Origin of the sequence: Bowdeniella nasicola, from assembly GCF_900107735.1 — a bacterium.
Taxonomy (GTDB): domain Bacteria; phylum Actinomycetota; class Actinomycetes; order Actinomycetales; family Actinomycetaceae; genus Bowdeniella; species Bowdeniella massiliensis.
In genome coordinates this window covers 55873-112083 of record NZ_FNQV01000004.1, presented here as the reverse complement: position 1 = coordinate 112083, position 56211 = coordinate 55873, and the positions used below count along the sequence as shown (strand labels likewise).

The following is a 56211-nucleotide window of genomic DNA, read 5'->3' as shown; positions in this document are numbered from 1 at the left end:
GAAGATGGCGAGGCCGACGGCGGCCATGGTGCGCCGCCCGAACACATCGCCCGCGCGCCCCGCGGTGATGATGAGCGAGGCAAAGACGAGCGAGTAGATCGCGTTGACCCACTGCGCGTCCGAGCTGGTCAAGGCCAGGTCACGAATGACGACGGGCAGCGCGACGTTAGCGATGGTCGCGTCCATAATGACGAGCGCGACGCCCAGCGCAATCGCCGCGAGCGCCCACCAACGTTTGTCCATCGCCGTCTCCTTCTTATCGACATACTGACGATAACATTTTGACGCCCTGTCAGAAAAGATGCGCGCTGACGGCTTAGAATGCGATATACCCAACTCGAGGAGGCAACGTGCCGAAGATTGAGGCGTCGACGGTCGCCGAGCATCGTGCGATGCGCGAAGAGCAGGTCTTGCAAGCGGCCGCTGACCTCCTAATCGAGGGCGGCCCGCAGGCGCTGACCCCCGCCGCCGTCGCCAAGCGCGCCACCATCTCCCGCACGGCCGTCTACCACTACTACCCCTCCAGCGCCGATCTGCTCATCGGCGCCCTCGAGCACCTCATGGCGCAAACCGTGCACGACCTCGAGGCCGCCATCGCCGAGGCCGGCCCCGGCCCGATGGCGCAGATCGAAGCCTACGTGCGCACCTCGCTCGCCTCGGCCGCCACCGGCTATTGCGCGGGCCTCGTCGATTCCAGCGCCATCCCCGAATCCCATCGCGACGAGCTGCGCGAGTGGCACGAACGCCTCCTCGCGCCGCTGCGCGCCATCGCCCAGGATTGCAAGGCGCCCGATGCCACCCTCGCCGCCCAGCTCGTCCAGGGCATGATCGATGCCGCCGCCCGCGCCGTCGTCGACGGAGCGGACCTTGCCGAGGTGACGGAAACAACGCTCGTGCTGCTGCGCGCCGCGCTCGGGCGCCCCCACGCCATGGCCTAAGGCCCCAGGCTGCGGCCGCACCCGGCGGGCATAATGGACGCGATACCGCTACAAGGAGTCCACTCGTGCCGACGCTATCCGAGCTACTCGCGCCCTACCCCGCCGCCCCCGCCGTCACCGCCCGCGACGTTCAGCACGCGCGCACCGGCCGCACCCGCCAACTCGTCGTCCTCGATGATCACGCCTCCGGCACGCAATCCATCGCGAATCTCCCGGTGACAACCGCGTGGTCGGTGGAGGACCTGCGCTGGGCCCTTGCCACCGGCGCCCCCGGCATCCACGTCATGACCGGCACACGCGCAATGAGCGCCGCCGAGACGGAGGACCGCGATTTCGACGTCACCCGCGCCGCCCTCGCCGCCGCCGCCGAGCTCGGCGTCGACATCGACTTCGCGCTGCGCTCCGATTCGACGCTGCGCGGGCACTACCCGCTAGAGACCGACGTCGTCGCCTCCTGCCTTGCCGCCGACGCCGGCCACGAGATCGACGCCCTCATCATCTGCCCCGCATTTCCCGACGCGGGCCGCATCACCGTCGACTCCACTCACTACGTGCGCGGCGAGGGCGAGCTCTACCATCCCGTCGCCGCCACCGAGTTTGCCGACGATCCCGTCTTCGGCTTTGATACCTCCTCCATTCCGGAGTGGATCGAGCAGCGCACGGGCGGGCGCATCACCGAGGTCGTGCGCATCACGCTCGCCGAACTGCGCTCCGGCGCCGCGCCCGAGCTGCTGCTGCGGGCCTCCGGCGGCATCCCCGTTGTTGTCGACGCGGTATGCGAGGAGGATCTGCGCCAACTCGCGCTCGCGCTGTATGCGGCCGAGGAGCGCGGCCGGCGCTTCCTGTTCCGCGTCGCGCCGCAGTTCATCCGCGCCTATCTCGGCCAGGACACCCCGCCGCCGCTGCGCGCCTCCGACGTCGAGGCGCTGCGCGAGGGCGGCAAGGCCGAGGGCGCCAAGCACGGGCTCGTCATCGTCGGCAAGGCGAGCGGGCTGACCTACCGCCAGCTGCGGGCGCTGCGGCGCCGACGCGGGCTGCGCGAGGTCGAGATCAAGCTCCCGGCGCTCATCGATCAGCGGCGCGCCATGCATATCGACGAGGTCATCGCGCGCGCCGCCCAGGCCGATGAGCACGTCGTCTTGCGGTTCTCGCGCGAGGGCTCCTCGGGCGATGCCGACTACTCGCTCGATGAGCGCATTGCCTCGGGCCTGCTCGCGATCGTGCGCGGGATCGTGGCGGCCCGGCCGCTGCGCTTCGTGGTTTCGCGCGGCGGCGCCATTGCCACGACGGTCGCCCGCGCCCTCGGCGTGCGCCGCGCCTGGGTGCGCGGCCCGCTGCTGCCGGGCGCGGTCTCGCTGTGGCAGGCGGAATCCGGCCCAGCGGAAGGCGTCCCCTTCGCGGTGTACGCGGGTTCGATCGGCGACGACGAGTCCCTCGCCGACGTCGTCGACATCGCCGCGAACGTCCCCATCCCGCCCCGCCCGGCCCCGTTCGTCGCCCCGACGAGCACGCCGCTCGCCCCCGGCAGCGCATCGCCCGGCAGCGCCACATCGGACCAGATCGCCGCATCGCCGGATAAGCACCTTGCCGTCATTGGCCTCGGCGCCACCGGCCTGCCGATCGCCGCCTGCCTCGCGGAACGCTTTTCCGTCGTCGGCTATGACGTGGACCCGGCCCGCATCGAACTCGCGCGCCCCCACGGCGTGACAACGGCCCTATCCGGCAGCGAGGCCGTCGACGGCGCGAGCCTCGTCCTGCTCAACCTGCGAGACGCCGAGCAGGTGACCCGCGCGCTATTTGATGACGCCCTCGTCGAGCATTTGCCCGCGGGCGCCATCGTTGTGCTGTGCTCCACCATCGGCGTCGCCGAGGCCCGCGAGCTCGCCGAACGTCTCGCTGAGCGCCAAATCCACCTCCTGGATGCGCCCGTCTCGGGTGGGCCGGATCGCGCCCGTCGCGGCGAGCTGCTCATCGCGGTGGGCGCCGAGGCCGCCACCCTCGCCGCCGCGCACGAGGTGCTCGACGCCCTCGCCGCCCGGATCGTGCACGTCGGAACCGCGCCGGGCGATGGCCAGGCCATGAAGATCGTCAACCAGCTGCTGGCGGGCGTCCAGGTCCTCGCCACGGCGGAGTCTCTCTCGCTGGCAAGCGCCCTCGGGCTGGAGCGCGAGGCCGTCGTCGATTTCCTCGCCCTTGCCGATACGGCCTCGTTCGTGACGACGGAGCGCGCCGAGCGGATGGCGGGCGGTGCGCGCGTGCACAACCCGCTGGCCGTCATGACGAAGGACCTCGGGATCGTCGCGGCAACGGCCTACCATGCGGGCGTCGGGGCGCCGCTTGCGGGCCTCGCCGAGCAGATGTTCCTCCTTGCCAGCCGCGCCGGCCTCGGCGAGGCCGACGATTCCGCCATCATTAACCTCCTGGAGCCCGAGCTATGATGTGGCCTGCACACGAGATCGCGGCGGGGGACTACCGCGCCACGGTGAGCGGCGTAGGTGGATCGCTCGCCTCGCTGACCTACCGCGGCGAGGACCTCATCGTCCCGTTCACGAGCGAGCAAATCCGGCCCTACTATCGCGGCGCGCTGCTCGCGCCCTGGCCCAACCGCGTCATCGACGGCCGCTACCGCTTTGGCGGCGTCGAGCACCAGCTCGCGATCACCGAGCCGGAGCGCGGCCACGCGCTGCACGGCCTCGCGTGCTGGAGCCCGTTTACCGTCGTCGAGCATGAAGTGGACGCGCTGAGCCTCGTCGCGGAAATTCCCGCGCAGGACGGCTACCCGCACCAGGTGCTGCTCGAGGCGACGTACCGGTTGAGCGATGCCGGGCTGGACGTCGTGCTAACGGCGTATGCGATGGCGGGGCCGACGCCGATCGGCCTCGGCTTCCACCCGTATCTGACGGTGGGCGGCGCGCGCGTGGATGACCTCACGGCGCGCATTCCCTACGCAACGCTCTACCCGAGCGTGGGCGAACGCATGCTGCCGGGCGAGCTCACGCCGCTCGATGGTGGGCCGGCCGACCTGCGCGAGGCGCGCTCGCTCGCGGGCGTCAGCCTCGATACCGCCTACACGGACCCGCTCGATGGCGTCATCGAGCTGCGCGATGCGCGCGACGGGCACGGGGTGCGCCTTATCACCGAGGCGCCCTGGCTGCAGGTCTTTACCTCCGACCGGCCGGGGCCGGACAACCGCGACGGTGTGGCGATCGAGCCGATGACGTGCGCGCCCGGCGCCTTCAACGCCCTAGCATCGGGCGATCTGGCGCCGGACGTGTTGCAGGCGCGCGAGCACCTCAGCCTGGCCTGCTCGATTTCGGCGATCTAGCCGAGGCGCGCGCTCGGCGCGGCGGCGAACATCGCCTCGATATCGTCCGCATAGCTCCCGTCGACGCGCTCCTCCCCGGAGGCCGCCACGTAGGCGCGCAAGAACCGCTCAAGCGCGGGCCCGATCGCCCGCTCATCGCGCGGCTGCAGCGCCCGCCCGCCGAGGGCGAGCAGCAGCATGTGATCGACGCGTGGCTGATCGGGCGCGACCCGCGGCATGACGAACGGCAGCTCGATGCGCCGGGCGCCCAGCCGCTGATAGAACCGCAGTCGCGCCGCGGGGTCCCCCGTCGCCGCCGATCCCGCGTGATAGGCCGGATCCTCCACCTCGCCAAGAACGAGCAGCGGATCGAAGCGCTCCTGCCACTCGGCAAGCGCCGCGCGCACCAGCGCGCTTCCCACGCCCTGCCCGCGCCCCGCCGGCCCGACGGCGAGCCATGTCAGCAGCATGACGTCATCGCTCGGGCGCGTCCCGATCGCCACCCCGCGCCGCCGCTCATCAGCGACAACAGCAAGATCGCCCCGCGCAAAGGCCGCCACCAGCTCATCGGCCGGCAGCACCTCGCTCGCCGGGAACGCCGGCAGCACGATATCGTGCACGAGCGCCTCGAACTCGGAAATCCTCATAGGACGATCCTACGGCTACAGTGAAGGTACGCGATCACAAAGGAGTCGACATGGATCTCGGCATTAGTTCTCGCAGCGCGCTGGTTGCCGCCTCCACCTCGGGATTGGGGCGCGCCATCGCGACGGCGCTCGCCGATGAGGGCGTGCGCGTCGTCATTAATGGGCGGCACAACGTGGAGGAGGTCGTCGCAGAGATTCGCGAACGCGGCGGTGATGCCGTCGGAATTGCGGCTGATTTGACTGAGCCGGGGGCGATCGAGGAGCTCGTCAAACGCGCCCGCGCCGCCGTCGGCGATATCGATATTCTCGTCCTGAACGGTGGTGGGCCGCCGCCCGCGCCCGCCTATGCCGTCGACGACGATGGCGTGAGCGCCGCGATCGATTCGCTGCTGCGCCCGCACGTCGAGCTCATCCGCCGCCTGCTGCCGGGCATGCGGGAGCGACGCTGGGGCCGCATCCTTGCCGTGGGCTCGTCGGGCATTCAGGCGCCGCTGCCGGATCTGGCGCTGTCAAACCTCGGGCGCGGGGCGCTCGCGGGTTACCTCAAGACGCTCGCCGCCGAGGTCGCGCCCGACGGCGTGACCGTGAACCTCCTGCTGCCCGGGCGCATCGATACCGAGCGCGTGAAGTCCCTCGATGCCGCGAGCGCTGAGCGCCAGGGGCGCGACGCCGAGCAGGTGCGCGCCGATGTCATCTCGACGATCCCCGCGGGCCGCTATGGCGATCCGAGCGAGTTCGGCGCCGCGGGCGCCTTCCTGTGCTCGGGCCCGGCCGCCTACATCACGGGGACGGCGCTGCGCGTGGACGGCGGGGCGGTGCAGTCGCTATGAGTCTCGCGCAGCGGGAACGCCAAGCCCTCGTGGCGCTGCTCGCGCAGGTGGGCGCTGATGCGCCGACGCTGTGCGAGGGCTGGACGACGGGCGACCTGGCCGCGCACCTGTTCGTGCGGGAGAACCGGCCGCGCGCGCTGATCAGCGGCTTTGAGTCCGAGATGGCGCGCGTGCGAGCCGAGCTCAGCTACCCGGAGCTGCTTGCACGGATCGCTGCCGGGCCGCCGGCGCTGCTGCAGCGCGCCGATGCGGCGATGAATACGATCGAGTTCTTCGTCCACCACGAGGATGTGCGCCGCCCCCGCGGTGATGGGCCGCGCGCGCTCAGCCAGGCCGATCGCGATGAGCTCGCGCGGCGCCTCGGCCCGATGACGCTGGCCGCGGGCGCCGATCTGCCCACCTATGTCACCGCCACGGATACTGCCGTCACGTACCAGCTGCGCGGCGGCCGCGGCGAGATCGCCCGCCACGTGCGCGGGCCCATCAGCGAGATTGTGCTCTTTACCCTCGGCCGTAGTGCCGTCGTCGACGAGGAATTGCGTCCCCTGCCATGAACAAGAAAAAACTCATCACGTTAGCGGCGACGGCGGGCCCGGCCGTCGCGAAGGTCGTGCGCGACTATGGGCCGCAGCTGATGCGCTACCTGGAGTCGCACCCGGACATGCTCAATCAGGTCCAGCGTGCCGTGGGTCGCGTCGCGAGCACCAAGGGGTCCAGCGAGGAAACGTTGCATGCTCGCATCGCCGCGCTGCGCGAGCAGGTGCGCTACCTCATCGCCTCCAGCGATTCGCACGGCGAGGCCGCCACCGCGAAGGACTTCTCGCGGCGCCTGGACGGCATCGAAGCCTCGGTGCGGATGCTGCCCGTCATGACGCCCAAACAGCGCCGCAAGTCCCAGCGCCGCATCGCGGACGCGCTGGATCAGCAGGCCGCGCTCATCGTCGAGCGCTTCATCGATGAACGCATCGACGACGCCCGATGATGCATGCCCTCGTCCGCCGTCCGCGCTACGGACTCGAGCAGTGGGAGACCTACGTCGACGCGCTCAAGGAGTCCGGCTGGGAGACGATCGAGATCGGCCGGGGCAATCCGAGCGTGGAGCGCCACGCCGTAGCCTACGCCGAGACGCTGCTGATTGATCACGACTGCGAGTTCGTGGCGCCGCGCGCGATGCGGGTGGTGCGGCTGTCCGCGGGTGCGCGGCTGCACGGCGGGGACGTGCTGAAGTTCGGGGGCCGCGTCTGGGTGGGCCTGGGGGCGGATACGAATGCGGCGGGCGCTGCGGAGCTCGCGGGCCAGCTCGCGGGCTATGGCGTGCGGGTGACGACCGTGCCGGTTGCGAGCCATCTCAAGGAGGTCCTCACGGCGCTGCCCGACGGGACGCTCATCGGTCATGGGCTGGAGCTGGATGAGCCCTACCTGCAGGTGCCGGAGCCGAGCGGCGCGAGCGTCGTACTGCTGGGCGGCAATCGGGTGATGCTTGCCGCGTCGGCGCCCGCGACGGCCGAGCTGCTGCGCTCGCGCGGGTTTGACGTCCTGACGGTGGACCTCTCGGCGTTCGCGACGGGCCCGACGAGCCTATCGATCCGACTGCGCGGCGACTGCTAGCTCGGCCTCACCGAGGATCTCGCCGGGGCGGAAGCCACGCGGAATGGCGAAGACGGCCGAGCCGATCGGCGTCGTCCACTGATTGAGCAGATCCAGCTCGGCGAGCTGCGCCTGCAGCGGCAGGTACTGATGCTCCAGATCGGCCTGAAACGCGATGAAGACGAGGCCGACGTTGGAGATTTGGCCCGCGCGCGGCAGGTCGACGTAGTTATAGGGCCGACGCAGGATGCGCTGGGAGCCGTCATCGGTGCGGGCGCGGCGAATGTGGGCGGCGACATCAATCACGGGGAAGCCGATCGAGTTCTTCGCCGCCATATCCGGCTCGTCGAACTCCTTCTCGCCGGTGAGCGGCGCGCCCGTGGACTGGCGGCGCCCGAGGACGATATCGCGCGCGGGCAGATCGAGCTCGTCCCACGTATCGAGGTTCATGTGGATGCGGCGCACGACCATGGACGAGGTGCCGTCGTCGCGGAAGATGAGGTTGGGCTCCTCCGCGGGATCAGGGTTGCGCGTGCCGTCGAGCTGCCCGAAGTGATTGCGCATCGTTGCGGTCGTGACGCCGGGCGCGTTGCGCGAGCCGTATTGGCTCCAGCGCGGCGTGGCGTAGACGGTGGCTTCCTTTGCCATGACGCGTGCGGCGTGCGCCGTCGTGATCGGGTCGTTTGAGCAGACCTGCAGCGCGATATCGCCGCCGACGAAGGCCTCATCGAGCTGGTCGATCGGATAGGGCGGGAGCTGCTTGAGCCAGCTGGGGCGGCGCAGGCCGAGTTTGTCGTAAAAGCCGGGGCCAAAGCCCACGGTGATGGTGAGCGATGCGGGCAGCTGGGCGAGTTCGGGTTCCGTGTCGGTGATCGTTGGCTCGCCCGTTGTGAGGCGCTCGATGTCTTCCGTCCACAGGCGCAGCAGGCGGCGGGCGCCCTCAACGTCCGTGCCCTCGGTGAGGTCGAAGGCGGTGAGGGCGAGGAAGCCCTGCGGCGGGGTGGCGATGCCTGCTTGATGGGCGCCGTGGCAGCTGATCCGTGCCCGCCCGACGTCCTCCGGCGCGATGGCTTCGAGCGTGCCAAGGCCCCACATCGCGGCGGCGCCGAGTGCGGCGCCGCCTGCCCCAAGGAGTACTTCGCGACGACTAGTGGTCATCGTCTTCGCCGTGAACGCCGTATTCCTCCTGAGCGCCCGCGAACGTGCGCGCCGGCGCCGTGAAGGAGAATTCCTCGCCGCCCTCCGTCGTGATTCGCACCGTGACGTCCTGCCCGGGAGCGATCGGCTCCTTGAGCATCATGAGCATGAGGTGGTCGCCGCCAGGCTTGAGCTCCTTCTTGTCGCCCGCCTTGATGACGAAGCCGTCCTTCATCTCCTGCATCATCATTTTGCCGTCCTTATCGACGGTTTCATGCAGCTCGGACTTGTCGGCGACGTCGGAGGAGACGCCCGTGACGTGAATATCCTTATCCGTCGTGTTGTGCAGGAAGCCGAAGGCCGCCGTCATTTTCTCGTCGGTGGCCTTCACCCACATCTCCTCGAACGTGATCGCTGCCTGGGTGGCGGCCTGCGTGGTGGTCTCGGATGCAGGCGTCGTCGAATTGCATCCGGACAGCAGGAGGGCGAGGGCGGCGGCGGGGGCGAGAATCAGTCGAGCGCAGCGCATGTTATTTCCTCTTCAATTTGATGATGACGAGCACCATGCTAGCGATAATTCCGATAGCAAAAATAGGAAGTACCGCCCTGGGAAACCCGAAAGTATCGGGAAAATCGCTCTGCTCTTGGGTGGTTTCTTGCGGTGTTGGTTTCTCTCCATCAGTTGGCGTTGATTCCCCGACGGTGGGCGTTGATTCCCCAACAGCGAAGTCGAGGGCGCCCTGGATGCGGTGGCCGTCGGAGGAGACGACGGACCAGGCAGCTCGATAGCTGCCGGCGTCGAGCGCGGGCAGCTGAAAGCTTGCCTCGCGTCCGTCGAGGCTGAGCGGTCCGTTCGCGATCTCTGTGCCGTCGTCGTTGGTGAGGACGAGGGCGGCGGCGCCGGAGCCGAGGTCGAGGAGATCGTTGTTGAACTCCAGGGTGATGGCGGCCGGGGCGGCCTCGAGGTGGGCGCCGTCCTTCGGGTTGGAGTCGACGAGGACGTCGTGGGCATGGGCGATCGGCGCGGCAAGCGCGATGATCGCCAAGGCGATGAGGAGGCTGGATGCGCGGCGGAACATAGGACTCTTTCGTCGGGAATGAGTCCACTGTATCGCTAGGCGGCAGGCGGTGCGGGTCCCCGTATGGGGGAGCGGAAGCGATCGTGGACGCGCGGGCGTTGGCGCGGATCGACGTGGATCGGTGGGATGGCGACGGGGATGCCGCCCTCGATGCGGATCGTCCAGCCGGAGGTGGAGCCCGGCGGGTTTTCGAACTCCGGGTGGTGGCGGGTGCACAGCAGGCACATGTTCTCGAGCGTGGTGGGGCCGCCGTCGTGGAATGCGAGGATGTGGTGGCCGTCGGCGAATTCCGGCGGGGCGTCGCACCAGGGGACGACGCAGCCGCGGTCGCGCTCGATGAGCTTGGCGCGCAGCAGGGGGCCCGCGGTGCGGGCGCGCGGATCCTCGGTGCGCTCCTTGGTGGGCGATGCGGGGCGATCGGTGGGCGCTGGACGCTTGGGCGCTGCGAGGGCGACGAGGGCGTCGATGGCGCGGGTCGCCTCGCCGGGGACGCGCTGGCCGCGGGCGCGGCGGGCGCGCAGGATGCGGTTGGATTCGGCGTTGATGGCGCGGATGAGGATGCGGTGCTGGTCGCCGGTGATGTGGCCACGGATGTCGTAGCCGCGCACGCTATCGCCGTAGAAGGCGAGGAAACGCTTGGCTGCGGAGACTTCGCGGGCGAGTTTGTCCTGCTCGGCGCGGGTGCGGCCACCGCTCAGATCGATCTCGTCGAGGAAGGTGCGGCAGCGGCGCTTGAAGGGGCCGGGCATCGCGACTTCGGCGTCGGCGATGAGGGCGGATTCGGCGGCGTCGAACTGCTCGGGGGTGAGGAAGGGCCTCAGCTGGCCGACGACGCTGAACAGGTGCTGCGTGTTGGGGCGCGAGATGCGGCCCTCGGCGCGGGCGGTCAGGATCGCCGGGTAGGCGGCGTGGCGGCGGGCCGCGAGGACGACGGCGTCGGCGGCGGGGGTGGGCAGCTTGCGGACCTCGGAGACGATGGCGGAGGTGGTGCGGCCTTTCTGGCTGGCGCCGCGGGCTTCGTCGATGCGGGCAATGAGGCGGGTGCGGGCGACGTCGAGGTGGTTGGCCGCGGCCTCGAGTGTTTCCAGCAGCGAGATGCCGGCCTCGCGCGAGGGGGCGTCCAGGCCGTGGCGCGTGGCGCGGGCGGCCAGGGATGCGAGGAGGTCTGCGTCGGCCTGAGTGAGTGGCGCGTCGGCCTGAGTGAGCGGCGCATCGAGCTGTGTGAGCGACGTATGTGTCATGGGGACCTCCTTTCACGTCCTAGTGAACGTGAGGCCGCCACGGCGCGCTAGGGGCTGTGGATAAGTAGGCCGGCGGCGCAGGCGGTCAGGCACAGCGCGAGGGTGCCGAAGGTCAGGGCGGCGGCCGCGAGGTAGCGGCGATCGCGCAGCAGGGCGATGGCGTCCATCGTCGTCGTGGAAAAGGTCGTGAAGGCGCCGCAAAAGCCCACGCCGAGGACGAGGAAGACCTCGGGTGGGAAGGCGTACAGCAGGCCGAGGAGGAATGAGCCGGCGGCGTTGACGACCATGATGCCGTGCGGGATGCGGGCGTCGAGGGCGACGCGGCAGATCCCGCCCGCGGCGGCGGCCAACGCTAGGAGGATGGCCATAGCGCGTATCCAGCGGCCCCTGCGAGCGGGCCCGTTGTCAGGGTGATGGCGACGTAGCTGATGGCCGCGGCGGGACTCGCGGCGGTGAGGACTTCCAGCACGAACGTCGAATACGTCGTCAGGCCCCCGCACACTCCCGCGGCGAGGAAGGTTCGCAGCTTGCCGTCGCCGCATGCGGCGAGAACGAGGCCGAGGAGGAAACAGCCGACGATGTTCGCGGTGAGGGTCGAACCCATCGCGTAGCGGGCGAGGGCGCCAAGGGCCGCGCCGGCGCCCACGAGAGCGTAGTTAGTGCGCACGTTCGGCGACCTGGAAGCCGTTGTCGGACAGCACGACGCGATAGCTGCCGCCGTAGGTCTGCTCGGCCCAGGCGGCGACGTCGGCGATGGAGCGTGAAAACTCCGAGGAACGCTGATCGATGACGACGAAATTGGGCGAGATATCGCGTTCGGCCACCCAGTAGACGCGCGCGTGCGGCACGAGGCGCGCCATGAGGGTGAGGTCGGATACGACGTCGCCGGAGACGAGTTCCTCGATCTGCTGGGCGGTCGCCACGCGCGCGGGTTCGACCGTGCGGTTGGCGAAGATCGGCAACGTGGCGCCGACGATCACCGTCGAACTGATCGATAGGGCAATGCCGGCGGCGAGCAGCTGCGTCGTCACGGGAGCATTGGTGCGGACGTCGCGATAGCGCGGGCCGAGGCGGCGGGCGGCGTCGACGAGCGCGGCGAGCAGGATCGGCATGAGGATGACGTCGTAGTGCCAGCCGATCCACCAGTAAAACTCGACATTGCCCGCGAACCGCCAGGCGAGGGTTGGGAGGATGAGGAGTATCAGCGGTGAGGCGGCGCCGATGATGCCCGCGGTGAGGATGAGGAAGGCGAGCAGCAGCCATTTGGTGGCGGGCGCGAGGATGGAGCCGGTCTCGTCGAGGCGGCCGGTGTAGTCGTATTGGCCGTGGGGGTTGAGCGCCGGCAGGAGGACCGTGATGGCGAGCAGGAACCAGGCCGCGCCCCAGCCGATGAGGAAGATGCCCGCGCGACGCATCGCGCCCGCGCTGCGGAAGCTGCGCACCAGCATGATGACGCCGAGGGCCGCGACGGTCAGGCCGAGGTCCTCCTTGACGAACACGAGCGGGGCCATCCAGGCGGCCGCCGCGACAGGCCGGTCGGCGAGGTAAGCCGTCAGCGCGAAGGCGAGCAGCGGCACGGCGAACGCGATCTCGTGGAACTGGGCGGCGACGGCGGTTTGCGTCGCCCAGCCGAGGCCCAGGATCGCGCCGAGGCAGGTGGCGGCCCACAGCGGGATGAGGCGGGCCAGGCGCGTGGCGAAGGCCCCCGCGGCGAGGGCGAACAGCGCATTTTGGACGATGAGCAGCGTCAGGCCGGAGGGCGCGAGGCGGTAAAACGGCGCGAGTAGGACGAGGATCGGGTGGAAGTGATCGCCCAGCAGGTTATAGCCGTCGCCTTTGATCGGGACGATGGGCTCGCGCAGGTGGGCGTAGGCGTCGGCGAGCTGCGTGAAGATGCCGAGGTCCCAGCTCGGGGCCGCGAGCGTGCGCCACTGGCTGATGGAGATCGCGGTGGCCAGGGCGAAGGTCGCGAGGGCAACGGCAAGGCCCGACAGGTACCTAGATTGCATCGGTCTTTTCGAGGTAGCGCAGCGCCGCCCAGCCGAGCGGCACCCGGCCCCAGAACGTGAGGAGGCGGTAGATCACCGTCGTCGACAGGGCCGTCGCATACGGAATGCCCGCGAGCGCGAGGCCGGAGGTCAGGGCAACTTCGACGGGGCCGACTCCGCCGGGGGAGGGCACGACGGAGCCCGCGGAGTTGGATACGAGGAAGGTGATGGCAAGCGTGATGGGCGAGAGCGTGTACCCGAAGGCGAGGAGCGCGAATCCGAAGGCGGCGACGTAGCCGATCGTCATGATGACGTTGCCCGCGATCGCGATCGCCAGGCGCTGGGGGTTGCCGACGGCCCACAGTACGCGCGGCCAGATCTGCTTCATCGTCGGGCCGATCTTTGCCCAGACGAAGGTGCGCACCTGCGGGAAGGCGAACGCGGTGGCCGCGGCCGCGAGGATACCGAGGACCGTGAGGACGGTGGGCAGCTGGGGCAGCGAGATCGTGCCCGCGGAGCCCGAACCGAGCGCGACGATGACGAGCAGGGCGACGGTGATGACGAAGCGCGAGACCTGGGTGAGGGCGACGGTGGCGCCGGCGAGCGCGGCCGGGACGCGCGCCTTGGTCAAAAAGCGCATATCCATCGCGGCGGGCCCGATGCCGGCGGGGGCGACGAGGGAGACGATCGAGGCCGCGACCTGCACGAGGGTCGCGCGCCACAGCCCGATCTTTTCGGGCGTGAAGGCCACGAGTCCGATCGCCGAACCGAGGTAGGTGAGCAGGCCGCAGCTGAAGGAGGCGACCATCCACCACGGGTTCGCGCCCTGCACGGCGGCGATGACGTCGGAGATTTGCAGCGAGCCCATGACGACGATGACGGCGACGAGGCCGATGATGACCATCGCGAGGGTGCGAAAAGAGACGCGCTCGAGACGAATCGGGGCGACGTCCGCGGCGTCGCCGATGAGGGCATCGCGCAGTACGGCCAGCAGCTCGCGGTGGTGGCGCAGCTCGCTGCGCGTGGGCGCGGGCAGGGCGGCCTTTTGCAGCAGCGGCGTGATGCTCGCGACGGTGGCGTCGCCAAGGACGCCGCGCGCGATGGCCAGGGCGCGTTCGGGGCCGACGCGGAGCGCGGTGATCGTCAGCAGCTGGGCGAGGTCGATGCGGCGCACGAGCTCGGAGGCCGCGATCTCGCCGTCCTCCCAATTCAGCAGCCAGGCGCGGCCCTGCTCATCGACGAGCGTGGCGCGCTCGGTGATGTCGTGGTGGGCGAGGCCTGCGCGGTGGGCGGCGGCGAGTTGGCGCCACAGGTCCGTGAGTGTGTCGTCGCTAATCTCGGACATTTCGGCGAGCTCGCGCGCGGGCGGCAGCGGCTCGTAGGTGACGATGATGGAGGATTCGGCCTGGGAGACGGAGCGGGCGGCGACGGTGCGCACCCCGGCGGCGCGCGCCTCGTGGTTCATGAGCAGCGCACGTTCGGCGGTTTCCTTCACGCTCGGGGCCCAGCGGCGCTCCAGGCCGCGGTTGCGGATCGCGTCCCACATGTTCGATAGGACGCCGAGGACCTGCTGCTCGGCGTCGAGCACGACGGCATCGAAGCGGCCGTCATCGGTCCACACGGCGAAGATGCGGTGGGAGGTCGCCAGGTGCGTACCGCCCACGCGCTCGCGCAGGGCGTCGATATCGGCGAGCGGATCGGGTACGACCACCTCCTCGCTGGAGATCCCTTCGACGTGGCCGACGGGCGCCGTGGACGTCACGGTCCAGGCCGCGAGGTTATCGACGTCGTCGACGCGCACGACGAGGTGGGCGTCCAATCCGGCGCGGCGCAGCCCCGCGATGAGGCTCGCCCCCCAGGCGCGCCCGGAACGCACGCCCGCGAAGTAGCAGATCGCGAGCGCGACGGCGCGGCCCAGCAGCAGCGTGATGAGGACGCCCGGCAGCGTCTGATCGCCCTGGATGACGGCGAGGAAGAGCACGAGCGAGAGCGCGTACCAGGAAATGCGCACGGTACGCGAGGAGGTGCCGGCGCTCGCGGTTGTCAGCAGCGCCGCGAGCGTGGCGATGTAGGTGGACAGCACGATGCGCGAGCCCGGCAGCGATAGCGCCGTCGCGATCGCGTTGGGGGCGGTGGCCTGCAGCGTATAGACGGCGAGCTGGGTGAGGGCCGCGGCGCCGATCGCGGCGCCCGCCATCATTGCGGTGGCGCGCCACCGCCGCCGCGCAATCGTCGAGACCATGACGGCGATCGGCACGAGGGAGGCTACGAGGCCTTCGAGCACATTGACGGGCACGAGCAGCACCTGGCGCGCGGTTTTCGCGACGGCCGAGGCAACGTCTTCCGTCACGCCGGACGTCGTGCCGTGGGCGTAGATCGCGAGCAGCAGCACGAGCGCAATACCGAAGGCCGCGAGCAGCGCCCCCAGGCCATCTTGCGGGCGGCGCACGATGCGCTCGGGAGAATCGATGAGCGTGACGGGATGCCGGGGCGTTTCGGCGTTCATGCTCATGGAGTGAGTCTACGACGAGTGGGCGCGGCGCAGGCGCAGCGAGTTCAGCACGACCATGACCGAGGAGCACGCCATCGCGGCGCCCGCGATCATGGGGTTGAGCAGGCCCGCCATCGCCAGCGGGATCGCGGCGACGTTGTAGAAGAACGCCCAGAACAGGTTTTGCTTAATGATGCGCAGCGTGGCGCGGGCGATCCGGATGGCGAGCGGGGCGGCGAGCGGGTCGGAGCGCATGAGCGTGATGTCGGCGGCTTCGATCGCGACGTCGGTGCCGGAGCCCATCGCCATGCCGAGATCGGCCTGGGCGAGCGCGGCCGCGTCGTTTACGCCGTCGCCCACCATGGCCGTCACCTTGCCGCCGGATTGCAGGGCGGCGACGACGTCGCGCTTATCGGCGGGCAGCACGCCCGCGTGCACGGTCTCGATCCCGACCTGGCGCGCGACGGCGCCCGCGGGTTCGGCGGCATCGCCCGTCAGCAGGACCGAGGTGATGCCAAGCTCGCGCAGTTCGGCGACGGCGCGTGCGGCGCTGGGGCGCAGCGGTGCGGCCACGGCGATGGCGCCGATGACGCGATCGCCGGCGGCGACCCACACCGTCGTCGCGCCCGCGAGCTCGTCGGGCAACGTGAATTCGGGCAGCTCGAGCGCGAGGAAGTCGGCCTTGCCAACGCTGATGCGCTCGCCCTCGACGGTGGCGCGCACGCCGAGGCCCGCGGAGGTCTCGAAGTTCGTCGCAGCCGGCAGGGGGTGCGACGCGGCGGCGACGATCGCACGCGCGATCGGATGCTCGGAGGAGGCTTCCGCGGCCGCCGCGAGCTGGAGCACGCGATCCGAGCCTGCCACGTGCCGCACCTGCATGGTGTCCTCGGTGAGCGTGCCGGTTTTGTCCCACACGAGGGTGTCAACGACGCGCGTCGATTCGAGGATTTCCGGACCCTTGATGACGATGCCGAGGTGAGCCGCGCGGCCGGTGCCCACGAGCAGCGCCGTCGGGGTGGCAAGGCCCAGCGCGCACGGGCAGGCGATGACGAGGACGGCGACGGCGGCGGTGAAGGCGGGAGTGAGCTCGCCGCCGATGAACCACCAGCCGAGGAAGGTTGCGATGGCGAGCAGGATGACGATCGGCACGAAGACGGCGGAGATGCGATCGGCCAGGCGCTGGATGGGGGCCTTGCGCGCCTGGGCGTCGGCGACCATGGCACCGATGTGCGCGATGAGGGTGTCGGCGCCGACTTTCTCGGCGCGGATCGTGAGCGCTCCGGAGGTCGCGATCGTGCCCGCGGTGACGTGATCGCCCGGGCCGACGTCCACGGGTTCGCTCTCGCCCGTGACCATGGCCTCATCGACGGCGCACTGGCCCTCGAGCACGATGCCGTCGGCCGGAATCTTTTCGCCTGGGCGTACGAGCAGCGTGTCCCCGACGGCGAGTTGGTCCACGGGCACGCGCTCCTCGCGGCCGTCGATAAGCCGCGCAGCGTCCTTCGCGCCGAGGTTGAGCAGCTCGCGCAGCGCGGAGCCCGCCCGATAGCGCGAGCGCGATTCGGCCCAGCGTCCGGCCAGCAGGAACGTCGTGACCATGGCGGCGGATTCGAAGTAGAGCTCGGCCATCGTGGAGTGGCGCGGTAGGAGGCTCATGTGCATGCGCATGCCGAGGTGGCCGGCGCCGCCGAACAGCAGCGCCCACAGGGACCACAGGGTGGCCGCGCTGACGCCGAGGGAGACGAGCGTGTCCATCGTCGAGGTGAGGTGACGCGCGGCCCGCGCAGCCGCGGAGTGGAAGGGCCAGGCCGCCCAGGTCACGACGGGGAGCGTCAGGGCCGCGACGACCCACTGCCAGCCCGTGAACTGCCAGGCCGGCACCATCGACAGCGCCATCACGGGGATCGATAGCGCGAGGGCGACGAAGAAGCGTCGGCGCAGATCGGCGGCGCGCGCCTCGGACGGATCCGAGGTGTCGTAGTCGTCGGCGGACTTCACCGAGGCGCCGTAGCCTGCCGCCGCCACGCGCGCGATGAGGTCCGCGTCGCTGATATCGGAGGTGACCGCCACGTGCGCGGTTTCGGTGGCGAGGTTGACGCTCGCCGAGACGCCGTCGAGCTTGTTGAGCTTCTTTTCCACGCGCGCCACGCAGGACGCGCAGGTCATGCCAGTAACCGCGAGATCAACGTCTCTCGCGGTGGCGCTCCGGACGGGATCCCCCGCCGGCATTAGAAGTCCCGTTCGATAGCGAGCAAGGTGTAATCGCCGGCTTCCTCGATGGCCTCGCGCAGGGCGTCGTCCTCGACCGGAGCAGACACATAGGCCGTCACGGTGGAGGTGCCCTTGGCGTCCAGGGTGACGACGACGTTATCGACGTGCTCGAGCGCCTCCAGCTCATCGGTGACGTGCTGGGCGCAGTTCCCGCAGGTCATGCCATCGATTTTGAGGACGATGGTGCGATCAAACATGGCAGCTCCTTGCGACGGGAATGGTTAGCGACAGTATAGAAAATTGCCGGGGTGCTGGCGCGTTATTCTTCTTCGGGCGAATCGAGCTTGGCGCGCAGCCAGCTCGGCATGTTCTCCTCGCTGCGCGGGAAGCGCTCGAGTTCAGCGGCCCAGACCTCGGCCGGGAATTCGCGCGTGAGGCGGGGCTCGTTGTCGTAGTCGAGCGAGATTTGGAACTGGCCGTTCGGCGTGATCGATAAGAACGCGGAGAACCAGGCGCCACGATCGGGCTTGGCGGTGGCCATGCGCAGCTTGATGAGGTGCGGGGCGACGCCCTCGACGGGTTCGGGCAGCGGGCGCACGTCTTCGCCAAAGATCGCCTGGGAGGCGATCTGCAGGTTCGTATCGACGCACATGCCCATCATCTCGATGCGGTCGGCCTCCCGCGGCGCGGCCTTGGCGACCTCGGCGATGATGTCGCGGTAGATCTCCTGCAGGTCATCGGAGGCGAGCGGGTCGTTCGGATCGGAGGCCTTGATCGTCACCTGCGGCTCGCCCTCGCCCACCCACGCGCTGCGGGCCGCGCTGGCGCTCGATTCGGCCTCAGACTGGGCCTGGATCGGAGTCGTATCGGCAAGGTCCTCCTCGCGCGCCCAGGCCTTGGCGACGCGTTGCGTCGGTGTGATGTCGCTCAGTTCGGACCAGGGCAGCGTCGCCTCCCACACGCCCGCCTCGATGAAATCGAACTTCGCGTTCTGGTTCGCGCCGTGATCGAGCACGAGGGAGGAAATGCGGGCGAGGTCGCCGTCGTCGGAGGAAAAGCGTTCGATGACGCGCACGGGCAGGTCGCGGCAGGTGGCCTTGACGTGGGATTCGAACAGGAGGTCGACGTCGTCGAAGGCGACGACCTTGGCCCACATGCCGGCCTCGGTCTCGGCGAAATCTGGGTCCTCGGGCTGGTTCATCGTCGCGAGCGTGACGGAGACGACGTCGCCGGCCTCGTCATAATCGGGTTCGGCGGCATAGGCGGCACCGTCAAGGACACCGACGCGGCCCGCGATGATCGTGGGCGGAATGGCGTGGAACTCGCCGGCCTCGTCCTGCCAACCGAAGGCGGGGCCGTTGTAGGTGCCGGCGAGCGTCGGGCTCGATTCGCCGGGGGTAAAGCGCCACAGGCGCGCGCCCGCGGGCAGGCGGGTGTGCTCGAGCCACAGCAGGGGGGTGGCGACGTCGTCGACGCGGACGAGGCCATCGGCCGGAAGGGGGAAGAGCTCGCTCATCGCCTCCGGGTTGGCGCGCACGAGCGGGGTGGCCTGCGGCGAGGGGAAGTGCAAGATGTGGATGGCCTCGCCGGCCGCGAAGGGGCTGTTGGGGTAGTCCAGCTGGTGCAGCTGGCGCAGGTTCTCATCGCTGGTCAGGTCGGAGACGTCGGAGGCGCTCAGGACCCAGCCGGAGACGCGGTCGAATCCGTGGTCGAGGTAGGCCTGGGCCATACCGGGGGTGACGGCCTTTTGGAGCATCATGAGGAGTGGCTTTCGGTTGCGGAGCGGTTACGCAGCCGCATGACAACCCATGCGACCACGAGGATCAGGACGAGAGCGATGACGACGTAGGTGGCGACTCCGACGTAGTTTTCGACGAGGTGCCAGTTCTCGCCCAGGTAGTAACCGGCCAGGATGAGCGCGGTGTTCCAGATGAGCGAGCCGATCGTCGTCAGCAGGGTAAAGATCGCCAGCGGCATGCGTGTGATGCCCGCCGGGATCGAAATGAGCGAGCGGAAGATCGGGATCATGCGGCCAAAAAAGACGGTGTAGGTGCCGTGCTTATCGAAAAACGCCTCGGTCTTGTCGACGTCGGAGATCTTCACCAGGGGCAGGGCGCCCATGATCTTGCGGGTGCGTTCGCGGCCGAGGAGTGCGCCGACGCCGTACAGGGCGAGCGCGCCGACGACGGAGCCGACCGTCGCCCAGATGATCACGCCGAGCAGCGTGAGGCTGCCACGGGAGGCAGTAAAGCCCGCGAGCGGCAGGATGATCTCCGAGGGAATCGGCGGAAAGAGGTTTTCGGCGGCGACGAGGATGGCGGCGCCAAAAGCGCCGAGGGTCTCCATCACGGTGACTGCCCAGCCGGCGATTCCGGTCAGCGGTTGGTCAGCGGGTGCGGCGGCCAGCACGATCGATATCACGGGCCTTACCCTACCCCCGGGTGTCGGCGTCGAGCTCGTCGACGAGGCGAGAGGCGTATCCCGTGTAGGTTGCGGGGGTGAGCGCGGCAAGACGTGCCTCGACGTCCGCGGGCATGTTGAGCGAGGCGATGAATTCGCGCATCGCGCTGGCATCGACCTTGCGGCCGCGGGTGAGTTCCTTGAGACGCTCGTAGGGATCCTCCATGCCGGTGGCGCCCGCGATCGAGGCGGCGCGCATGGCCTGTTGGACGGCCTCGCCGAGCACTTCCCAGGCGCCGTCGAGGTCCGCCTCCATGGGGACGCGGTCGACGTCGAGGCCGGCAAGGCCGCGCGTCATGTTGTCGATCGCAAGCAGCGAGTGGCCGATCGCGGGGGCGACGTTGCGCTGCGTCGTGGAGTCGGTCAGGTCTCGCTGCAGGCGGGAGGTCACGAGGGTCGCGGCGAGAGTGTCGAGCAGCGCGCAGGAAATTTCGAGGTTCGCTTCGGCGTTTTCGAACCGGATGGGGTTGACCTTATGCGGCATCGTCGAGGATCCCGTCGAGCCCTGGGCCGCGAGGTTTTGGCGGAAGTAGCCGAGCGAAATGTAGGTCCACACGTCGGTGGCGAAGTTGTGGGCGATGCGGTTGAAGCGCGCGATGTCGGAGAACAGTTCGGCCTGCCAGTCGTGGGCCTCGATCTGGGTTGTCAGCGGCGTGAAGGTCAGGCCAAGGTGTTCGACGAAGGAGCGGGCAATGGCCGGCCAGTCGGCCTCCGGCACGGAGATCGCGTGCGCGCCGTAGGTACCGGTTGCGCCGTTGATCTTGCCGAGGTACTCCGCCGCCGCGATGCGTCGCAGCTGGCGCGTCAGCCGGTATGCGGTGACGGCGAGCTCCTTGCCGAGCGTCACCGGGGTGGCGGGCTGGCCGTGGGTGCGCGCGAGCATCGGGACGTCGCGGGTTGCGCGCGCGAGCTCGGCAATATCGTCGACGAGGCCCTGCGCCGCCGCCAGCCATGTGCGCTTAACGGCGTCCTTAATGATGAGGGCATAGGACAGGTTGTTGATGTCCTCGGAGGTGCAAAAGATGTGGACGATCTCGCCCACGCGCGGCAGCACGGAATCGCTCGGCGCGGCCGCCAGGCGTCGCTTGATGAAATACTCAACGGCCTTGACGTCGTGGCGGGTCTCGGCCTCGATCGCGGCGAGTTCGGCGATTTCCTCGGCGCCGAAGTCCGCAACGATCTGGCGCAGGTAGGCCTTGTCGTCGTCGGTGAAGGTCGGCGCGCCGGGCAGGACGTCATGGTCGGTCAGGTGAATGAGCCACTCAATCTCCACTGTGATTCGTGCCCTGTTCAGCGCCGCCTCTGAGAGCGAATCGACGAGCGGAGCAACGACGCTGCGGTAGCGCCCATCAAGCGGAGTGAGGGCAATGTGAGGGCGAAGCGAGGACAAATCTTGGGCCATGGCTCCTATTGTGCCGCCTCGGGTCAGCATGTGGACCGAGCGGGTCTCATGGTGGCGGGACTTGGACTTTTGTTACCAGACCGTTATCGTTATTCATGGCCCGAGAAGGGGCTTGTTTCCACCGGCAAAGGAGCCATAGTGACTACAAGCAATCCCGGAGATATGTCCGGCAGAGCGAGTGATCTCGCAGAACCAAGTGCAGATACGCACACCTCCAAAGGCACGTTGACATTCCTGCCGCTGCTCGCCCTCGTCGTGGGGTCGATGATCGGTGGCGGTATTTTCAACCTGTCCCGCGACGTCGCGGAAACGACGGCGCCCGGCCCGGCCATGATCGGTTGGGGCATCACAGCGGTCGGCATGTGCTGCTTGGCCCTGTGCTTCCAGAACCTCGCGAACCGACGACCGGACCTCGATGCCGGTGTCTACGCCTACGCTCGAGCCCTGTTTGGCCGACTCGTAGGCTTTCTTTCTGCCTGGGGTTACTGGTTCTCGGCATGGGTTGGCAACATCGCCTACTTCGTCCTCCTGTTCGGAACGCTGAGCCTGTGGTTTAAGGGCTTTGGTAGCGGCACGACGTGGCCCGCGATCATCGCGGCATCAGTCCTGTTGTGGGGGCTGCATACGCTCGTCATCAAGGGCGTGCGCCAAGCCGCAATCGTCAACACGATCTCGACGATCGCGAAGCTCATCCCGATCATCCTGTTCATCATCATCCTGATCTTCGCGTTCAACTTCGATATCTTCACGAGCGACTTCTGGGGTACCGAATCGGGCCTCGGGTCGGTCTTCGATCAGACCCGCGGCATGATGCTCGTGACCGTGTGGGTCTTCATCGGTATTGAAGGCGCCTCGATCTACTCCGCTCGCGCGAAGAACCGCCGCGACGTCGGTAAGGCCACCGTTGTGGGCTTCCTGCTCGTGCTCGTTCTGCTCATGATGGTCAACCTGCTCTCGCACGGCGTGCTGCGCCAGGCCGAGATCGCCGGTCAGGCCGAGCCCGCCATGGCTGGCATCCTCGAATCGGTGATCGGACATGCCGGTACCGTGATCGTCTCCGTCGGTTTGGTCATCTCGCTGTTCGGAGCGCTGCTGGCGTGGCTGCTTATTCCCGTCGAAATCATGCAGGTCGCCGGCGAAGACGGCACGATGCCGAAGATCTTTGGCCGCCTGAACAAGAACGGCTCGCCGTACGCGGCCCTGTGGCTGACGAATATCTGCATGCAGATCACCCTCATCCTCACCGGCTTCATGGGCGAGGGTGTCTACAATACGATGATCAGCTTGGCGTCCTCCCTGATCCTCGTGCCCTACCTGCTGTCGGCTCTGTATGCCGCCTACCTCGCGAGCACGGGTAAGACCTACGAGAAGAATTCCTCAGCTCGTGGTCGAGAACTCGCGCTCGGCGTCGTCGCATCGATCTACGGCGTCTGGTTGCTGTATGGAGCAGGACTCAACTATTTGCTTGTCGCAACCCTCCTGTACGCCCCCGGCTTGATCATTCACGCCTGGGCGCGCAAGGAACGCGGCGAGAAGGTCTTCCACGGTCCCGTGGAACTCGCGCTTGCGGCAGCGATGTGTGTCGGTGCCGTCTTAGCGTTGGTCCTTTGGTTAAACGGAACCATTGCGATCTAGCCATCCCCACTGAAAGGAATGATGTGACAATGACGTACCACGTCGATTCGGAGGTCGGAAAACTCGACCAGGTGATCCTTCACCGCCCCGGCCAGGAACTAGCAAGACTCACCCCGACCAACAAGGACAAGCTCCTTTTCGATGACATTGTGTGGCTGAAGGAAGCCCAAAGAGAACACGACGGCTTCGCTCAGTTGCTGCGTGATGAGGGTATTGAGGTCCTGTACTTCCAGGATCTGCTGCAGGAGGTCCTGGACATTCCTGAGGCCAGAGCCCACGTCCTGGACCACGTCATCGATGAGCGCCGCTACGGCCTGGCCGCAACGGACGCGCTGCGGAACTACGCGGATCGGCTCGAGTCCGACAAGCTCGCCACCATGATCGTCGGCGGCGTGACCAAGCAGGAAATCATCAAGGAGGTCGGCGATCCGAAGTCCGTCGTCTTCGACATGCTCGGTCCCGACGACTTCGCCCTGCCACCGCTGCCGAACCACCTGTTCACGCGCGACACCTCCTGCTGGGTCTATGACGGAGTGGCCATCAACTCGATGCGCATGGATGCTCGTCGCCCGGAGACCGTGAACTTCGAAGCCATCTACACCTGGCACCCGAAGTTCGCGAACGAGGACTTCAACCGTTGGAGCCTCGGCAACGACGAAGGCCCCGCCTCGATCGAGGGCGGCGACGTCCTCGTCATCGGTAAGGGCAAGGTCCTGATCGGTATGTCGGAGCGCACCACGCCGCAGGGTGTGGAGCGCCTGGCCCGCCAGCTCTTTGACGCCGGCCGCGCGGACGAGATCGTCGCGCTGCACATGCCGAACGAGCGCGCGCTCATGCACCTGGACACCGTCATGACGATGCTCGACGAAGAGTCGTTCACCGCCTACGGCAACCTTGGCATGCTCGCCTCCAACACGATCCGCCCGGGAGAGTCCTCCGGCAAGCTCGACGTCACCTACAACTCGCCGGACAAGATGTTCGACGTGATTGCTAGTGCCCTTGGCCTGCCTGAGGTCCGCGTGCTCACCACCCCGCAGGACTCCCTGCAGGCCGAGCGCGAACAGTGGGACGACGGCTGCAACTTCCTCACGATCCGCCCCGGCGTCGTCGTGGGTTACGAGCGCAACGTCGCCACCAACTCCTACCTGCGTAGCCAGGGCATTGAGGTCCTGGAGGTCGAAGGTAGCGAACTCGGCCGCGGCCGTGGTGGCCCGCGCTGCATGTCCTGCCCGACCATCAGAACCGGCATCTAGCGCCGACGCGTCCGGCGGCAGCCTAGCGGCTGTCGCCGGACGTTTTTATGCGTAGCTGGCGGCGACACTCACGGTTTGCGGGCCATAGGAGCCGCCAAACAGGACGGCGTGCACGAGTAGCATGTGCAGCTGGTGCAACCCGATGCGCTCGCGCCAACCAGCATCGAGCGGCGAGACGGACTGGTAGCCCGCGATCGTATCGTCCAGATGCCGCGAGCCGAACAGGTGCAACGCGCCGAGGTCCGTCTCCGCGTGCGCGCCATGCGCGACCGGGTCGATGAGGATCGCGTCCGGGCGCCACATGACGTTGCCGCCCCACAGATCGCCGTGGGTGCGGGCGGCCGGTTCGCGGCAGAGGCCGGGAAGCGCGGAATCATGCTCGCCGGCCGCGATGCGCACCATCGCAGCCTCAATTGTTCGCACCCCGGCAGGAGAGATCGCGCCGGAGTCGGCGGCGTCCTTAACGTAGGGGGCCATGCGGTATTCGGCGTAGAACTCACCCCAGCTGAGGCCCGGACCCGGCATCGCAATATCGACGTTCGCATAGCGCGCATGGTTGCCGATGCCGGGCGGGGGAGCGCCAAGGTGCGGCGCCCCCGCGGCGTGGGTGCGGGCAAGCGCCTCGCCGAAGGCATAGGCATCGGCCGGGCTCGGGGCAGCGGTCTCGATGTGTGCCGTCGTGAGATAGCCGGCCTCGGCGTTGACCTCGGTTAGTTCCGCGACGGCGGCCCCGTCGGCTTCAGCAAGCCACCGCAGCGAGGCGGCCTCCGTCGCAATCGAGAGCGCGTCGCCGGTTTTACGAAAGTCCGCCATGCCTCCAGTATGGACGTATGCGAATTGTCTGCGCCCCCGATAGTTTCAAGGAATCGCTGAGCGCGCGCGAGGCAGCCGACGCAATGGCGCGCGGCATCCGGCGGGTGATCGACGCCGATATCACGCTCGTGCCGATGGCCGACGGCGGCGAGGGCACTGCTCAATCGGTGTGCGATGCGCTCGGTGGACAGCTGCGCCGCGCGCGCGTGACGGGCCCACTCGGTGAGAGCGTCGAGGCCCACTATGCGCTCGCGGGCGATGTCGCCGTCGTCGAATGCGCCCAGGCCTGCGGGCTCGATCTCGTCCCCGAAGACCAGCGCAATCCGTTGCGTACGACGACGCGCGGCGTCGGCGAACTCATTGCGCACGCCATCGACGCCGGCGCGAGCACGGTCATCGTGGGGCTCGGTGGCTCCGCGACGAACGACGGCGGCGCGGGCCTCATCGCCGGGCTCGGTGGGCGCGTCCTTAACGCTGCGGGCGATCCGATCGACGACGGCGCCGCTGCACTGGCCGATGCCGCGAGCATCGAGCTCCCCGACCTTTCCGGCATCACGCTGCGCGTCGCCTGCGACGTCGATAACCCACTGCTCGGCGAGCGCGGCGCGAGCGCCGTCTTCGGCCCGCAAAAGGGCGCGAGCCCCGAGCAGGTAAGCGAGCTCGACGCGCTCCTGCGCGACTATTCGACGCTCTTCGACGCCGACCCCGAGACCCCGGGGGCGGGCGCGGCCGGCGGGCTGGGCTTCGCACTCCTCGCGCTCGGCGCCCAGCTGGAGCCCGGCGTGCGCATCGTCGCCGATACCGTCCGCCTCGCCGACAAGGTCGCCGGCGCCGATCTTGTCCTCGTCGGCGAAGGCTCGATCGATAGCCAGACGCTGTCCGGAAAAACCCCTGCGGGCGTCGCCGAGATTGCGCGCGCCGCCGGCGCCGCCGTCATCGCTTTTGCCGGCCGCGTCGCGGACGAAGAGGAGCTCGCTCATCTCTTCGACGCCGTCATTCCCATCGTGCCCGGTCCCTGCACCCTTGCCGAAGCCAAAGCCGCCGCCGCGGACAACCTCGAGGCTGCCGTCGCTCGAGTCATGCGCCTGCTCGCCGAGATTATGCACAGGCCAGAGCGGGTCGACACCGAGCGAGCCTAGGTCCACTGCGCGCCGCCACGGCGCCCGGGTGCCACATACCTTCCCTACTACCGGCCAGATCGGCCGGAACGAGTCGGAGGGAGTCACCCGATGTTCGACAATTTCTTCGTATCCACCCACCTGGATCGCGCCGAGGATAACCTCGCGGCAGTCGTCGCCCGGCTAGAGGCCGCCTACCCCCAGGATTGGACCGGCGGTGCTGCGCAGGCCTATCACCACGAGGTCACGGATGCGATCGCCGCCGCCAACGCCCTGCGCACGCGCATCGGCTACATCCGGGCAAAGGTGGCGTGATGGGGGAGATCGTTCACGTCGCCGCTGGCCAGCGTGTCGATACCGAGCACCTGGAAAAGCTCGCCGCCATCATCGCGCTCGCGGGCACCCACACGGCTGTTGCGACGGCCAACGTCACGCGCGCGATTGCCACGTCGCCAACGGAGATCCTTTCCGGCTTTGAGCACGCCTCGGACGTCGCCTCCGATCTGTTGCTCCTGCTCTATGGCACCCACTCCCTCGGCTCGCTGGCCGCGCGGCTCACCGACCTCGTCGCCGCGCTGACGCAAACCGCCGCCATCTACGTCGAGGCCGAGCAGACCGCCGAACGCCAGATCCAGCAGGCGACCCCCGGCCTGTTCAGTCGCCTCTTTTCGCTGAACATCCGCGGAGGGCAGGCCGTCGGCTTCGGTATCGCCGCCTACCTCGGCGGCTGGTCCGGCTTTGTCGGCAACGGAGCCGCCACCCAGTGGGGCGCGCGCAGCGCCGCCATCTCCCTCGATCTGAGCCCGCTGTCCGGCCTATACGTCCTGCCGGAAGGCTTCACCGACGATCACGACCTCACCCCCGTCCAGCGCACCGCCTACGTCCTCATGCGCCTCATCGGCAACGATCGCTTCGATGGCGACGTCACCCTCAGCGAACTCGAGTCGGACAGCTTCTACCTCGGCGGCCCCGACGGCCGCGCCATCCCGCCCGACTTCGACACCCTCATCATCGGTGGCCAGCTCCCTGCCGCCGCCATCGCGAGCGCCGGAGCGGCCCTCGGCTACTCGATGCTTACCGGCCCGACGGTCTACGAAGGCGGCCGCACCGGGCGATTCCCCAACTCGGCGGCCGCTCGAACCGACTACGCCATCGGCACACTCGGCCGCCTCAACCGCGAAAGCGGCCGCCGCCAGGAACAGGTCATCCAGATCGACACGATCACCAAGCCTGACGGCAGCATCCAACACGTCGTCTTCATCCCGGGTACCTCCGCAGGAAAAAGCCTGTGGGGCCGCAATCCGGCGAGCCACGACGCCAACGTCAACCTTGTCGCGGGCCTCGACGCCGACGCGCAGCGCTCGGTCCGCGCGGCCATGGAAGCCGCCGGCATCAAGGAGGGCGAGTCCGTCGCCTTCGTCGGGCACTCCCAGGGCGGTATCACCGCGATGAACCTCGCTGCCTCAGCGGCCATGAACGAGAAATACCACGTCAACTACGTCCTGACGGCAGCCTCCCCGGTCGGGAGCCAGCGGCTACCGGAGCACGTGACCTCGCTGCATCTGGAGGAAAAGAATGACCGCGTCCCCTCCCTCGATGGCGCCGGTAACCACTCCGCGCCGCACCAGGTGACCATGACGTTCACGGCCGATACCATGACGGCCCGGCTTGGCTCGACGCACGGCGCCGAGGTCTACGCCGAGGGGATGGAACTCGTCCAGAACTCGGCGGATCCGGATCTGGTGCGCGCCAAGCACGACATGTCCGAGGTCTTCGGCTTCGATACCGGAGCCGAGGTACGCTCGCGTTCCTTCGCCGCGGCGCGCACGATCTACGGCGCGGACGTCGCCCCGCAGCTAGTCCGCAACCGGGTCATCCACCCCGGAATCGACGTACTTCTGCAGCGCTAACGCGACTCGAAGCGCTCCGGCAGAATGATGTTCAGCACCCACATCGCGAGCGCAATGATGAGACCACCGAGGAAGGCGGCCCAAAAACCTTCCACGTTGAGGGCGAATTCCGTCTTCGACGAAATCCACCCCGTCAGCATGAGCATGAGTGCGTTGACGACGAGCGAGAAGAGCCCGAGCGTCAGGATGTAGAGCGGGAAGGACAGCACCTTCACGATCGGCCGGATGAACATATTGACGAGCGTGAATAAGAGCGCGACGACCGCAAGAATCAAAATCTTGTGCCCAATCGAATCGCTCGGAGCGAGCTCGATTCCCGGAACGATCACGGCAGCGAGCCAGATCGCGATGGCGGAGACGATCAGTCTGATGAGGAAGCCCATAGCGTCATCGTGTCATAGTTGGACCATGCCGAGCGAGAAAAAACTCGGGGCCTATATCCGCCCCGACATTGAATCCCTGCCCGCTTACGTCCCCGGCGCCCGCCCTCCGGCCGGCGTCACGATGACGAAGCTGTCATCGAATGAGAACCCCGCTGATCCCGCCCCCGCCGTCGTCGATGCCGTGCATCGGGCCGCCAGTCAGATCAACCGTTACCCCGATCTTTACGCCACCAACCTCACCGACGCGATCGCGGAACACTGGAAACTCACGCCCGAGAACGTGGCCGTCGGAAACGGCTCCGTGGCGCTCCTGTCGCACGCGCTGACCGCGCTTGCCGTCATGGGGGACGACGTCGTCTACCCCTGGCGGTCCTTCGAGGCCTACCCGATCATCGCGCAGGCCGCGGGCGCCACCTCGATTCAGGTCCCGCTGCGCGAGGACGCCAGCCACGATCTGGCCGCGATGGCTGCCGCCGTCACCGAGCGCACCCGCGCCGTCATCGTCTGCAACCCCAACAACCCGACCGGAAACCTCATTACCCGCGGCGAGCTCATGGACTTCATCGAGACGATTCCGCCCACCGTCGCGGTTTTCGTCGACGAGGCGTATCAGGAATACGTCGAAGACGCCGAGTGCTCCTTCGATCTGAGCGAGCTTGCCAACTACCCGAACGTCCTCGTCTTCCGGACGTTTTCCAAGGCCTATGGGCTCGCGGGGCTGCGGGTCGGATACTGTCTGGGCGATCCGCGGCTCATTGCGGCCGTGCGCTCGACGTCGACCCCGTTTGGTGTCAACGCGATCGCGCAGGCGGCCGCCCAGGTGGCGCTCGGCGAGCAGGAGGTCATGCGCCGCCAGGTCAAGGAGGCGATCGAGGAGCGCGAGCGCGTCGTAACTGAGCTGCGCGAGGCGGGCTGGAGAATCCCGCCCACGAGTGGAAACTTCTTTTACCTGCCGCTGCGCGAGCATGCCGCAAAGCTCGCGGCCGCCGGCCTCGACGAGGGCGTCCTCATCCGCGGATATGCGGGCGATGGCGTACGCGTGACGATCGGGACGGCGGCCGAAAACGACCGTCTCTTAGAGTTTTTGGCGGCGCGCGAGCCTAATTCGTCAGCACTGCGGCGGCCATAAGCGCGGACAGCCCAATTTCCACCAACCCGATGTGCATCGGGCGGATTGGGCTGCCGCGACGACGCTGAATAAGCGGCATGACGATCGCGCGGATGAGTGTGAGGGTCGCCGCGAGGATGAGCAGCACTGAGGCGAGCGGGCGCGGCCAGTGCCCGAGGGCCACGACGGCGATCGCGGCGATGAGCGCAAGGGCGTGGTAGCCGATCGAGCCCGCCCAGTAGCGTGGATTGCGGCGCTCGCGGATGAGCGACTTCACGTGCGGGATCGTGCCGATGAAGTAAACCGTGAGCGCCGCACACGCGCGCCACGCCCAGCTCGGATCAGCGCCGAGCGTGCCGGCCGGGTCGAAGGCGAGACCCGCGAGCAGGGTCGGCGGGCGCGTCGCGGCGTCGAAGGTCACCATCGTCATGAGGCAGGCGGCGGTGATCGTCGCGACGTCGTTGAGCAGTGAGCGGTCCTTGCGGCGGGCGATGCACCACGCGGAGATCGCGGCAAGCGGCATGAGGTAGAGCGCCCAGCCGATGAGCCACGGCGCGGTGATGAGGGTCGCAATCAGCAGGGGTGCGGTCGCGAGCGCGTAGGCGCGCACCGGCGGAAAGTAGCGGGCTTTGCGACGTGATTTCAACCAGAGCGAGGCGGCGTGAAACAGGAAATAGCCGACCCACCAGGCAGCGAGCAGCGGAATATGGCGCCAGCTGGGACCACCGATGACGACGCCGACGAGGGCGGGCACCGTGATCATCGCCCACGCGCCGTGTTGGTCGGGAATCCAGCCGGGGGAACGTCGCTTCATATCTCCATTGTAAACCGGAGAAAATCAGTTCGGGATTATCTGTAGGGTTGCCACAACTGGGTGGTGGACATCCGTAACTTACGATTGCGTAGGTTAGGAGGTTGTCATGACGTTGACACACCCACAGCAGGATTTCGCGGGCCTGAGCATGCTCGATCACCACGGCGAGTGGCACGAGGATGCGACGCTGGCCCGCTACGCCGATACCTCGCAGGATTTCCTGCGTACGGCCTACCGGCACATGGTGCGCACCCGTGCCTTTGACGATGAGGCGACGAGCCTGCAGCGGCAGGGCGAGCTCGCGCTCTGGCCGCCGTGCAAGGGGCAAGAAGGCATCCAGGTGGGATCGGCGCTCGCGACGCCGATGAGCGATCTTGTCGTTCCCTCCTATCGCGAGCACGGCGTCGCCGACGTCCGCGGGCTCGATCTGGCCAAGCTCATTGGCGTCTTTCGCGGCGTCGAGCACGGCGGCTGGGATTCGGCCGAGCGCAATTTTCACCTCTATACGTTCGTCATTGCGGCGCACCTGCCCCACGCGGTGGGGCGCGCGATGGCGCTGCAGCAGGATCACCGGCGCGGCCTCAATGCCGAGCAACGTGCCGTCGTGACCTACTTCGGAGACGGCGCGACCTCGCAGGGCGATGCCAACGAGGCGCTCGTTTTCGCCGCGAGCGCGAAAGCGCCCGTCGTCTTCATCTGCCAAAACAACGGCTGGGCGATCTCCGTTCCGACGAGCGTGCAGTCCGCCGTGCCGATCGTGCAGCGGCCCGCGGGCTTTGGGATCGAGGCGCTGCGTATCGACGGCAACGACCCCGTCGCGAGCTACGCGGCGACCAAACTCGCGCTCGAACACGTGCAGTCCGGTCGCGGCCCGTTCTTCATCGAGGCCGTCACCTACCGGATGGGCGCGCACACCACCAGCGATGACCCGACGCGCTACCGCACCGACGCCGAAGAGCAGTACTGGGCCGAACGCTGCCCGATTAAGCGCACCGCAGCTGCGCTACGCAACCAGGGCGTCGGCGAGGACTTCTTCGCCGACGTTGCCGCGGACGCCGAAGACCTGCGCTCGCGGATTAGGACCTACACGCGCGAGCTCAGCGCGGGCGACGTCCTGGACATGTTCGACCACGTCTACGCCAGCGAGCATCTGCAGGTGGCCGCCGACCGCGCGGCCTGGGAGGCGGGAACATGCTGACGCGCGAAGCGCTGCCCATGGCCAAGGCGATCACGGCCGCGATGCACGACGCCATGACCGAGGACGAGACGGTGATCGTCTCGGGCGAGGACGTCGGCCAGCTCGGCGGCGTTTTCCGCGTCACGGCGGGCCTGCTCGATAGCTTCGGGGCGGAGCGGGTGCGCGATACACCGCTCGCCGAATCCGGCATCGTGGGCACCGCGATCGGGATGGCGCTCGGGGGCTACCGCCCTGTCGTCGAGATCCAGTTCGACGGGTTCGTGTTTCCGGCGTTCAACCAGATCACGACGCAGCTGGCGAAACTGCGTTACCGCTCCGCGGGCCGGCTGAGCCTCCCGCTCGTCATCCGTATCCCGTTTGGGGGCGGTGTCGGCGCCGTCGAACATCACGGCGAGAGCCCGGAGACGTACTTCGCGCACACGCCGGGGCTGCGCGTCGTCGCGCCCGGGGATGCCGGCGATGCCTACACGATGCTGCGCGCGGCGATCGCGAGCGATGACCCGGTCATCTATCTCGAGCCGAAATCGCGCTATTGGGTCAAGGGCGATATTGAGCGCGGCGGCCACTTCACGCCCGAAAGCGCCAGCGAGGAACTCAGCAGCGCGCACATCGAGCGCGACGGCAGCGACATCACGCTCATCGGGTACGGGCCCGTCGTCGCGACGCTGCACGAGGTTGCGGACGCGCTCGCGGGCGATGGCGTGAGCGCCCAGGTCGTCAACCTGCGCTCGCTCAATCCGATCGACAAGGCGACGCTCGTGGCGGCCGTTAGCGGCACCGGGCGCGCTGTCATCGCGCACGAGGCGCCAACGGTACTTGGCCCCGGCGCCGAGGTTGCCTCGCACCTGGCCGCCGAGTGCTTCTACCAGCTGGAGGCGCCCGTCGCGCGCGTTGGAGGCGCCTTCACGCCCTACCCCGCGGCCGCCTTCGAACATGAATACCTGCCCAATGCCGAGCGCATTCACCGCGCGGTCCAGCGCACCCTGGAGTACTGATGAGACGCGAATTTCTGCTGCCCGATCCGGGTGAGGGCCTGACGGAGGCGACGATCGTGCGCTGGCTCGTGGCCGCGGGCGATGCCGTCGCGACGAACGATCCGATCGTCGAGATCGAGACCGCCAAGTCCGCCGTGGAGCTGCCCAGCCCCTTCGACGGCAGCGTCGCGGAACTGCTCGTCGAGGAGGGGGCGGAAGTTGCCGTTGGCACGCCGATCCTCGCCGTCGAAGTTGCGGGCGACGATGAGCCTGAAGCAGCACCCGAGGAAACAGCGCCCGAGGCAGCGGCGCCCGAAGCAGCAGGCGCGATGCTCGTCGGCTATGGCGCCAAGGGGGCGAGCCACCGAGCGACGCGCAAGCAGCGGGTGCTCGCCAAGCCCCCGGTGCGCAAGCTCGCGAAGGACCTCGGGGTGGACCTCACGACGGTGGAGGCGACCGGGCCCGGCGGCATCATCACGCGCGAGGACGTCAACCTCGCCGCGAGCGCGCAGGAAGCCGAAACCCTCGCAAGCTATCCGGGCGACGAGCCATGGCTCGCGGGCGGCCGCGTCGATCGCCAAGGCCGCGAAACCCGCGTGCCGGTGCGCTCGGTGCGCCGCCGCACCGCCGAAGCGATGGTCGCCTCCGCGTTCACGGCCCCGCACGTCACCGTCTTCCAGACCGTCGACGTCACCAAGACGATGGAGCTCGTCGCTGATCTGCGTGCCTCACGCGAATTCGCGCAGCTGCGCGTTACCCCGCTCGTCATGGTGATGAAAGCGCTCATCATGGCGGTGCGCGAACACCCGCAGATCAACGCCTCCTGGGACGAAGCCGCGCAGGAAATCGTCTACAAGCACTACGTCAACCTCGGGATCGCGGCCTCCACGCCGCGCGGCCTCGTCGTGCCCAATATCAAGGACGCGCACCGCATGACGCTGCCCGAACTCGCCGCGGGGCTGCGCGAACTGACCGAGCGCGCCCGCGCCGGCGAGACCAGCGTCGCGGAGATGAGCCAGGGCACGATCACCATCACGAACGTGGGCGTCTTCGGCATCGACACCGGCACGCCCATCCTGAACCCCGGCGAGGCAGCCATTCTCGCGTTCGGCGCCGTCAAGAAGCAGCCGTGGGTCCACGACGGTGAACTCGCGATCCGCGACGTCACGACGCTAGCGCTGAGCTTCGATCACCGGCTCGTCGACGGCGAGCTTGGCTCGCGCGTCCTTGCCGAGGTGGCGGCCCTGCTGCAAAACCCCGCCCGCGCGTTCATTCGCTAAGCGCCCGCAGTCGGTAGCGCGAGCCATCGCTCTCGCGTAGCAGGAAGCCAGAATCGACCGCGCTGCGCCGAATTCCGGCGACGTCGGCGACGATCTCCTCAGCCAGCGGGGCCGTGATATCGGTGACGACGGGCAGAAGGCGATCGGCCCGCGGAGTTCCTCGATCTCGCCAAGGCTCGCTGCCAATGCCGCCGTATCGATGCTGCCATCGGCGGCGACGAAACTGAGACGGTCGAGCGGCGGGGCCGGCGGCGATGGATTGGCCAGAATACGCGCGAGCTCCCCACGCAACTTCGGAGTGCGAAGAAGCCTGAGGAGCATGCGCGCATCAGCAAGAATCATGCGCCTAGTCTAGGCGCGCGACTCCCGCCGTGCGGCGAGCAGGCCAGCACCGGCGGCGAGGGCCGCGCCGGCAAGAGCCATGAGCCCGGCCGAGGCGCCCGTAACCGGGAGCCGCGGCTTGTCGACCGGCGGCTGCGCGGTGGGCTGCTCGGTCGGCTGCTCGGTCGGCTGCTCGGTCGGCCCCTCGGTCGGCTGCTCGGTCGGCCCCTCGGTTGGCTGCTGGGTGGGCTGCTCGGTTGGCTGCTCGGTCGGCGTCGGCGCGGCCGTGAGGTCCCGGGCCGCGAAGACCGTCGTCGTACCCGAAACCTCGTTACCCACGATGAGCCACGGCTCGCCGGTGGGGGAGTCCTCGGCGGCCACGAACGTCAGGCCCTCCGGACCGAGATCGCCAGCGGCCGCGGGATCGGCCGCAAAGTCGCAATTGTTGACGTAGGTGACGAAGGCGGGCTCGTGCACATTCGACACGTCGTAAACGGCGATGCCGCCGACGCGCTCGAATCCGATGAACGCATACGGCGTGCCGCCGACCTCACCGACGACGATGCCCTCGGGTTCGGGGCCCTTGTCATCGGAGCGCGAGTCGAACTCGGCTTCTTCGTGGTTGGAGTTGAAGAATTCCGGCGCGGCCGCGGCCGTGATGCGCTCGAAATCCGTGCCGGTATCCGCGACGAGGGTCCCGTCGGCGCCAAACACGCTCATCGAGCGAGCACCAAAGCCATAGAGCTCCTCGTAGCAGCTGCCATCGGCGGACAGGCCATCGGCGAGCGTGATCTTCAGCCGCCCGGCGACCGCGTCGTCGGCGTAATTCTCGATCGCCGTCAGCGGGTGCCCCTCGCACAGCGGCGGTACGTCCTTCTTGCCGAGGTTCTTCACGCGCGCCTCCTCGGAGTAGCCCTCCCAGTCGCGGGCATCGCCCTCGTTCGCGGTGAGGATGTACGTCGCGCCGCCCTGCGTCAGCGAGGCGATGGCATCGGGCTGCCGCCACGATTTGATCGGCACGTCGACGGGGTTGATCGCGCCATCCTTGTCCGAAATATCGAAGCCTTTGAGGTCGATCGCGCCGAGCGGGTGCAGCGCCGTCACCGTGGCGCTCGGCAGATCGACGACGGCGAGCGCGTTGGCTTCCTGCAGGCTGACGTAGGCCGTCGTGCCCTCAATGGTGACGTACTCGGGTTCGAGGTTTTCTGCGACGGGGAACTCGGGGGTGCCAGTGCCGGCATCCTCCCGACCGCCGAAGATGCGTACGCCTGCGGGGAGATTGTCGCCCTCAAAGGCGCGGAAATCGGCGGTCTTGACGACATCCTGGCCGGGAACCGTGAGCGACGTCGGCAGCGAGACGATCGAGACGGTGCCCTCCGGATCAACGGAGTAGTCCTCGGCGGGCTCGCCCTCATTCGCGACGACGGCATAGCTGCCGTCGGCAGAAATCGCGACCATATCCGGCAGCGCCCCCACCCGAACCGCGCCGAGCGCTTCGCCCGAACCGGCCGCGTCGAAGAACACGAGCCAGCCGTCTTCCGTTTTGGTGGAGTGCTCGACGGCGACGACGCCGAGCCCGTCGGCGCGCACCGCCACGGAGTTGGCGACGGCCCCCGCGGGAATGGTGGAGCCGTCAGCGGCGGCGATGCCAGTGGTCTGCAGGTCGAAGAGCTTGGTGAGGTTTTCCGGATCGGAGCCGTTCAGGACCTCGACACTCGCATCGGCGGCGTTGACCACGAGGATGCGGGCGGTGGCGGCATGGAAGGCCACGATCTCGGCGGCCGAGACTCCGAACTTGCCGGTCTCATAGGTGCCGAGCACCTGGAGTTCGAGCGCAGGGTTATCGGCCGAGTACTCGATCGTGGTGGCGGGGGCCAGGGGCGCGAGGCTGAGGCCGGTGATGGCAGCCGCGGACAGTGCGGCGGTCAGCAGGGGAGACATGGCGTCCTTTTCAGTTCTGTGAGGGTTTCGCGCCGATGCTAGGGCCCCGAGGTGACGGGCGGGTGAACGCCAGAGGACGGCAGGGTGAGGGTGGAGCCTTGGAAACGTTCGCGCAGCCAGCGATCGTGGGAGGCCGTGACGACGGCTCCGGGGTAGTCGGACAGCGCGGCCTCGAGTTCTTCGACGAGATCGAGGCTGAGGTGGTTCGTCGGTTCATCGAGCAGCAGGACGTCGGGCGGATCGGCCAGCAGCATCGCCAGCTGGACGCGGCGACGCACGCCCACGCTCAGGTCACCGAGCGGACGGTCCACGTCGCGCGGGTGGATCAGGCCGAGCGCCGTGATTGGCAGGATCTCGGCGGCTGCGGCGCCAAGGTATTCGGCGTAGGCGGCGCGTGGCGTGATTGCCGGATCGTAGTCGGGCCATTCCTGCGTCAGCAGGCCGACGCGCACCCGCGGGGCACGCATCACGCTGCCCGCTGCAGGGGGGAGGTGTCCGGCCAGGATGTGCAGCAGCGTCGACTTTCCGGAGCCATTGCCGCCGGTGACGAGCCAGCGATCGCCAGACCGAATGTCGATCGTGGTGGGGCACAGGCGTCCGGGAAGCGTGACCCGCGTGGCGGAGACCAGGGCGCCCGAAGCCTCGCCGAGTGCGGGCGAGAAGCCAATGAAACTCAGCAGCTGTGGAGGTTTTCGCACCTGACGTTCTTCGAGGTTTGCGAGCGCGCTGCGGGCGGCGGTCAGGCGACGGGAGACGACGGTCGCATTGCGATCGGCGTAGAACTTCTTCGCCATTCGCACCTCGGTCCGGGCGCGAGCCCCCGGGTGGCCGACGGTGCGTGAGGCTTCGACGCGCTCCCGCAGCCGGTTCAGCTCCGCCTGCTCGGCCGCGTACTGAGCTTCCCACCTCGCACGTGCGGCGGCCTTGGCGGCCCGCAGATCCGCGTAGCCGCCGGTATAGCGCGCCACGCCACTGTCAGAGAGATCCGCGATCGAGGTCGCTGCCACGTCGAGGAATGCGCGATCGTGGGAGGCAAACACCACGGGCCCGTGCCACCTCCGCACGAGCCGGGCGAGCAGATCCATGCCGGCGTCGTCGATGTGGTTGGTGGGCTCGTCCAAGAGCAGGACATCGGGACGGGAGAGCAGCGTGCAGATGAGCGCGAGGCGGGCGCGCTGACCGCCGGATAGCTGCGAAGTCGGGCGCTCGAGGGCCACATCTGCGAGGGCGAATCCGGCGCGCAGTTCCGCCACCTCGTGCTCAATCGTCCACACGCTCAGCTGCTCAGCCTGCGCGAGCGCGGCGGCATATCGCTCCTCTCCGCCCGGCCCGGCGACCGCCGCGGCGGCCTCTTCCAGCTCGGCTTCGGCCCGGCGTAATGGCGCGAGCGAGGCCTCAATTGCCGCGCCGACGCTGTCCTGAGCGCCGAACGGAACCTCCTGGGCGAGCAGTGCGATGCGCACCTCGCCGCCGCCCGGCCGCGTCGCGATGACCTGGCCGTGCGAAGGTGACAGCTGCCCCGCAGCCATGCGTAACAGGGTGGTTTTGCCGCTGCCATTTTCGCCGACGAGGCCGATTCGGTCGGTTGGACCCACGGCAAGCGTGACGTCGGTGAGGACGGGGCGGGTGGGGGAAGAAAATGAAAGTCCGTCAAGAAAAAGTTGAGCGGGCACGTGGCGTCCTTGAATGGGAAGGGCTCACGACGGGCGGCGCCGCGGTCGCGAGAGTTCAAGGAGCTAGTTCCACATGCCGCCAGGTTAGGCAGGCGCGCGGGAGTTGTCGAGGTTTTATTTCGCGGCCAGACGGCGGCGCAGAGACCGTAACAGGAAACCGACGACACCGGCCGTAATCGTGACGGCCGGTAGCAGCGAGCCAGACGCGGCGATAAGACCGCCCCCGACAAGGGCGATGAGGAGCGCGTCGGCCTGCCAGCCCATCACCATGATTCCCGACATGTCACCCATGGGCGTTGGCTGCGGGGTAAGCAGTTCGGGCGGCAGATCGCCCTTCGCGCTATCGAAAGCGCGCAGCACGACGGCAACGACCGCGCCCAGCAGCGCCAGGTAGGAAACGCTGCCGGGGATCACGAGGGCGGCCAGCAACGCGCCGACGACCGCGCTCAGTAAGGCAAAGAAAGCCGGGGCCACGCTATGCGCGAGGTAGAGCCGCAGGACGGAGTGGCCGTAGAGCGCCGGCATCGTCGCGCAGGCCGCGGCATGGCGATACCCATCGCTCAGCGTTCCCACCGCGAGATAACCCATGACGAGGCCCACCGCGCCAAATGCCCACGGCGCGATCGGCATCGCCGGCGAGGCTGCCAGCAGTGCCCATGCCAGGATCGCGAAGGCGGTTCCGATCGCAAACCGCAGCGGCGTACGGGCGGCGCCGACAAGATCCGAGCGAGCCGTCAGCAGCGCGTGCGGCCCAGCGATCGCCTGCCAGGTGCGACCGTGGCTCGGCAGCTGGCGAAACAGCCCGGCCGCGTGCTGAACATCGCCGACGATGCTGGCCGTCGCCGCGAGTTGCCAACGCGTAGCATCGGCGAGCAGCTGGACGCCATCGATCCGCGCGAGCAGGCGTGGCACGCACACGATGGCGATCACCGCCGCGATCCCGCCAACGGCCGCGACACCTGGCCATCCCAGCAGGGCGAAGCTCGCATAACCGGCGGCCGCCGCTGCTACGAGGGTGAGAGCCGTGGCGAGGCGCCCCGCCCATCCGAGGCTTTGACCCGCGAGCCAGCCCACGCTCGAACTCGCTCCGATACACACGGCCGAGACGAGCACCAGGGCGAACGTGCCGGCGCCCATCGCGCCGACGGACACGAGAACGCAGCCAAGGAGCGCCGCGATCCCGAGCGCGCCGGCGATGGGCCACAGCGCCGCAAGAGCAAAGGGACGCAGCAGTGAGCGCTCGCGCGGCAGGTCGGTGCCGGCAAGCAAGAGGACGCGAAACGGCTCGGGCACGACCGGGCCGCGCAGTCGCCCGGCCGCAAGAAGCGCGAGCGCTGCCACCGTCATCACCGCGACGACGATGAGTGGCGTCGCCGTGCTGGTCAGTCGCGCCACCGTGTCGGGGCTGGCAAGGCGTTGCGCGGCCGCGCGGATGAGCGGCGCCCCGACGATGCCGATCGTCAGCGCCGCGAGGTAGACGAAATAGGCAATGTCCCGGGCACCGGGTGCATCACTGCGATGCGCGTACAGGTAGCGAACCGAGCGCAGCCGGTTCACGCCACGTCCTCGGCCAGCGCCAACTCTCGATCGCAGACGCGCCCGACGAGCTCGGCAGAGTGCGAGGCCATGATGAGCGTCGTGCCGGACGCTACCCGCGCGGCGAGCACGTCAGCCAGCAGCTCGCGCCGCTCCGCATCGAGCCGCTGCTCCGGTTCGTCCAGCAGCAGGATCTCGCTCGGCCGAATGAGCGTGAGGGCGAGCGCGAACATCTGCGTTTGTCCCGAGGACAGCTCGTGCACGAAGCGCCGCTGCAGGCGCTGAATCCCGAACTGCCGGAGCGCATCGCTCGCGGCCTCGCGCGCGAGCTCCACGGAATCGCCCCACGATGCCGCGACGAGCGCCAGGTGCTCGTGCAACGTCAGGGAGCGCGACAGCGGCGGCAGCCCGAGCAGCGCCGCAAGCCGCGCGCGAAACTCCGCGTCCTTCTCATTGGGCGCCTCACCCGCGATCGTGACGGAACCGCCCGTCAGCTGCTGCTTGCCGGCAAGCACGCGCAGCAGGGTCGTCTTACCCGAGCCATTGGAGCCGGTGACCGCGAGGGCGTCGCCGGGCGCCACCGAAAAACTCGTCGGCGCAAGCAGCGAAACCTTATCGATCGCGACGTGGGCGTCGCGGGCTTCAACGATAGTCACGTTTCCCAGGGTAGCGCCGCTTACAGGCCGTATTGTTCGCGCGCAATATCGCCCAGCCCGACGGCATCGAGGCGCTCGAGCGGCGCCAGGAACGTCACATGGACGACGCCCGGGTCGCGCCCAATCTCCACCGCGCCGGTAATCGTCGCGCGGTTGCGCACCTCGGGCACGCTGACATCCAGTAGCGCCGCCGCCCGCTCCAACGCATTGGTAATCGCGTCATTCATATTGGGTGCCGTCCCAATCACCGAGATCGGTGCCGACTCCTCAATCGCGCCGACGCCCCACGTCTTCGCAAGCCGCTCGGCCTTCCCTCGCTCCACAGCGCTGAACGGCCGGGCGATTGGGGGTAGATCCGCCACTAGCGGGAACAGCACAGGCCCATCGATCGGGTAGTCCTTGACGACGTTGACCTGCAGCGTCACGCTGCCCGCGACGTCCATCGTGTGCGAGGCGATTTCGCCATCGCCCTGCGCCGCGTGCATATCGCCGAGGTATATTCCCGCGCCGTCAACCTTGACGGGCACGACGAGCACCGCTCCCTCGCGAACCGCATCGATATCCATATGGCCATCGGTCTTGTGCGTGGCGAGTTCATCGGCGGTCATGGCGTAGTCGTGTGGCGCATCAATAAGCGCCGCACCGAAGTCGCCCGCGTTGTGCGAATCCGGCATGACGCGGGACGGCGTGGAACCCAACTGTCCCAGGAACGGCCGCATCCGCACCATGACGGCCGGCAGGTCGGCCGGCGCGAGGGTGAGCACCGGATGCTGGACCGACGCATCGGGGAGCGCGGCGTAGTACTCGGCTTCGTGAGCGATCTTCTCGGCCGCTTGCTGACCGATCGTCAACCCAACCTCGCCGGTGTCATCAAAAACGACGGTGTAGCCGTGCACCATTTCGAACGGCGTGACCGGATTCTTGCAGGTATCGCACGTGATAGCGCCAGCTCCGATGCCGTCGACGTGGGTCTCGGGCCACACGACATCGCAGTGCGGACAGCGCGCCGCGACGTACGGATCGCCGAGCGAGTATTCCGCAGGGGAACGGTCAAAGCCCGAGGCGGTTGCAAGGGCCGTCACGGTGATGTCCTTGATCCGAATCGCCACGCCATCGCCGGGCTTGGCGCCTGCCACGGCGACCGGCTGAGTGACCTCGTGGCCGCCTCGCAGCCGCGGGGTGAGCATCGGACCCCAGCATCCCGGTGCGGTGTTGGCAATGATCGTTCCGCCATCGGCGACGGGCCCGAGCATGTCGGCATCGGGATCGAGTAGGGAGTTGGTGAACGAGTTGACGACGACGCTTCGTTGCGGGGTGGTAGTCATGAGTCTTTCCTTCCTTTCTTCCACCATAGAGTGGCGAGGAGGAATTGCTACCGACGCTGCGCGTCCTGCTCCGCGAGGCGCGCGAGCATCTCGTTATAGGCCTCGAGCTCGGCGTCCTCATCGCGGTCGGCGCGCCGGTCGCGACGCTGCGCTTCCTTGGTATCGGCGCGCGACCACAGGTAGACGAGGATGATCGCGAGCGCGAGCGTCGGCAACTCGCCGATGCCCCACGTGATTTCTCCGCCGATGCGCTGGTCCGTCATCGCATCGACCCACCAGCCGAGGCCCAGGCGCCCAAAGTGATCCGCGGCGATGAGCGAATTCATCTGGATGACGCTGATGCCAAAGAACGCGTGGAAGGCCATCGTCGCGAGCAGGAACACGAGTCGCAGCGGGTAGCCGGGGCGTTTCGTGCCCGGATCGATACCGATGATGACGTTGGCAAACAGGTAGCCCGCGATCGTGAAGTGCACGGTCATGAGGATGTGGCCGAGGTGCGTCGTCATCGCGAGCTGGAACAGCGGCGTGTAGTAGAAGATCCACATCGAGCCGACGAAGTTGATTGCGGCGACGAACGGGTTCGCCCACGCGCGCGCATAGCGGGAATGCACGAGCGCGAGGATCCACTCTCGCGGACCGCGCGTGCCGTCCTTGCGGGCGGGCAGGCCGCGCGTGGAAAGCGTGATGGGCGCCGCGAGCGCGAGCAGCACAGGCGTAATCATCACGAGGCTCATGTGCTGGATCATGTGCGCCGAGAACAGGATGCGGCCATAGACCGTCGGCCCGCCGTTGGTCAGCCACAGCAGCGAGACCCACGCGATCACCCAGCAGATTGTGCGGCCCAGCGGCCAGTGATCGCCGCGCTGGCGCAGCTTATAGACCCACCGCAGATAGACGACGATCGCCGCGATGCAGCCAAATATCAGGAGCGGATCGGGGTGCCACTGCGTGAACCACGTCGCGAACGTTGGCGGCGGCGGCTCCGCGTAGCCTGTCGCCTCCCACACGGGCGAGGGATCGGGCAGCGGCGATTGCGGCACCGGCGGCGCGGAGGATGACAGCGTGACCGCGAGCGCCGTCGTCGCCCCCATGATGAGGGCCTCGACGCCCACAAACCGCCAAAATGGCCGCGCCTCGCCACGACCGAGCAGCGGGATCGTGCGCTCCCGATGCCAGTAGCCCGCAAGCCCCAGGGCGACGAACGCCACGGTTTTTGCCGTGAGCAGCAAGCCCCACGGCGTCGTGACGAGCTCGCCGAGCCCATTCAGCCGGATCCAGGCCGCACACACTCCGGAGACGACGGTGATGATGAAACACCACAGTGCAACCGCCGAATAGCGCTGGGCGATCTTCGGCAGCTGGGTGCCGACGTCCTTCGCGACGGCGAGCAGGATGAGCAGCCCGCCCATCCACATCGTGACGGCGACGAGGTGCATGAGCATCGAGGAAACCGCGAGATCGTGCGAGGCCGCGCCCGCCGCGTGGCCAGTCAGCGCGAGCGGAACGAGCGAGACGAGGGCCATGACGCCCGCCCACGCCGCCGAGGTGTAATGACTCATAAGGACGACGAGGACGGCCGCGAACGCCGTGAGCAGCGTCGCCCACAGGTAGGCGATCCCGAGGTCGACCTGCGTGAGGAAGATCCACAGCTCGCTGCCGAACGTCGGCTCGGTCATCGGCCGCATCGCCGTCACGGAGTATTCGACGATGACGTTGCCGAGCTGGGCCAGGCTCCAGATGATCGCCGCGACGCGCGCAATCGCCGCGGACTTCAGCCACGCTGCCGGATTCGTCTTTTCCCACTGCCGGTGGTGCACGTGCCGATCGCGCGCGGGCGCCGGCAACACGAGCGCGCACATCATCGTCGAGCCAATCGTCACGATCGCGGCAAGGCGCGTCGCGATCGTCAGCAGCGGCAGCGACCAGCGCGCCAGCGGCCCCGGATCCAGCGGGGGAGTGGGGGCGACGGCGCCTGAGGCAAAGAGCGCAAGAACCGCCACAACAAGCGTGAGTGGAGCAACCGCGATGAGCACACGGGAGGGCGTCACGCGAAGGGAGGACATAGGACCAGGGTATCGCCCGTGGCTGGAGAGCGCGCTAGGCTTAGTCCGGTCATCCACGCCCTATTAAGGAGAGTCACTGTGGTCGCAACTGCGCACGTCATCGCCGGGTCGGAAGCCACCGGCGGCGCCGGCATCCAGGTTGATCTGAAAACCTTCCACCAGCTCGGCGTCTACGGCATGGGGACCCTGACGTGCATCGTCTCAATGGATCCGAACAACAACTGGAACCACCGCTTCGTGCCAGTGGACCCCCAGGTGATCGCCGATCAGATCGAGGCCGCGACCCACGCCTTCCCCCAGGTCACCACCCTGAAGATCGGCATGCTTGGCACGCCCGCGACGATCGACGTCGTCGAGCAGGCGCTCACCGAGCACCACTACGAGACGATCGTGCTCGATCCCGTCCTTATCTGTAAGACGCAGGAGCTCTCGCCCGCGCTCGAGGTCGATACCGCGCTGCGCGAAAAGATCCTGCCCAAGGCCACCGTCGTCACCCCAAACGTCTTCGAATCGCGCGTGCTCTCCGGCCGCGAGTCGATCGAAACCCTCGATGACCTCATCGACGCTGCCGTGAAGATCCACGAGCTCGGGCCGCGCTACGTCGTCGCCAAGGGCGGCGTGGAGCTGCCCGGCGAGGACGCCGTCGACGTCCTGTACGACGGCTCGGACGTCACCGTGCTCAAGGTCCCCAAGATCGGCGACGGCGCCCGCATCCACGGCGCCGGCTGCACCCTGGCCGCCGCGATCACCGCGGAGCTCGCCAAGGGCACCGGGATTCACGACGCCGTCCAGATCGCCAAGGACTTCGTCACCGCCGGCATCCGTGAGCGCCTTGCTACCGCGACCCCGTTCACGACGGTCTGGCAGGGTGCCTACCAGTCCTAGGAGGAACGATGGCCTATCAGCAACTGAGCGCCGACGAACTCGGCGACGCGCACCGCCTCATCGCCCGCGTCAACGCGATCTTCACCTCGAAGGTCATCGGGCAAGACGATTTGCGCCGCTCCCTGCTAGCCGCCCTGCTCGCCTCGGGCCATATCCTGCTCGAATCCGTGCCGGGCCTGGCCAAGACGACGGCCGCGCAAACCCTCGCCTCGGCGATCTCGGGCTCCTTCCACCGCATCCAGTGCACGCCCGACCTCATGCCCAACGACATCGTCGGCACCCAGATCTTTAACTACACGACGGGCGAACTCGCCACCCAGCTGGGGCCGGTGCATGCCAACCTCGTGCTGCTCGACGAGATCAACCGCTCCTCGGCCAAAACGCAGTCCGCGATGCTCGAAGCGATGCAGGAGCGCCAAACCTCCATCGGCGGCCAGGTCTACCCGGTCCCCGATCCGTTCATGGTCCTCGCCACGCAAAACCCGATCGAGGAAGAGGGCACCTACGTCCTACCCGAGGCGCAGATGGACCGCTTCCTCATCAAGGAGGTGCTGACCTACCCGAGCGCCGAGCAGGAGGTCAAGATCCTCGACGGGATCGCCGACGGCACCCTCGCCGCCTCCGGCGCCCAGCGCCGCACCTCCAGCGTCGAGCCCATTACCCTCGACGACGTGCGCACCCTGCAGGCCGCGACGAACCGCATCTTCGTGCACGATTCGCTCAAGCGCTACATCGTCGACGTCGTCGCCACCACCCGTGGCGACTCCAGCGACGTGCGCGTCGGGGCCTCCCCGCGTGGCGCGATCGCGCTCATGCGCGTCGCCCAGGCGCTCGCGCTCATGGCCGGCCGCGCCTACGTCGTGCCCGATGACATCGTCTCGATGCGCCACCCCGTGCTGCGGCACCGGATCGTGCGCTCCTATGACGCAATCGCCGGCGGTGTGACGAGCGAATCGCTCATCGACGCGGCCTTCGACGCGGTGCCCGTGCCCTAACATGGCGATCTCCTATGCCCGGCTCGCCGAGCTGCGCCACCGCATTTCCCTGCCGGTCCTGAAACGGGTCTCCGGCGGGATCGAGGGGCGCCATCGTTCGGTCTTTACCGGGCACGGGCAGGATTTCGAGGATATGGTCGCCTACCATCCGGGCGACGACGTCTCCGATATCGACTGGAAGGCCTCCGCGCGTGCGGGCGAACCGGTGATTCGGCGCTTCGTGAAGGAAACGAACCTGTCCGTCGTCCTCGCCGTGGATACCTCGCGCGCGATGCGGGCCGTCGCGCCCTCGGGGCAGCCGAAGTTCGAGGTCGCGATCGACCTAGTCGACATCATTGCCTACCTCGCGCGCATTCGCGGCGACCAGCTCGCCCTCGTCTATGCGGAGGGTTCGGGCCCGCGCCAGCTGCCGCCGCGCTCCGGCACCGAGCATCTGGAGGTCATCCGCCACCGGCTGCGCGGCGCCGAGCCCGCGCCCGATGACTCGATGGCGACGATCCTCACGCGCGCCGAATCCCTCATCAAACGCCGCTCGCTCGTCATCGTGATCGGCGATGACTACTCCCTCGATGAGGCGTGCGAGGCGAGCCTGAAGCGACTGCGCATCCGGCACGACGTCGTCTACTTCTCGATCCCCGACGTGGACCTCAACCAGCTCACGCGCAGCCAGCAGGCGATCGACGTCGCGGCGGGGCCGCTGCCCGCCTTCCTCGCCGGCGCGCTGGCAACCGAACCGCAACTCGCGGCCGACGTGGGGGCCGAGCGCGCCCGCGCCAAAGCCCAGCTCGCGGACATGATGCAGCGCTTGGCGATCCGCTACGCGCGCATCGGCGGCAGCGAGGATCTGGAGGGCGCCCTCACGGACCTGTTCGCGGATCGGGGGCGCGCATGAGCCCGGAGGACATCTCGCCGCTCATCGGCTATCCCGGCCCTTACTTCGCGGTCGCGCTCGTGCTGCTCATCGCCGCTATCGCGCTGATCCCGCGCCCGCGCCTGCGGCGCCGCCGCCGCAGCGACCCTGCCGCCCCTAGCGAACTGCGGTTCGCGCCGAGCTTTGACTCCGAGGTGGCGCACCTGCGCGAGCGCTACGCCGCCGGCGAGACCGACGTACGCGCCCTGCACCTCGCGGCCGCCGATATCGCCCGGCGCTACGGCTCGAACGTGAGCGGCGATAACCTGCGGGCGCTCACCCTTGCCCAATTGCACGCCCGCGCCGACGCCCACGAGCTCGCCCCCGTCATCGCCGTCGTGGAGATGAGTGAGCGGCCCTCCTTTGACGTCCACCCCGACGTCGCCGCCGAACGCACCCTGACCGCCCTGTCCGAGATGCTTGGCGGAGGTGGCCAATGATCTGGTGGCCGCTCGCGCTCGCCCTCGCCGCGATCGCGCTCCTCGCAATCATCGCGGGCCTGCTCGCCCGGCGCCGGCGCCGCCGCGCCCTCACACCCATCGACGTCGCCCACACCGGCTACCTGCGCGCGCTGCCGAGCTTCACCGCGCTGATCCGCGCCCGCAAACGGCGCCTGGCAGCCGCCCTCGCGCTGTTCTTCGTCGCCGCCCTCGGCGCCGCGGGCCTCGCCGGCCGCCCCGCCGATCGCCACGCCCAATCGGAGCAGCTCGCCACCCGCGATATCGTCCTATGCCTGGACGTCTCCGGCTCGATGATCTCCTACGACAGCGAAATCCTCGGAAAATTCTCCGAGCTCGTCGACTCCTTCGCGGGCGAACGCATCGCGCTCGTCATGTGGAACAACACCTCGCGCACCCTGTTCCCCCTCACCGACGATTACGCCATGGTGCGCGACGAACTTAAAAACTCCGCCAAGATCCTCGACGTCGACCTCGCGGCCCTGAGCTCCGGCTCGAGCCAAACCCAGCAGCTGCTCGATCTGCTCGCCGGCACCACCGCCCTGCCCGGCACTTCGGCCTCCCTCATCGGCGACGGCCTTGCCAACTGCGTCCTCGCCTTCGACCTCGCCGATCAGGAACGCTCCCGCTCCATCATCTTCGCCACCGACAACGACCTGCAGGGCGATCCCGTCTACACCCTCGACGAGGCGGCCGGCTTCGCCCAGGAACGCGATATCCGCGTCATCGGGCTGTTTTCCCCGACGGCCGAGGGCGGCTCTTACAAGCAGCGCACCGAGTTCACCGAGACGATCACCTCCCGCGGCGGACTCGTCTTTGACACCGCCTCGCCCGACGCCGTCGACTCGATCATCGATGACGTGACGAGCCAGCAGGCCGCCGAACTCGACGCCTCGCCCACCGTCGTCATCACCGACCACCCCGAGCGCCTCGCGCCGCTGCTCATCGGCGGCCTCGTCCTCGGCCTGCTCGCCGTCGGGTGGTGGCGCCTGTGAGCCTGACCTACTCCCCGCTCATCACCGCGCTGCTCGCCGCCCTGCTGCTGCTCGCCGCCGTCATCGCGGCCGTGCGCTCCCCGGACGTGTCGGCCCGCATCCGCCGCCCCCTGATGGCGCTCGCCGCGCTGCCGATCCTCATCTCCCCGACGATCGCCGTCGCCAAACAGGAGGTCACCTCCAACCTTGAGGTCTACCTCGCGGTGGACCTCACCGGCTCGATGGCGGCCGAGGACTACGACGGCTCGCAGCCGCGCCTTGCCGGCGTGCGCGCCGATATCGAGGAGCTCACGAGCAGGCTCGCCGGCTCGCGCTTCTCGGTGATTTCCTACACTTCCGTCACCGCGCGCCAACTCCCCCTGACGACGGACGCGCGCGCCGTGCGCAGCTGGGCGGAAACCGCCCGCCAGGAGATCACGAACTACTCCGCCGGCTCGGCCATTGATCGCCCCGTCGCGGCCTTGAAGCGCGCGCTTTCCGCCGCCAAGGAACGCAACCCCGCCAACGTCCGCGTCCTTTATGTCCTGACCGACGGCGAGTCCACGCGCGGGGAGGGCGTCCCCGGCGAGACCGGCAGCGCCGCCGCCTTCGCCGAGCTCGCACCCCTGATCGATGGCGGCGCGGTCCTCGGCTACGGCACCACGACCGGCGGCAAGATGCGCGAATACGACGGCACCAGCCGAACTGACGCACCCTATATCAAGGACCCGAACTCCGGCGGCGACGCGATCTCCCGGCTCGACGAGAAGGCCCTATCCGAGGCCGCGAACGCCCTCGGCGTGCCCTACGTCCACCGCCCGGGATCGCTCGCCGCCGCCACGACCATCGACGCGGCGACGATCGCCGAGGACGGCCGCAAGGACGTCGCGATCACCGAGCGCGTCTTCTGGCCGTTCATGATCGCGCTCGCGCTGCTGATCGCCTGGGAACTGTTCGCGCTCGCCCGGCACTATAAGGCGGTGCGTCTCGATGTCTAAACTCCGTATCCCCGCCATCGCGCTGCTCGCCCTCGTGGGCCTCGTCCTTGCCTGGCTTAGCGTGAGCGCCTGGCAGGGCCGCGGCACCGCCGGCAAGACCTGGGACAGCATCTACCGCGGCCACGGCCTCATCGTGCCCGCCGGGCCGCACAGCTGGATCGCGCCCTATAACGAGGGCACCTCGCTCCTCATGAGCGAGGACTACTCCCGCGCGGTCCCGCCGCTGGAGCGCGCCCTCACCCGCGTCCCCACGACCGAGACCTCAGGCTCGCGCGCCGGCAGCGACGAATGTCGCGTGCGCATCAACCTCTCGCTCGCCTACGAAGGCGAAGCGCTCAAGCTTGGCACCGACGGGAAGCACGACGAGGGCCTCGCACGCATGAACCTCGCCGCCGAGACCTCCAAACCGTGCACGACGGACGGCCAGGGCGGCGACGGCTCCACCGCCGACGAGGACCGCATCCACCAGCGCCAGCGCGACGCCGCGGGCGCCGTCGAGGGCGAGCCCACCGATCAACCGACGACGGACGGCGAAACCGAGGAGAAGATCCCCGACTCCACTGTCACGCCAACACCAAAGCTCGATGACAAGCAGGACGAGCTTGAGGACAACCAGCGCCACGCCGAGGACGAGCTGCGCCAGCGCGAGCAGCGCAAGGGCGAGGGCTTTGGCTCCGGCGAAGCCTGGTAGCGTGGCAGCATAGGAAGTGCAGGTTATAGACCTACTCACGACGCTTTACGTGTTGGCGATCACGGCGTTGGTCGTCGCGGTCCTTGATCCAACCGCTGCGGGTCTTGACGCTGAAGCACAGACTCCTCACCCGCGAGCGCGATGAGCGCCGCTAGGATCGGCCGATCGACCTCGATCCACGCGAGCGTGTGAGCCTCCGCTAGCTCCACCCAGCGCACGTCCGCGTGATCCTGCAGTGCGGCCGGGCTACCGCCGACGACCTCGCCGCGCCACACGAGCATCCGCGCATCGCCGAGCACCGGCCAGGAACCGTCCGCATTCGGCCCGACGACGAGCTCCCCGAGCTCGACCTCGATCCCGAGTTCTTCGGCGAGCTCCCGGTGCGCGGCCGAGCGCGGCTCCTCGCCGTCTTCGACCTTCCCGCCCGGAAACTCCCACAGCCCGGCCAGCTCCGGCGGGGCGGAGCGCTGAGCACACAACAGCTGGGAGCCGCGCAGCAGCGCGGCGGCAGCGACGAGAACCATGCCAGCAAGTCTAGGGCGTGACCAATCTCTAGCCGCACCCGGGATGAGCCGCGCGCCGAACGGCGTTGAATAGAGATATGCGCCCCCTCGCCAAAATCCTTGCGTTCACGCGCGAGCTCGCACCCTACTATCTTGCAATCGTGCTCGCCGCCGTCGCGACCGCCGTCCTGGCCCTCGCCACGCCCTTCATCATCGGCCGCGCCACCGATACCGTCGTCGACGCGACGACGGGCGCCATCGCCGCCGGCGACGCGGTCACCACCGTGCTGTGGCTTGCTGCCGCCTTCCTGGCGGTCGAACTGGCCGCAACCCTCATCTCCTCGGCCGGCGGCTACGCGGGCGACGTCATGAGCGCACGCATGCGCGAGATCCTGTCCAACCGCTACTTCACGAAGCTGTTGGCACTGCCGCAGCGCTACTTCGACAACGAGCTGACGGGCCGCATCGTCTCGCGCCTGAATCGCTCCATCACCGAGGTCACGGGCTTTGCGAAGGCGTTTTCCAACTCCTTTTTCACGATGCTCATCCAGACGGTGGCGATCCTCGCGATCTCCGCGCTGTATGCCTGGCCGCTCGCGCTGCTGCTCGCCATCGTCTTCCCGATCTACCTGTGGCTCACGGCGCTGACCTCCCGGCGCTGGCAGGTCATCGAGGGCAAGAAGAACCACGAGATCGACGCCGCCGGCGGGCGTTTCACCGAGGTCATCGCCCAGATCAAGGTCGTCAAATCCTTCGTGCAGGAACGCCGCGAGCTACGGGTCTTTGCCGAGCGCTTCGCGAAGACGATCGGCCTCACCCGCGATCAGTCCCGGCACTGGCACGCCATGGACGCGCTGCGCCGCGGCGTCATGGCCGCGATCTTTTTCGGCATTTACGCCATCATTTTTGTCTACACCGTGCAAGGCCGCTTCAGCGTCGGCGACATGGTCCTGCTCATCCAACTCGTCACCATGGCGCGCGCACCCGTCACCTCAATGTCCTACATCGTCGACAGCGCCCAGCACGCCATCGCCGGTTCGAAGGACTACTTCCGCGTCATCGAACGTGAAACGCCCGTACCCGTACGCGGCACGGTGGAGTTGCGCACCGATGTTCCCGCCGTCGAATTCGACGACGTGAGTTTCGGCTACGACGACGACGCCGACGTGCTCGCGGGCGTCTCCTTTGCGATCGAACCCGGCGAGAAGGTCGCGTTCGTCGGCGAATCCGGTGGCGGCAAGACGACGCTCATCAACCTCCTGCTGGGCCTATACGAGGTGCGCTCCGGCACGATCCGCGTCATGGGTCACGACGTGCGCGACCTGTCCACCAGCCAGCTGCGCGCGGCGATCGGCGTCGTCTTCCAGGAGCCGAACCTGTTTTCGGGCACCATCGCCGAGAACATCGGCTACGCGGACCCGGATGCGCCCCGCGCCGTCATCGAAGCCGCCGCGGCACGCGCCAACGCCGACGGCTTCATCTCGAAGTTTTCCCGCGGCTACGATTCGCTCATCGGCGAACGCGGCCTGAAACTCTCGGGTGGCCAGAAGCAGCGCATCTCGGTGGCGCGCGCGATTGTGAAGGACCCCGCGATCCTCGTGCTCGACGAAGCCACGAGCGCCCTGGACACGCGCAGCGAACGCCTCGTGCAATCCGGGCTCGCCGCGCTCATGGCGGATCGGACCTCGCTCATCATCGCCCACCGGCTCTCCACGATCTCGAGCGTTGATCGCATCATCACCCTGCGCGACGGGCGCATCGACGAGATGGGGGCGCCCGCCGATCTCGCCGTCTCGGGCGGTATTTACGCCGAGCTCCTCGCGCTGCAGAATGAAGGCACAACCGCCGCGAAAAAGCGTCTGCGCGGCTACGGAATCGAGCACTAATGGACCTCCTTACCGCCTCCCCACTCCTTGCTATCTTCCTCGTCGTTGCCCTCGGTTCGCTGCTCGGGCAGATCCCGCTTGGGCCGCTGAAGCTCGGGGCCGCCGGCGCGCTGTTCGTCGGCCTGGCCATCGGCGCCGCCGTGCCGGATATCGGCGCCGAGCTCGCCCTCGTCCAGAGCCTGGGCCTCGCTCTGTTCGTCTACCTCGTGGGGCTGGCCGCCGGCCAGCCGTTCTTTGCCGACCTGAAACGCACCGCGCCCCTCATCGGCGTCGCGGCCCTCATCCTCGCGCTCGCGGCCGCAGGTGCGCTCGCGGCGGCAAAGCTGCTCGGCGTTTCCACCCCGATCGGCGCGGGCGTCTACGCCGGTGCGCTCACGACGACGCCGGCGCTCGCCGCAGCCAACACCGCGGCCGGGTCGAACGAGCCGTCGGTCGGCTACGCCATCGGATACCCCGTCGGCGTCATCGTCGCGATGATCGTCGTCGCCGCCGTCGTCACCCGCTCCTGGCCCGGCAAGCGCGACTCCGCGCCGCTAGCCAGCGGCGATATCGAGGCCGTCTCGGTGCGCGTTGACCGCCCGATGGCGGTGCGCCGCGTGCCCGGCTACGCCGAGCAGCACCTGCGCATGAGCTACCTGCGCCGCGAGGGCCACACTCGCGTCGTCACGCCCGGTGAGGAATTGCGTGCGGGCGATGAGGTGCTCTTCGTCGGCCCGCGTGACATCGTCGAAAAAGCGATCGCCGCCGTCGGTTCGCGCCTGCCCGAGCACCTCACCCACGATCGCGGCCAGGTCGATTTCAAGCACTTCGTCCTATCCAATTCGACGCTCGCCGGCAAAACCGTCGCCGAACTGAACCTGCCCGGCCGATTCGGCGGCGTCATGACCCGGGTCAAGCGCGGCGATCAGGAGATGCTGGCCGCCGACGATCTCGTGCTCGAGCTCTCGGATCGCGTGCTCGTCGTCGTGCCGCGCGAATCCTTCGACGACGTCGCCCAGTTCTTCGGCGATTCCGAGCGTTCGATCTCCTCGTTTTCGGCCCTATCGGTGGGCGTCGGCATGGCGCTCGGCCTCGTCCTTGGCCTCGTCACGGTCTCGCTCGGCGGTACGACGTTCTCCCTCGGCACCGCCGCCGGCCCCCTCGTGGTGGGCATGCTCCTCGGCTATATCGGGCGCACCGGCCCGATCGTCTGGCAGCTCCCGCTCGCCTCGAACCTGACGCTGCGGCAGCTGGGCCTGCTGATCTTCCTCGCGGCCGTCGGCCTCAGCGCGGGGCCGAACTTCGCGTCCTTCGCCTTCACCGCCCAGGGCGCTGCCGCCGGCGCCGTCGCCATCGTCGTCGTGACCATCACGACGCTCGCCACCGTCGCCGCCGGGCGCCTGCTTGGCCTGTCGGCCGCGCGCACCGCCGGGGCCGTCGCAGGCATCGTGGGGCAGCCCGCCATATATGCGTATGCCGCGTCCCGGCGCGATGACGATCGCATCGAAGCCGGGTACGCGGCACTGTTTGCGGTGGGGATCCTAGTAAAGATAGTGCTCGTGACGGTCATCGTCGCGAGCTAGGTTACGCAACGACGGCGAGCTCCCGAAAGTCGGCATCAACGGCCCGCCACTGCTGTCCGACGGGACGCAGTCCGCGACGGTGCAGATCGCGCACCATGACCCCGCGGCTGGCTAGACGGCGGCGCAGCAGCTCCGCATCGCCGTGCGCGCCCGCGCGGATCGCGTGCGCCCGCGCCGAGAGCAGCTTCTTCACGTCGTTGCACAGCGTGCAGTCCTCCTCGCTGCGGAACTCATAGTCGAAGGGGTCGCCGTTGATGATCGAGGTGTAGCCGCAGTCCAGCAGCGCATCGACGAGGTGGGCGGAATCGACGTCGTTGCGCACGCGCGCCAGCTCGATATCGTGATCGCCCAGGACGACGAAGTCACGGTCGACGACGATGGAGCGCACGAGCTCGGCCGGTACCTGCACGCGGGCGTCATCCCACGCGATCTCGATCTCCTTGGGCGAAATCGTCATGCGCAGCGCCTCGGAGAGCATCGTGACGGAGAAGACCGTGCCACCGAGCGCCCCGGCGAGCGTCGCGATGGCGAGCATGATGGGCTCCCCGACGTACTCACCGAAACCGAACAGGCCATTGAACGACAGCCACGGCGTGGACACAGCCAGCTCGAAGAGCAGGCCGGTGACGAGACCGAGCAGCGCGCCGATGACCGGGCCAATCAGCGTCGTCGCGACGCGATGTAAGAGTGATGAGCGAACGGTGCGAGACATTTCCCCTCCTGATGTTCCTGACATCTTTATCGTGGCAAGAACGCACCCAAACCGGATCGGACGGGCGCATGAAAGTGCGGGTAACAGCAGTCCTTCTTCGGTCGTAGACGAGCGCAAGCAGCATCAGTCGGAAGTCAGGGGAAGCCCCTATTCAGGTCTCGAAACTGTCACGGTTCTGGGTTTCGCTTCCGCGCGCGTTTATGATAAGAGCGCGGGGGTGTTACTGCGCTAGATAAGTTCGAGGTTCATGGAGTCCGTTGGTTTCCGTTGCGCGGCATTCGTCGCCGCCGGTGTCCTGGCCATTGGGGCCGGGATTTTTCAGCTGACGGCTCAGCCCGTCGTCGCTGAAGTCATCGACGCGGATACCATCGTCGTCGCGCAGGGTTTTCGCGAATACGAGGTTCGACTCGCGAACCTCGACACCCCGGATTCTGGCTCGGAGTCGACGGTTCCCCAGTGCCTTGGCAAGGAAGCGGTGAGCTTCCTGCGCGAACTCCTGCCCGCGGGAACTCCCATTATGATCGACGCCGCCGCCCGCGATAGCCACGGCCGCAGCATTGCCGGCGTCTACCGCAACGGGGTCCTCATTAACGCCGAGCTTGCTCGGGCCGGGTTTGCCGTGCCGATCGCGCTGGATTCGCCCGACCGGTTCTATTCCGCGATCGAATCGGGCGCCATCCATGCGCGGGCCGCCAAGCTCGGACTATTTGACCCGAGCGTGACGTGCACACTGGCGGCCGAGGTTCGAAGCGCCAAACTCCCGGCCCGTCTCACCGAGCAGCCGCCGGGCGCCTACCAGCGCGATGATGTGCTCGCGATGACAGCCGACGTGCGGAGCCTCATTCATACCTGGGAGAACATCGGCGCAGCCAAGGGCAATCGAAACATGGTGCTGCGCTCGACGTGGTCGGAGCGCTACGTCGACGAACTCAAACGCGAATACTGGAACTCCTATGTCGCGCCCGCCAAGAAGCGGCTGGCGGAAGCGGCAGCTACCGTTCCGGATGTCGAGGTTGAACCGGATCTCGTCACGGATCCCCCGGCGAAGCAACCGCCCATCGAAAAACCGCGCCCGGTGACACCCAAACCGACCCTCGCTCCCAAACCGAGCCCGGAGCCGAGTGAAACCGAGCCTGCTCCGAAGCCGACCCCGCCACCTAAGCCAACCGCGCCGCCTAAGCCAACCCCGACGCCGACCCCATCGCCAGAGCTGGCTCCCGAGCCAGAGGACGGCAGCGACGAGGTCGTGAAGCCCTTCGTCCCGGCGCCGGAGGACCCGGATGAGGTCGTGAAGCCCGGAAAGGGCCACGGACGGGGCATTCCGCCCGGCCACCGAGACCGAGGGTGACATCTCAAGCAGATTCCTGACAAGGCGGTTACGGTAGACGTAACGGCGGTGATGTTGCTGCCATGACGGAAGGACACGCTATGTCTGATATGCCCGATGCCTCCATCCGGCCCGACGGTTCCACACACTTCAATGGAGCCCCCGCAGACTCGGACCGTAACTCCCTGACGGTTTCGCCCGATGGCCCGATCCTGCTGCACGATTTCCATCTCGTTGACACGCTCGCCCACTTCAACCGCGAAAACACTCCAGAACGCAAGCCCCACGCCAAGGGTTCCGGCGCGTTCGGTACCTGGCGGACGACGAGCGATGTTTCGCAATACACGAAGGCGAGCCTGTTTCAGCCGGGCGCCTCGTGCAAGATGCTTGCCCGCTTCTCGACGGTCGCCGGCGAGCTCGGTTCGCCCGACACCTGGCGAGACGTGCGCGGCTTTGCTCTGAAGTTCTACACCGACGAGGGCAACTACGACATGGTCGGCAACAACACGCCGATCTTCTTCGTTCGCGACCCCATGAAGTTCCCGCATTTCATTCGTTCCCAAAGGCGCCTGCCGGCCTCCGGCCTGCGCGATCAGGACATGCAGTGGGATTTCTGGACGCTCAACCCCGAATCGGCGCATCAGGTCACCTACCTCATGGGCGACCGCGGCCTGCCCAAGACGTGGCGCAACATGAACGGCTACTCCTCCCACACCTACATGTGGGTCAATGAGGCCGGAGAGCGCTTCTGGGTCAAGTACCACTTCCACACCCAGCAGGGCGTCGAGAATGTCGAATCCGCCGAAGCCACCCGCATCGCCGGTGAAGACGCCGACTTCCACCGTCGCGATCTGTTCGAAGCCATTGAGCGCGGCGACTTCCCCCGCTGGAAGCTCTCGGTCCAGGTCATGCCCTATGAGGAGGCCAAGACCTACCGCATCAACCCCTTCGACCTCACGAAGACCTGGCCGCACGCGGACTACCCGCTGATCGA

Annotated in this window: 54 protein-coding genes (2 of these 54 cut by a window edge); 27 read left to right on the top strand and 27 right to left on the bottom strand. The window is 68.1% G+C overall.

The features are described from left to right. Nucleotides 1-243, bottom strand: the 5' portion of a protein-coding gene (locus BLU67_RS03960; RefSeq protein WP_092562481.1) for an MFS transporter. Its footprint begins 1296 nt before the window's first position; only the first 243 of its 1539 coding nucleotides appear in the window; the start codon lies at nt 241-243; its stop codon lies off the left edge, out of view. A gap of 107 nt (nt 244-350) precedes the next feature. On the opposite strand from BLU67_RS03960, the gene BLU67_RS03955 reads away from it, so the two are divergent. The 3 genes from BLU67_RS03955 to BLU67_RS03945 all read left to right on the top strand — a co-directional run bounded on the left by BLU67_RS03955 (nt 351) and on the right by BLU67_RS03945 (nt 4263). Beyond that, on the top strand, nt 351-938 hold the full coding sequence (locus BLU67_RS03955) for a TetR/AcrR family transcriptional regulator (RefSeq protein ID WP_092562478.1): 588 nt from the start codon (nt 351-353) through the stop codon (nt 936-938). Between the two features lie 65 nt (nt 939-1003). Beyond that, the gene (locus tag BLU67_RS03950; protein WP_176780688.1) at nt 1004-3376 is read left to right on the top strand and encodes a four-carbon acid sugar kinase family protein; all 2373 of its coding nucleotides are present in this window, start codon (nt 1004-1006) and stop codon (nt 3374-3376) included. Beyond that, nucleotides 3373-4263 carry an aldose epimerase family protein gene (locus BLU67_RS03945; protein ID WP_092562472.1) on the top strand — a complete coding sequence of 297 codons (891 nt, stop codon included), beginning with the start codon at nt 3373-3375 and terminating at the stop codon, nt 4261-4263. Before BLU67_RS03950 ends, BLU67_RS03945 begins: the two co-directional genes overlap by 4 nt. On the opposite strand, the gene BLU67_RS03940 is transcribed toward BLU67_RS03945, so the two are convergent. Beyond that, on the bottom strand, nt 4260-4889 hold the full coding sequence (locus tag BLU67_RS03940; RefSeq protein WP_092562469.1) for a GNAT family N-acetyltransferase: 630 nt from the start codon (nt 4887-4889) through the stop codon (nt 4260-4262). The two genes, BLU67_RS03945 and BLU67_RS03940, sit on opposite strands and share 4 nt — an antisense overlap. Nucleotides 4890-4939: 50 nt before the next feature. On the opposite strand from BLU67_RS03940, the gene BLU67_RS03935 reads away from it, so the two are divergent. Genes BLU67_RS03935 through BLU67_RS03920 form a run of 4 tightly spaced genes read left to right on the top strand, consistent with a single transcriptional unit; the run spans nt 4940 to nt 7327 of the window. After that, nucleotides 4940-5719, top strand: a complete 780-nt coding sequence (locus BLU67_RS03935) for an SDR family oxidoreductase (protein ID WP_092562466.1) — start codon at nt 4940-4942, stop codon at nt 5717-5719. Next, nucleotides 5716-6273 (top strand): TIGR03085 family metal-binding protein, encoded by a 558-nt coding sequence (locus tag BLU67_RS03930; RefSeq protein WP_092562462.1) that lies wholly within the window; start codon nt 5716-5718, stop codon nt 6271-6273. Before BLU67_RS03935 ends, BLU67_RS03930 begins: the two co-directional genes overlap by 4 nt. Continuing rightward, nucleotides 6270-6701 (top strand): DUF6474 family protein, encoded by a 432-nt coding sequence (locus BLU67_RS03925; protein WP_092562459.1) that lies wholly within the window; start codon nt 6270-6272, stop codon nt 6699-6701. Before BLU67_RS03930 ends, BLU67_RS03925 begins: the two co-directional genes overlap by 4 nt. Next, nucleotides 6698-7327, top strand: a complete 630-nt coding sequence (locus BLU67_RS03920) for a hypothetical protein (protein WP_092562456.1) — start codon at nt 6698-6700, stop codon at nt 7325-7327. Before BLU67_RS03925 ends, BLU67_RS03920 begins: the two co-directional genes overlap by 4 nt. Here the strand turns inward: BLU67_RS03920 and BLU67_RS03915 are convergent. The 13 genes from BLU67_RS03915 to purB form a co-directional block, all read right to left on the bottom strand. Continuing rightward, a complete protein-coding gene (locus tag BLU67_RS03915; RefSeq protein WP_092562453.1) occupies nt 7298-8464 on the bottom strand; it encodes a Dyp-type peroxidase in 1167 nt (388 codons plus the stop codon). The genes BLU67_RS03920 and BLU67_RS03915 overlap by 30 nt on opposite strands. Next, nucleotides 8454-8972 (bottom strand): copper chaperone PCu(A)C, encoded by a 519-nt coding sequence (locus BLU67_RS03910; protein WP_092562451.1) that lies wholly within the window; start codon nt 8970-8972, stop codon nt 8454-8456. The genes BLU67_RS03915 and BLU67_RS03910 overlap by 11 nt, the downstream gene beginning before the upstream one ends. Nucleotide 8973: 1 nt before the next feature. Next, nucleotides 8974-9522: a copper resistance CopC family protein gene (locus BLU67_RS03905; RefSeq protein WP_092562448.1), complete on the bottom strand. Its 549-nt coding sequence runs from the start codon at nt 9520-9522 to the stop codon at nt 8974-8976. A gap of 35 nt (nt 9523-9557) precedes the next feature. After that, nucleotides 9558-10763, bottom strand: coding sequence for an HNH endonuclease signature motif containing protein (locus tag BLU67_RS03900; protein WP_092562445.1), 1206 nt, complete (start codon nt 10761-10763; stop codon nt 9558-9560). 47 nt (nt 10764-10810) lie between these two features. After that, nucleotides 10811-11131: a fluoride efflux transporter FluC gene (locus BLU67_RS03895; protein WP_092562442.1), complete on the bottom strand. Its 321-nt coding sequence runs from the start codon at nt 11129-11131 to the stop codon at nt 10811-10813. Beyond that, complete coding sequence (locus BLU67_RS03890; protein ID WP_222842367.1) at nt 11116-11430, bottom strand: fluoride efflux transporter FluC; 315 nt, start codon at nt 11428-11430, stop codon at nt 11116-11118. The genes BLU67_RS03895 and BLU67_RS03890 overlap by 16 nt, the downstream gene beginning before the upstream one ends. Beyond that, nucleotides 11420-12772, bottom strand: a complete 1353-nt coding sequence (locus BLU67_RS03885) for a DUF2079 domain-containing protein (RefSeq protein ID WP_092562439.1) — start codon at nt 12770-12772, stop codon at nt 11420-11422. The genes BLU67_RS03890 and BLU67_RS03885 overlap by 11 nt, the downstream gene beginning before the upstream one ends. Then, entirely contained in the window at nt 12762-15263 is a 2502-nt protein-coding gene (locus BLU67_RS03880) for a lysylphosphatidylglycerol synthase transmembrane domain-containing protein (RefSeq protein ID WP_092562436.1), read from the bottom strand. The genes BLU67_RS03885 and BLU67_RS03880 overlap by 11 nt, the downstream gene beginning before the upstream one ends. Before the next feature lie 9 nt (nt 15264-15272). Next, entirely contained in the window at nt 15273-17471 is a 2199-nt protein-coding gene (locus BLU67_RS03875; RefSeq protein WP_222842366.1) for a heavy metal translocating P-type ATPase, read from the bottom strand. Continuing rightward, on the bottom strand, nt 17471-17710 hold the full coding sequence (locus tag BLU67_RS03870) for a heavy-metal-associated domain-containing protein (RefSeq protein WP_092562433.1): 240 nt from the start codon (nt 17708-17710) through the stop codon (nt 17471-17473). Before BLU67_RS03870 ends, BLU67_RS03875 begins: the two co-directional genes overlap by 1 nt. 62 nt (nt 17711-17772) lie before the next feature. Beyond that, nucleotides 17773-19212, bottom strand: coding sequence for a hypothetical protein (locus BLU67_RS03865; protein WP_092562430.1), 1440 nt, complete (start codon nt 19210-19212; stop codon nt 17773-17775). After that, on the bottom strand, nt 19209-19874 hold the full coding sequence (locus tag BLU67_RS03860) for a DedA family protein (RefSeq protein ID WP_261977018.1): 666 nt from the start codon (nt 19872-19874) through the stop codon (nt 19209-19211). The genes BLU67_RS03865 and BLU67_RS03860 overlap by 4 nt, the downstream gene beginning before the upstream one ends. A 10-nt stretch (nt 19875-19884) precedes the next feature. Beyond that, nucleotides 19885-21315, bottom strand: a complete 1431-nt coding sequence (purB, locus tag BLU67_RS03855) for an adenylosuccinate lyase (protein ID WP_092562427.1) — start codon at nt 21313-21315, stop codon at nt 19885-19887. 138 nt (nt 21316-21453) lie between these two features. Here purB and BLU67_RS03850 point away from each other — a divergent pair, with 138 nt between their 5' ends. Both BLU67_RS03850 and BLU67_RS03845 read left to right on the top strand, forming a co-directional pair. Then, nucleotides 21454-22950: a basic amino acid/polyamine antiporter gene (locus BLU67_RS03850; RefSeq protein ID WP_222842365.1), complete on the top strand. Its 1497-nt coding sequence runs from the start codon at nt 21454-21456 to the stop codon at nt 22948-22950. Between the two features lie 29 nt (nt 22951-22979). Continuing rightward, nucleotides 22980-24203 (top strand): arginine deiminase, encoded by a 1224-nt coding sequence (locus BLU67_RS03845; RefSeq protein ID WP_092562421.1) that lies wholly within the window; start codon nt 22980-22982, stop codon nt 24201-24203. Between the two features lie 45 nt (nt 24204-24248). On the opposite strand, the gene BLU67_RS03840 is transcribed toward BLU67_RS03845, so the two are convergent. Then, nucleotides 24249-25016: a fructosamine kinase family protein gene (locus BLU67_RS03840; RefSeq protein WP_092562418.1), complete on the bottom strand. Its 768-nt coding sequence runs from the start codon at nt 25014-25016 to the stop codon at nt 24249-24251. Between the two features lie 17 nt (nt 25017-25033). Here BLU67_RS03840 and BLU67_RS03835 point away from each other — a divergent pair, with 17 nt between their 5' ends. The 3 genes from BLU67_RS03835 (at nt 25034) to BLU67_RS03825 (ending at nt 28044) form a co-directional block, all read left to right on the top strand. Beyond that, complete coding sequence (locus BLU67_RS03835; protein ID WP_092562415.1) at nt 25034-26155, top strand: glycerate kinase; 1122 nt, start codon at nt 25034-25036, stop codon at nt 26153-26155. Between the two features lie 90 nt (nt 26156-26245). Continuing rightward, complete coding sequence (locus BLU67_RS03830; RefSeq protein WP_092562412.1) at nt 26246-26449, top strand: hypothetical protein; 204 nt, start codon at nt 26246-26248, stop codon at nt 26447-26449. Continuing rightward, complete coding sequence (locus BLU67_RS03825; RefSeq protein ID WP_092562409.1) at nt 26449-28044, top strand: hypothetical protein; 1596 nt, start codon at nt 26449-26451, stop codon at nt 28042-28044. Before BLU67_RS03830 ends, BLU67_RS03825 begins: the two co-directional genes overlap by 1 nt. Here BLU67_RS03825 and BLU67_RS03820 read toward each other — a convergent pair. Further along, entirely contained in the window at nt 28041-28427 is a 387-nt protein-coding gene (locus BLU67_RS03820) for a phage holin family protein (RefSeq protein WP_092562406.1), read from the bottom strand. The genes BLU67_RS03825 and BLU67_RS03820 overlap by 4 nt on opposite strands. A gap of 25 nt (nt 28428-28452) precedes the next feature. Between BLU67_RS03820 and hisC the strand changes: the two genes are divergently transcribed. Further along, a complete protein-coding gene (gene hisC / locus BLU67_RS03815) occupies nt 28453-29556 on the top strand; it encodes a histidinol-phosphate transaminase (RefSeq protein ID WP_092562403.1) in 1104 nt (367 codons plus the stop codon). Here hisC and BLU67_RS03810 read toward each other — a convergent pair. After that, a complete protein-coding gene (locus BLU67_RS03810; RefSeq protein ID WP_092562400.1) occupies nt 29528-30349 on the bottom strand; it encodes a YwiC-like family protein in 822 nt (273 codons plus the stop codon). The two genes, hisC and BLU67_RS03810, sit on opposite strands and share 29 nt — an antisense overlap. Before the next feature lie 106 nt (nt 30350-30455). Here BLU67_RS03810 and BLU67_RS03805 point away from each other — a divergent pair, with 106 nt between their 5' ends. From BLU67_RS03805 to BLU67_RS03795, 3 genes are read left to right on the top strand one after another with little or no spacing between them, the layout of a single operon-like run. Continuing rightward, nucleotides 30456-31547: a thiamine pyrophosphate-dependent enzyme gene (locus BLU67_RS03805; protein ID WP_092562397.1), complete on the top strand. Its 1092-nt coding sequence runs from the start codon at nt 30456-30458 to the stop codon at nt 31545-31547. Beyond that, nucleotides 31541-32542, top strand: coding sequence for an alpha-ketoacid dehydrogenase subunit beta (locus tag BLU67_RS03800; protein ID WP_092562394.1), 1002 nt, complete (start codon nt 31541-31543; stop codon nt 32540-32542). Before BLU67_RS03805 ends, BLU67_RS03800 begins: the two co-directional genes overlap by 7 nt. Next, a complete protein-coding gene (locus tag BLU67_RS03795) occupies nt 32542-33801 on the top strand; it encodes a dihydrolipoamide acetyltransferase family protein (RefSeq protein WP_092562391.1) in 1260 nt (419 codons plus the stop codon). Before BLU67_RS03800 ends, BLU67_RS03795 begins: the two co-directional genes overlap by 1 nt. Here the strand turns inward: BLU67_RS03795 and BLU67_RS12680 are convergent. From BLU67_RS12680 to BLU67_RS03765, 7 genes are all read right to left on the bottom strand, one after another. After that, entirely contained in the window at nt 33791-33874 is an 84-nt protein-coding gene (locus BLU67_RS12680; RefSeq protein ID WP_410002416.1) for a hypothetical protein, read from the bottom strand. The two genes, BLU67_RS03795 and BLU67_RS12680, sit on opposite strands and share 11 nt — an antisense overlap. Before the next feature lie 278 nt (nt 33875-34152). After that, complete coding sequence (locus tag BLU67_RS03790; RefSeq protein WP_143027328.1) at nt 34153-36063, bottom strand: choice-of-anchor I family protein; 1911 nt, start codon at nt 36061-36063, stop codon at nt 34153-34155. 38 nt (nt 36064-36101) lie between these two features. After that, the gene (locus BLU67_RS03785) at nt 36102-37736 is read right to left on the bottom strand and encodes an ABC-F family ATP-binding cassette domain-containing protein (RefSeq protein WP_092562388.1); all 1635 of its coding nucleotides are present in this window, start codon (nt 37734-37736) and stop codon (nt 36102-36104) included. Nucleotides 37737-37850: 114 nt separating this feature from the next. Then, on the bottom strand, nt 37851-39293 hold the full coding sequence (locus tag BLU67_RS03780; protein ID WP_092562385.1) for a hypothetical protein: 1443 nt from the start codon (nt 39291-39293) through the stop codon (nt 37851-37853). Next, a complete protein-coding gene (locus BLU67_RS03775; protein ID WP_222842364.1) occupies nt 39290-39928 on the bottom strand; it encodes an ABC transporter ATP-binding protein in 639 nt (212 codons plus the stop codon). The genes BLU67_RS03780 and BLU67_RS03775 overlap by 4 nt, the downstream gene beginning before the upstream one ends. Nucleotides 39929-39948: 20 nt before the next feature. After that, nucleotides 39949-41253 (bottom strand): acetamidase/formamidase family protein, encoded by a 1305-nt coding sequence (locus tag BLU67_RS03770; protein WP_222842363.1) that lies wholly within the window; start codon nt 41251-41253, stop codon nt 39949-39951. Nucleotides 41254-41300: 47 nt separating this feature from the next. Further along, nucleotides 41301-43316: a bifunctional copper resistance protein CopD/cytochrome c oxidase assembly protein gene (locus tag BLU67_RS03765; RefSeq protein ID WP_092562376.1), complete on the bottom strand. Its 2016-nt coding sequence runs from the start codon at nt 43314-43316 to the stop codon at nt 41301-41303. A gap of 78 nt (nt 43317-43394) precedes the next feature. Here BLU67_RS03765 and thiD point away from each other — a divergent pair, with 78 nt between their 5' ends. Genes thiD through BLU67_RS03730 form a run of 7 tightly spaced genes read left to right on the top strand, consistent with a single transcriptional unit; the run spans nt 43395 to nt 49227 of the window. Further along, the gene (gene thiD / locus BLU67_RS03760; RefSeq protein ID WP_092562373.1) at nt 43395-44201 is read left to right on the top strand and encodes a bifunctional hydroxymethylpyrimidine kinase/phosphomethylpyrimidine kinase; all 807 of its coding nucleotides are present in this window, start codon (nt 43395-43397) and stop codon (nt 44199-44201) included. A gap of 8 nt (nt 44202-44209) precedes the next feature. Further along, nucleotides 44210-45196: an AAA family ATPase gene (locus BLU67_RS03755; RefSeq protein WP_092562370.1), complete on the top strand. Its 987-nt coding sequence runs from the start codon at nt 44210-44212 to the stop codon at nt 45194-45196. Between the two features lies 1 nt (nt 45197). Beyond that, on the top strand, nt 45198-46088 hold the full coding sequence (locus BLU67_RS03750; RefSeq protein WP_092562367.1) for a DUF58 domain-containing protein: 891 nt from the start codon (nt 45198-45200) through the stop codon (nt 46086-46088). Then, nucleotides 46085-46546, top strand: a complete 462-nt coding sequence (locus tag BLU67_RS03745) for a hypothetical protein (protein ID WP_092562364.1) — start codon at nt 46085-46087, stop codon at nt 46544-46546. Before BLU67_RS03750 ends, BLU67_RS03745 begins: the two co-directional genes overlap by 4 nt. Next, nucleotides 46543-47559, top strand: coding sequence for a vWA domain-containing protein (locus BLU67_RS03740; protein ID WP_092562361.1), 1017 nt, complete (start codon nt 46543-46545; stop codon nt 47557-47559). Before BLU67_RS03745 ends, BLU67_RS03740 begins: the two co-directional genes overlap by 4 nt. Next, nucleotides 47556-48536: a vWA domain-containing protein gene (locus BLU67_RS03735; RefSeq protein WP_092562358.1), complete on the top strand. Its 981-nt coding sequence runs from the start codon at nt 47556-47558 to the stop codon at nt 48534-48536. Before BLU67_RS03740 ends, BLU67_RS03735 begins: the two co-directional genes overlap by 4 nt. After that, nucleotides 48529-49227: a hypothetical protein gene (locus tag BLU67_RS03730; RefSeq protein WP_092562355.1), complete on the top strand. Its 699-nt coding sequence runs from the start codon at nt 48529-48531 to the stop codon at nt 49225-49227. Before BLU67_RS03735 ends, BLU67_RS03730 begins: the two co-directional genes overlap by 8 nt. A gap of 59 nt (nt 49228-49286) precedes the next feature. Here BLU67_RS03730 and BLU67_RS03725 read toward each other — a convergent pair whose 3' ends face one another. After that, nucleotides 49287-49751: a (deoxy)nucleoside triphosphate pyrophosphohydrolase gene (locus BLU67_RS03725; RefSeq protein WP_092562351.1), complete on the bottom strand. Its 465-nt coding sequence runs from the start codon at nt 49749-49751 to the stop codon at nt 49287-49289. A gap of 77 nt (nt 49752-49828) precedes the next feature. Between BLU67_RS03725 and BLU67_RS03720 the strand changes: the two genes are divergently transcribed. Together BLU67_RS03720 and BLU67_RS03715 are read left to right on the top strand one after the other, a co-directional pair. Beyond that, the gene (locus tag BLU67_RS03720) at nt 49829-51616 is read left to right on the top strand and encodes an ABC transporter ATP-binding protein (RefSeq protein WP_092562348.1); all 1788 of its coding nucleotides are present in this window, start codon (nt 49829-49831) and stop codon (nt 51614-51616) included. Next, nucleotides 51616-53178: an aspartate:alanine exchanger family transporter gene (locus BLU67_RS03715; RefSeq protein ID WP_092562345.1), complete on the top strand. Its 1563-nt coding sequence runs from the start codon at nt 51616-51618 to the stop codon at nt 53176-53178. Before BLU67_RS03720 ends, BLU67_RS03715 begins: the two co-directional genes overlap by 1 nt. Before the next feature lies 1 nt (nt 53179). Here BLU67_RS03715 and BLU67_RS03710 read toward each other — a convergent pair whose 3' ends face one another. Then, nucleotides 53180-53890 carry a YqeB family protein gene (locus tag BLU67_RS03710; RefSeq protein ID WP_092562342.1) on the bottom strand — a complete coding sequence of 237 codons (711 nt, stop codon included), beginning with the start codon at nt 53888-53890 and terminating at the stop codon, nt 53180-53182. A 247-nt stretch (nt 53891-54137) separates the two neighbouring features. On the opposite strand from BLU67_RS03710, the gene BLU67_RS03705 reads away from it, so the two are divergent. Next, nucleotides 54138-55238: a thermonuclease family protein gene (locus tag BLU67_RS03705; RefSeq protein WP_092562339.1), complete on the top strand. Its 1101-nt coding sequence runs from the start codon at nt 54138-54140 to the stop codon at nt 55236-55238. An 80-nt stretch (nt 55239-55318) separates the two neighbouring features. Beyond that, on the top strand, nt 55319-56211 hold the 5' portion of the coding sequence (locus BLU67_RS03700) for a catalase (protein WP_315971775.1). 673 nt of this gene lie beyond the right edge of the window; 893 of the gene's 1566 nt are visible here — the first part of the coding sequence; its start codon is at nt 55319-55321; its stop codon lies off the right edge, out of view.

What these genes read in the sequence shown, in the direction of transcription:
- BLU67_RS03945 (WP_092562472.1), top strand. Translation starts at nt 3,373, where the DNA reads ATGATGTGGCCTGCACACGAGATCGCGGCGGGGGACTACCGCGCCACG.
- BLU67_RS03940 (WP_092562469.1), bottom strand. Translation starts at nt 4,889, where the DNA reads ATGAGGATTTCCGAGTTCGAGGCGCTCGTGCACGATATCGTGCTGCCG.
- BLU67_RS03935 (WP_092562466.1), top strand. Translation starts at nt 4,940, where the DNA reads ATGGATCTCGGCATTAGTTCTCGCAGCGCGCTGGTTGCCGCCTCCACC.
- BLU67_RS03930 (WP_092562462.1), top strand. Translation starts at nt 5,716, where the DNA reads ATGAGTCTCGCGCAGCGGGAACGCCAAGCCCTCGTGGCGCTGCTCGCG.
- BLU67_RS03925 (WP_092562459.1), top strand. Translation starts at nt 6,270, where the DNA reads ATGAACAAGAAAAAACTCATCACGTTAGCGGCGACGGCGGGCCCGGCC.
- BLU67_RS03920 (WP_092562456.1), top strand. Translation starts at nt 6,698, where the DNA reads ATGATGCATGCCCTCGTCCGCCGTCCGCGCTACGGACTCGAGCAGTGG.
- BLU67_RS03915 (WP_092562453.1), bottom strand. Translation starts at nt 8,464, where the DNA reads ATGACCACTAGTCGTCGCGAAGTACTCCTTGGGGCAGGCGGCGCCGCA.
- BLU67_RS03910 (WP_092562451.1), bottom strand. Translation starts at nt 8,972, where the DNA reads ATGCGCTGCGCTCGACTGATTCTCGCCCCCGCCGCCGCCCTCGCCCTC.
- BLU67_RS03905 (WP_092562448.1), bottom strand. Translation starts at nt 9,522, where the DNA reads ATGTTCCGCCGCGCATCCAGCCTCCTCATCGCCTTGGCGATCATCGCG.
- BLU67_RS03900 (WP_092562445.1), bottom strand. Translation starts at nt 10,763, where the DNA reads ATGACACATACGTCGCTCACACAGCTCGATGCGCCGCTCACTCAGGCC.
- BLU67_RS03895 (WP_092562442.1), bottom strand. Translation starts at nt 11,131, where the DNA reads ATGGCCATCCTCCTAGCGTTGGCCGCCGCCGCGGGCGGGATCTGCCGC.
- BLU67_RS03885 (WP_092562439.1), bottom strand. Translation starts at nt 12,772, where the DNA reads ATGCAATCTAGGTACCTGTCGGGCCTTGCCGTTGCCCTCGCGACCTTC.
- BLU67_RS03880 (WP_092562436.1), bottom strand. Translation starts at nt 15,263, where the DNA reads ATGAGCATGAACGCCGAAACGCCCCGGCATCCCGTCACGCTCATCGAT.
- BLU67_RS03875 (WP_222842366.1), bottom strand. Translation starts at nt 17,471, where the DNA reads ATGCCGGCGGGGGATCCCGTCCGGAGCGCCACCGCGAGAGACGTTGAT.
- BLU67_RS03870 (WP_092562433.1), bottom strand. Translation starts at nt 17,710, where the DNA reads ATGTTTGATCGCACCATCGTCCTCAAAATCGATGGCATGACCTGCGGG.
- BLU67_RS03865 (WP_092562430.1), bottom strand. Translation starts at nt 19,212, where the DNA reads ATGATGCTCCAAAAGGCCGTCACCCCCGGTATGGCCCAGGCCTACCTC.
- purB (WP_092562427.1), bottom strand. Translation starts at nt 21,315, where the DNA reads ATGGCCCAAGATTTGTCCTCGCTTCGCCCTCACATTGCCCTCACTCCG.
- BLU67_RS03845 (WP_092562421.1), top strand. Translation starts at nt 22,980, where the DNA reads ATGACGTACCACGTCGATTCGGAGGTCGGAAAACTCGACCAGGTGATC.
- BLU67_RS03840 (WP_092562418.1), bottom strand. Translation starts at nt 25,016, where the DNA reads ATGGCGGACTTTCGTAAAACCGGCGACGCGCTCTCGATTGCGACGGAG.
- BLU67_RS03835 (WP_092562415.1), top strand. Translation starts at nt 25,034, where the DNA reads ATGCGAATTGTCTGCGCCCCCGATAGTTTCAAGGAATCGCTGAGCGCG.
- BLU67_RS03830 (WP_092562412.1), top strand. Translation starts at nt 26,246, where the DNA reads ATGTTCGACAATTTCTTCGTATCCACCCACCTGGATCGCGCCGAGGAT.
- BLU67_RS03825 (WP_092562409.1), top strand. Translation starts at nt 26,449, where the DNA reads ATGGGGGAGATCGTTCACGTCGCCGCTGGCCAGCGTGTCGATACCGAG.
- BLU67_RS03820 (WP_092562406.1), bottom strand. Translation starts at nt 28,427, where the DNA reads ATGGGCTTCCTCATCAGACTGATCGTCTCCGCCATCGCGATCTGGCTC.
- hisC (WP_092562403.1), top strand. Translation starts at nt 28,453, where the DNA reads ATGCCGAGCGAGAAAAAACTCGGGGCCTATATCCGCCCCGACATTGAA.
- BLU67_RS03810 (WP_092562400.1), bottom strand. Translation starts at nt 30,349, where the DNA reads ATGAAGCGACGTTCCCCCGGCTGGATTCCCGACCAACACGGCGCGTGG.
- BLU67_RS03805 (WP_092562397.1), top strand. Translation starts at nt 30,456, where the DNA reads ATGACGTTGACACACCCACAGCAGGATTTCGCGGGCCTGAGCATGCTC.
- BLU67_RS03800 (WP_092562394.1), top strand. Translation starts at nt 31,541, where the DNA reads ATGCTGACGCGCGAAGCGCTGCCCATGGCCAAGGCGATCACGGCCGCG.
- BLU67_RS03795 (WP_092562391.1), top strand. Translation starts at nt 32,542, where the DNA reads ATGAGACGCGAATTTCTGCTGCCCGATCCGGGTGAGGGCCTGACGGAG.
- BLU67_RS03790 (WP_143027328.1), bottom strand. Translation starts at nt 36,063, where the DNA reads ATGTCTCCCCTGCTGACCGCCGCACTGTCCGCGGCTGCCATCACCGGC.
- BLU67_RS03770 (WP_222842363.1), bottom strand. Translation starts at nt 41,253, where the DNA reads ATGACTACCACCCCGCAACGAAGCGTCGTCGTCAACTCGTTCACCAAC.
- BLU67_RS03765 (WP_092562376.1), bottom strand. Translation starts at nt 43,316, where the DNA reads ATGTCCTCCCTTCGCGTGACGCCCTCCCGTGTGCTCATCGCGGTTGCT.
- BLU67_RS03755 (WP_092562370.1), top strand. Translation starts at nt 44,210, where the DNA reads ATGGCCTATCAGCAACTGAGCGCCGACGAACTCGGCGACGCGCACCGC.
- BLU67_RS03750 (WP_092562367.1), top strand. Translation starts at nt 45,198, where the DNA reads ATGGCGATCTCCTATGCCCGGCTCGCCGAGCTGCGCCACCGCATTTCC.
- BLU67_RS03745 (WP_092562364.1), top strand. Translation starts at nt 46,085, where the DNA reads ATGAGCCCGGAGGACATCTCGCCGCTCATCGGCTATCCCGGCCCTTAC.
- BLU67_RS03740 (WP_092562361.1), top strand. Translation starts at nt 46,543, where the DNA reads ATGATCTGGTGGCCGCTCGCGCTCGCCCTCGCCGCGATCGCGCTCCTC.
- BLU67_RS03730 (WP_092562355.1), top strand. Translation starts at nt 48,529, where the DNA reads ATGTCTAAACTCCGTATCCCCGCCATCGCGCTGCTCGCCCTCGTGGGC.
- BLU67_RS03725 (WP_092562351.1), bottom strand. Translation starts at nt 49,751, where the DNA reads ATGGTTCTCGTCGCTGCCGCCGCGCTGCTGCGCGGCTCCCAGCTGTTG.
- BLU67_RS03720 (WP_092562348.1), top strand. Translation starts at nt 49,829, where the DNA reads ATGCGCCCCCTCGCCAAAATCCTTGCGTTCACGCGCGAGCTCGCACCC.
- BLU67_RS03715 (WP_092562345.1), top strand. Translation starts at nt 51,616, where the DNA reads ATGGACCTCCTTACCGCCTCCCCACTCCTTGCTATCTTCCTCGTCGTT.
- BLU67_RS03710 (WP_092562342.1), bottom strand. Translation starts at nt 53,890, where the DNA reads ATGTCTCGCACCGTTCGCTCATCACTCTTACATCGCGTCGCGACGACG.
- BLU67_RS03705 (WP_092562339.1), top strand. Translation starts at nt 54,138, where the DNA reads ATGGAGTCCGTTGGTTTCCGTTGCGCGGCATTCGTCGCCGCCGGTGTC.